The sequence below is a fragment of the Paenibacillus sp. AK002 genome, assembly GCF_053903045.1.
This window is the reverse complement of sequence record NZ_CP096377.1, coordinates 6673528-6731198: the sequence shown is the minus strand read 5'-3', so window position 1 is coordinate 6731198 and position 57671 is coordinate 6673528. Positions and strand designations below refer to the sequence as shown.

Genomic DNA, 57671 nt, shown 5'->3' with positions numbered 1-57671 from the left:
ACCGCATTCACCGTGATCCCGCGTGGACCCAGCAGCTTGGCGAGGTGCAAGGTGAACGTATTGATGGCTCCCTTGGTGATGTTGTAAGCCATAATATGCGGATAGGCGATACGCGTCACACCGGAGGAGATGTTGACGATGCGCCCGCCGTTACGCAGGAGCGGCAGAGCCTGTTGGACCAGGAAGAACGGTGCTTTTACATTAACGGCAAGCAGCTCGTCGAAGCTCTCCTCGGTCGTCTCTTCAAAGGTCTTTGAGGTTCCGATGCCTGCGTTATTCACCAGAATATCAAAATGCTGGTCCCCCGTTACACGCAGCAGCTCCTCCTTCAGCGAATGAATAAGCCCCTTTGCTCCATGTACCGATTCCAGCCCAGCACCTAAGGCGATAGCTTGCCCGCCTTGAACCTGTATGGTCTGCACAACCTCATCCGCAGCATCCCGGCGGTTTCCGTAATGAACAACGACCAGTGCCCCTTCTTCCGCCAACCGAAGCGCGATTCCTTTACCGATTCCTCGGCTTCCGCCTGTAACCAATGCAACTTTGTTTTCCAATCGTTTCATGAAACTCCACTCCTCTTGTTTGATTTAAAGCTACTGTACACTCTCCGGTTAGGGGGAGAGTCAAGAGGTTGATTTAGAATTTTTCGAGAGTTATTCATGAACAACAAAGACATGGCGATTACTGCTGCTGCAAGTACGGATGGAGGCGATGGAGGCCCACTCCGGCAGCCTATCCCGATAAGGATGGGTTACAACGCGTTACCTTGTAAGGGGATAAGCAATTCCGCGGGGCGCTTCTTGCCATAGATATCTTTATCCGAGGTGAGATAGATTTCGCGGATCGGCTCCTGGTCCGATTGAACGAGGCCTTGGGACGAAATCCATGCTTTGAGCTTGGGTGCAACAGGACAGCTATAACCGTACGGATCACAACGATGCACAAGAGATGCGGCGGATTGAAGCATCGGCAGGTAGTCCACACGAACACGGCCATTAACAGGTATGTCCCTGGTTATGGGGATTGCGACTTCGATGTCGGCGATGTCGGCATTCTCGCTGCCGTGATCATGCCAAAGGATGGTTAACTGGCTAGCTTCCTCTTCTCCATAAGAGGTCGCATATTTCGTAATCTCATCAAGCAAGAGACATAGCTGGCTGCGGGGGACTTGGTCGCGAATCGAAGCGGCGAGCTGGGAGGGGACTTCCCGGATACGGATGAAGCCTGCCGGATCACCGGCTTCCGATGGCTCCAAGCGCGACATTCTGCTGTTCACCTCATCCAGCTGCAGCTGGAGGGTCTGCATCGCATGTCGCAGCTCCGTCATTTTATCCGCAAGTTTGTTCTTTACGACATCGGTTCCTATATCCTCTGCAAAAAAAGGCTTGAGCTGTTCCAAGGTAAACCCCTGTTCCTTGTAGGCGGCAATCCGCTTGACGGTCAGAAGCTGCTCCTCGGAATAGTAACGGTATCCGCTTTGCTCATCAACATGGGCCGGACTTAACAGGCCCAGCTCATCATAATAACGCAATGTTTTGATGGAAAGGCCGCTGACCTTGGCAAAAACGCTGATCTTCATCATACCGTTTGCTACCTCCTTTATGATTCGGTCTCTCCTGGATAACGATATCATATCCCGCTCTCCTGCCTACGTAAAGAACGCAACTCGCCGGAACTGAGGGAACAACTCGGTCCCAAGACCGAGTCTGTTTTCATCCCGGGGCGGGAATTCAGTTCGGCCGGATTATCGTACAATGTGTTCAAAGAAGATTCGTGATTCCCCCTTAATAGCAAGAAAGGAGATAAGGCTGATGAACGGAACGCACGAGGATCGCCAGGCGATCCTAAGATTATTCGATTCGCTGTCCAAGGCGTGGGGAGAAGGGAATGGCCGGGCTTATGCGGAATGCTTTACCGATGATGCGGATTACGTGACGTTTAGCGGACAGCACCTGAAGGGCCGCCAAGAGATCGATGAGGTTCATCAGAAGCTGTGGGACGGGGTGCTCCGCGACTCCACACTGGTAGCGGGACCGACCCCGACGCAGCTGCGTTTCCTGACCCCGGAGCTTGCGATAGCCCAGGCTACGGGAGCGGTGCAGCTCAGATTCCATAAGAAGCCGCCCACCGGCCGCTATTCCATTAATACCAACGTGCTGGTCAAAGTGAACGGGGAATGGAAGATATCGGCGTTTCATAACTGCAGGATTCAGAAGCCAGGCTGGATTCAGCGGATGATGATGCGTTCGAATTCAAAATCCAGCTGATTAAAGATGTGGAGGAAGAGCTTTTGAAGAAGGGTGCGCTGATTGGAAAAGGCAGGAGTGCAGAGGTCTATGAATGGGGAGAGTCTCAGGCACTAAAGCTGTATTATGAAGGGTATCGCCCGGAATGGGTGACGTATGAGGCGGAGATAGGCCGCATCGTTGCGGAAGCGGGGGTTCCCGCCCCTTCCGTCTTTGACATGGTGGATATTGAAGGACGTACGGGGCTGGTGTATGAGCGGATTGCGGGCCCTTCGATGCTGCGTCAGGTTAAATCGGCACCGTTTCAGCTAACGAAGCGCGCCCGGGATATGGCGCAGCTCCATCATGCGACGCACAGCTGCACGACCAGCCTGCTGCCGCCGCAAAAAGAAAAGCTGGAACACGCCATTCTTGATGCAAGCGGCATCCTGCAGGAAAAAGCGCAGGCCATATGCAAGGTGCTGGATTCATTTCCGGAAGGCGATTCCATCTGCCATGGCGACTTTCACCCGGACAATGTGATCGTCGCGGAGAACGGATGCCGGGCGATTGACTGGAACAACGCCCATGTAGGTAACCCGCTATGCGACGTCGCCAGGACATCGCTCATGTTCCAATCGCCGTTTAACCCGGACGATCAGCCGGGCATCCTGGTGCTTCCGCTTCGGATGGCCCGCATGCTGTGGAATAAAGTATACCTGAACGAGTACTGCCGATTATCCCGTGCGAAGCTGGAGGATATCGACCGGTGGATGCTGCCCGTAGCGGCGGCCAGGCTGAGAGAGGATGTTCCCGGGGAAAGAGATTGGCTGCTCGGGTTGATTGATGACCGGCTCCGTGCTTATGCGTAATGAAATCGTGACTCCTTGCGGGGGAGAGCAGCTTCCATAATATAGGGTAAGTTCCCCGGTCGCCGCATCCGGATTCACATGCCTGTCTTCGCATGATATAGGGCGGATGAGGTTCCCGCCCGGTAATAGGGGTAGCTCATATCCGTCTGGACCCGTTCCGCCGTCGCTGCATCGGTTAGCCTTTCGAGCAGATATAAGCCGAGATCAATGGACGATGACACTCCGCTGCCTGTAAAGAGACGGCCGTCCTGTACAATGCGTGCTTGAACAACTTCCTTGCAGTAGGGTGTCAACAGCTCGTAAGCCGAAGCGTTGGTGGTAGCACGCTTGCCCTCCAGCAAGCCGGCCGCGCCCAGAAGCAGCGATCCGGTGCAGACGGATACGAGATGTTTGGCTTCCCGGGCGGTCTGCAGCCAAGTCAGCACATCGGGGTCGTACCTCAGCTCCCTCGTGGTAAAGCCGCCAGGCACGAAGACCAGATCGTATTCCGAAAGATCCGGTTTGACCCGGGATACGACATACGCCAATCCGCGATCATCGGTAATTTGCGTGCTCAGCGCGCAATAATCCCAGGATATATCCGCTTCGGGACGGATGCGGGCAAGCCGGGTCATGACTTCGGTGAAGCCGATCAGGTCCAGGGCCGTCATGCCATGGAATAGAATGAAAGCCATTTTCATCAAGAACACCTGCCTATAGTGATTTTTTTAAGCTGGCGCCGCCCGGCTGACCTGGAACGGAACGCCTTCGATTCGACGCACGATGAATCCGGTAATAGCCCATGGCCGACAGAGCGCTGAATATCAGGTTGATCCCGATCAGCGCTTGGTAGCTGTTCGTAAGGTCATACAGGAATCCGCCGGAGAAGGAGCCGAGAACGGCGCCCGCCTGATGGAAAATAAGCAGCGTTCCGGCCTGCAATCCAACGGAGCGATGGCCCATGGCCTCGCCGGCTACCAGAATACCGCCAGGAATGGCTCCTAAATAGCTGGCTCCGAAGATGATCGAGAAGAGGATCGGAGAGGCGCTGAAGTGCAGATACAGCACCATAAAGGCCACGATTCGAAATACGTACAGGAAGGACAAGGCCAAACTCCTCGACATCCGGTCCAGGAGGAAGGCAAACAGCAGTCCGCCTGTCAGCTCAAGCAAACCGAGAATACTCAGTGAGGACGTGAACATTACCGGACTGATCTGATGATGGCGATGGATGGCCATCAGGTGCATTTCAACCGTTCCCATGCCGAAGCCGCATGTGAACAAAGCGAAGACCACCAGAAGTACGGTGCGGCTGGTTACCATCTCCTTGGCGATCGGAAGGATCCGTGGCCTCCCAGCCGATGGGGGCGATTCAGCAGCGGAGGGGCCGGCTTCGTGCTCTTCGCGCTTTCGTTCTTTCATGATAAGCAAGGTGAGCGGTATGGATACAAGCGTGATCCATAAGGTGAAAGTGAATGCCGTTGTCCAATCGAGCCAGTCCCGGTTGCTGACAAATAGAGGCGTCAGTATGGCCAGGCCGAGCGAGCTTGCGCTGGTCATGATCATGAGTGCCTTCGCTTTATGGCGGCTGAACCAGCTTGTGACCACGACATAACCTGTACTTGCAGCCATGCCGGAGAGGCCGGAGAGCAGCCCGAGCCCCAGGAAGAATCCCGCCGGATGACGAAACGTAAGCACGGTCATCATGGACATCACGCCAAACAGGGCATTCAGGAGCATCATTTTTTTGGGACCGTATCGATCGGTCAACCATCCGCCGAGCGGAGAACAGATGGCGGCAACGGCAATGTTAACGGACCAGGTGAAGCTGATAAAGGTGAGGTCGACGCTTAAATCCCTTGCCATTTCGTGCTGGTAATAAGACATGACAAACCGGCTGATGGCCGCCGCAAACCCTAGCATCCATAGAAATATGAGAATGACCCATGCATAACCCCGGTCTCTTTTCATCGCAGCCCCGTCAGCCCCTCTCCCAAGTCTTTACTTCCGCTATGTCATGCAATAAGCTAATTTTAATCATGGAATCGGAAATGAACAGGACAATTTAGAGCAACTGTATCAATACAGGGGGATAAGCGGGATGGACACGAAGCACGAACAAATTGTTGCCCATATGATCCGTGAAGTGGAGAGGGGGCATATCCGATCAGGTCATAAGCTGCCATCGGTCAGAGCCTTGGCCAAAATGTTCTCCTGCAGTCCCAATACGGTCGTTCGTGCGTATCAGACCTTGGAGCGCGATGATGTCATCTACCCGGTGCCCAAGAGCGGTTACTATCTCGTGGAGGGGAAGGGCCCCGCCTCTGCGCGGACGGAAAGCGAGCCGATTGATTTCGCCTCAACGACGCCCCGGGGCGATTTTTTGCCGTTTCAGGAGATGGAGCACTGCCTGCGTAAGGCGATTTCCTTATACAAGGAGGAGCTGTTCGGTTACACCGATCCACAGGGGATCTTTTCGTTAAGGAACGAGCTGAGCAGGTATTTCCACGCACAGCAAATGTTTGCTAAACCTGATCAAATCGCTGTGGTGACCGGGGCTCAGCAGGCCTTCTCGATCCTGACGCGCATGCCTTTCCCGGGTGAGGGACGGGTGGTCCTGGTGGAGCAGCCGACGTATTTCGGTTTCTTGGCGGCGGCGCGCGTTGCAGGCTGCCCGGTGATCGGCATCCATCGGGATGAGCATGGCATCGACCTGGAGGTGCTGGAGTCTTATTTTCGCAGCGGACAGATTAAGCTGTTCTACACGGTGCCGCGATTCCTCAACCCGTTAGGCACCTCGTATTCGCTGGAGCAGAAGAGGCGTATCGCGGATCTCGCCCGGCAGTATGATGTCTATATCGTGGAGGACGATTATCTGGCGGACCTGGAGGTGGATTCGAAGGCGGACCCGTTGTACGCACTGGCTCAGTCGGACCATGTCATCTATGTCAAAAGCTTCTCGAAGACGATCCTGCCAGGCATTCGAATGGGCGCCGTCCTTCTTCCGGATCGGCTGTTGGATCCATTTATTAGGCATAAAAACGCCGCGGACATATCGTCGCCGATCCTCTCCCAAGGCGCGCTTGAACTTTATATCAAGAGCGGCATGTACAAGCGCCATGCAGCCCGCATCCGGGAGCATTACCGGGAGAAGATGCGCTATGCCATCGAGGTATGTGCCCGTGTCTTCGGCAGCGGCATTCACTATACGTGCCCCTCCTCCGGCGTGTTCATCACCATCCGGCTGCCCCAGTATGTAAAGGCATCCGCACTTCAGGATCGCTTGCTGCAGAGAGGTATCTCGGTTACGAACGTGGATCAACATCTGCTGCCTGAGAATCAGCGCAATGACCGGATTCGGTTATGTATCATCGGGGTGGAGAAACCCCGGATCGAGGCGGGTATGATTGTGATCGAGGAGGAAATACGGCGTTTAGAGCGGCGGATGAGGTAGGAGGAATGGCGGATCGAGCTGGGCAGCAGCGTGGGGAGAATACTTGGAGAACCTGCAGCACGGCGGCTTCCGAAATTAAGGATTAACATCGATTCCGACATCGGGCAAAGACAAACCAACAAACAGGGGACCTAAAGGTCTCCTGTTTGTTTGCGAATCGGCACGAGGGTCCAATAGGTGCCGCATCGCCACAACCATTCCAAAGGGCCGTATTGGAACCAACGCATCCACAGATGGCTGGTTATGATCTGGAAGAACACAATTCCCAGGGAAACGAACGTGGACACGACATAAGTCGTCGGTGTGGTGTTCAGCATGAAGCGCTGAATGCCTACCAGAATGACGGTTTGCCCAATGTAGTTGGTAAGCGCCATGCGTCCGTATGCCTGTAACGGATGCAGCATCTTCGCACCTACGCGGGTACGCCCGAGCATTAAGAGAGAGCTTAGATAAAATACGGATACGAGAGGGCCTGTCGCCACCCCGATATGTGCCAGAGTGAAGGCGGCTTCCATGGTTGGTGACGGCGACTCGCCTGCTACCTCGAACAGAAACGATGGCATCGGCTCGGAAGGCGCTACCCGCCACATGACGCCGATGGCCAAAATCGTTCCTAACAGAGACGGTATCCAAATCATGCGCAACGAGCGTAAGCTTAATCCCTTGTTGATCGCATCTATTAATCGATATTGGCCTGCAGCTAGACCAAACACGATCAGGAAAGGGATGGTGAGGAGTTTGACGCCCATAACGGCCGCCAGAACAAACCCCGCCGATCCGATGAGAAGGTTAACCCTCCGCGGAGCCCAGTAGAGAGGAACCGCAAGCAGGCCAACAACCGCATAATAGAATAATGCTTCACCCGATTGATACTGCTGATGGATGAGGCCGATCAGCACCAGAATCGCTAACCGGCGAATATACAGCCGAAGTCTTGGCTTTCCACCCGTTGCAGCGCTTCGTGATAGAAACATGTAGAATCCAAGTCCGAACAGGAACGTGAAGATGGTATAAAATCGGGCTTCCACAAAAAAGTTAAGTCCTCGCTGGAGCCAATAATCAGCTGCCGTTTCGGGTGCGTGGATGAGCCAGAGTCCCAACACGTTGACAAACGGCAGTCCAAGGAGGGCAAACCCCCTGAATTGGTCCAAAAAGTGCAAGCGTGTCTTTTCAAGCGCAGGGCGATGCCGAGTCGCGGCGTCGTGTTGTCCTGCATGCATGATCACACCATCATCCTGTTCACGGATTTAATATAACGGGCTCTGGCGATCAGGAAATATATCATTTGGGCGGCTAAGAATGCCGATGAGGCTGCCATTACAGGTCCGTTTACATTCGGCACATCCAGGTAGCCTAGAATCGGGTCGAGCACGACCAATGACTGCAGGGCTGCAACCAGGATGGGAATAAAGAACAGCACGGCAATCTGAATGGTTGCGGAGATGTTCATCTCGCGCACGCTGAGTCCGATCTTGGACAGGGAACGGTACATCGCCTGATCGGCCGAAAGCTCCGTATGCAGTTTGAAATACAGGAAGCTTGCGGTTGAGATCGAGAAGATCAGTGCGACAAACACCCCGATAAAGCTGAATAACGAAAATCCCTGTTTATTGACGTAATAGTTCTCCGCCCTGGATTCTATATAACCTTCTCTGATTGCACTTCCGTTCCACTCCGACAGCTCAAGGCCGAGCTTGGTTTCGGGATCATCCTTCTCGGGGAGTCCTTGGAAATCGGGAAGAATAAACGGATACGTATGACTCACACTGATTTCATTTTCTTTGTTCCCGCCCCTCAGCTCTTCAAACATGGTGTCCGTAACGACCAGCAATCTGCCGCTATATACCAAAGCCGCAATCCGGTCTGTGCGATTCTCCAAGATGAAGGAGTAGGGCTGGCCGGATAGTTCGATATCTGCTTCGGTTTGCTTCCCTTTACTCTTCTTCGCTGCATTCGGGGTTTCCGCCAATAAGGCTTCATTCTTGCCGAGTGTCCCGGCCGGCTCAGTATTCAACATAGCAGCCAAACGGTCGTATTGGGATTGCGGCATGATGTGTAAGGAGTCCTCCCCATTCGCTGACAAGCGATAGTAGATGGTTCCGACCTCCGCCCGTTTATACTCCAGCCCTTCTGTCTGCAGACGATTTTCAATCAGGGCCAATTCTTCCTGCACCTTAGTCTCGTCGTCATTGTTATAGTAGCTGTAGCTAAGCGCGTACGGGTTATCCAAATATACCGATTTGATCGATTTCTGCATGGCCAGTACGAAACCGGTGCTCATGGAAGCCAGTGCTACCACAACCGTGACCAGAAACAGCATGCGGGCATTATCCTTAATCTTGTAACTCATCTCGGAAATCCACAGCAGGTTTGTTCCTTTCCAGGTGGTCCTGCGACTTCGCTGCAGCATGCGGACAATCCACACGGATAGCTGGGAGTAGAAGAAATACGTGCCCATAATTCCGGTTGCCGCAGCAATTATCAATCCCGCAGGGTCTAACGCTTTAACACGAAGGACGGTAAAGCCGATGGTAAGCAGCACCACGCCTAAGAGGGCCAGGAACAGATTGGCTTTCGGTTCGGTTTTCGGCTTGCTGGTGCCTTTGAGAAGCTCCAGAACTTGATTCTTCCGGATAAATAATAAGGTAAAAAGCGAAATGACGAGAAACAGCGCAGCGAACGCACCTGCGGTCAGCAGCATCGCTTTGACGGGCCAATAGAACGGCAGCTCGTCCATATCGATCACCTTGGTGCTGATGAGCAGGAACACCTTGGATAACAGCATTCCGCTGGCGATGCCCGTTACGATGGCAATGGCGCCAATCAGAATGTTCTCCAGGAAAATCAGCCAATTGATCTGCTTGGCTTCCGCTCCCAGAATCGTCAGAATGCCGAATTCCCGATTTCTCGACTTCAGGAATACGCTGATCGAATACAGCACGAACAAGAAGGCAAACACATAGACGATCACCGTGGCAATTGTCATTCCCGTACGCGTCATCGCGCCCATGGGCGAATTCTCGATGGCCGGATGGTAGATGAATACCGCGTACGTAAAGAAAATCATGACCATGAATGAGCTGCTCAGCAGGTAAGCGAAGTATTGGCGAGCATTCCGCCGGACGTTATTAAACGCGAATTGAGGAAAGCTCACTTGTATTCCCTCCCCAGAACGATAGCGTATCGATGATTTTTTGAAAAAAGGCCTGCCGGTTCTCTCCGCGGTGAATCTCGGCGGCAAGCTTGCCGTCTTTAATAAAAACGATGCGGTTGCAATAGCTTGCGGCCAGGGGATCATGCGTAACCAGCATTAAAGTGGTACGATCCCGCTCATTGATCTCGGAGAGCGACTCCATCACGATCCGAGAGGAGTTGGAATCGAGCGCTCCCGTAGGCTCATCCGCAAGCAGCAACAGGGGCGAGCCGATGATCGCCCGGGCAATCGCGGTGCGCTGCCTTTGTCCCCCCGAAATTTCGTACACGCGTTTATTCAGAATTTCGCGAATGCCAAGCGGCGAAGCGGTTTGCTGCAGCAGCGATTCCATGTCCTTGAGCGGACGGCGGTCCAGCGTAAGCGGGAGCACGATATTCTCGGCAACCGTTAGCGTGTCGAGCAGATTGAAATCCTGGAATACAAAGCCGAGCTGCCTCCGGCGGAAGTGGGCGAGCTCGCTTTTTTTCATTTGGTAAGGATTGCTGCCCCCGATCTTGACCTCGCCCGAGCTTGGACGGTCGATAGTGGATACCATGTTCAGCAGGGTGGTTTTGCCGCTGCCGGACGGCCCCATGATGCCGACGAATTCTCCTTCTTTGATCGTGAGATGAATATCGGTAAGAGCTTGTGTCGCCACTTTGCCCGCATATACTTTGTTTAAAGCCTTTACTTCAAGAATATCCATAAATCCATAGGCTCCTTTCTATAACCTTGTTATTGTGCGAGTTAAAAAGTCGGATTTTCAGCACCGAGAAGGTTGGGATGAAACTAGGGAGTGAGGAGCGGAGCGTACGTTTTGGGTACTTGAGCACCTGAAATGTTTCCGCAGGAAACATACCTCGGAAGCATCTGCTTAGGCCCGGCTGAATTCAAGATTCGATGCCGAGTTACTTCTTGACTCCCTTCGTGTTAGATATAGAATTTATTCGTTATCAGCAGAGCTGATGAAATTCTATATCGCAAGAAAACCTACCTTTGAATCGCGGTCGCTCATCCTTGATTGGCCTCGATTGGTTTTCTTATCCAAAGGCGAATTTTTTGAACAACCTCTCAGTGTAGCCTAACTCTATCGCATACCGACATGCTCCTGCTATGGATTTAGGTGAAACGGAGCTTACATTTGCCATAAGGTTATGTTCGTATATTCTGTTCGTATCCTGAGATGCCGGCATGAAGTTTAAGCTTAACCGCCCCATGGTAAATAAGGCACACCTACGAATAAGATGTGCCTTGGATTGCTGCAGTACGCAGCGTTAAGGTAACGGTCGTTCCCTCACCGAGCGTGGATTCCAGTTCGACGGAATGGTCAAGCTTATGGGCGATTTCACGGACTAGATACAGGCCCATGCCGGTGGATTCATGATATTGCCGGCCGCGCTCGCCGGTGAAGTAAGGATGGAATACCCGGTTGATGTCCTCCGGTGCAATGCCGATCCCCTCATCGCGGATACGAAGCTTGATGTGTTTCCCTGCTTCTTCTGCAGTGAATTGAATCTTCTTGCCGGGGCTGCCGGAGTAGTTCACGGCGTTTGTCAGAATTTGACCCAGCATAAATCGAAACCATTTGGCATCCGTGTAGACGGAGATCCGATCATCGATGTGAAACACCGGTGTAATCCCTTTGCGAATGAACAGCTTTCGGCTCTCCACGACGGATTCGCTGACCGCGGCACGGAGTCCGACGGCTTCTACCGCAAAGTCCTGCTCGAACCGGTCCAGGCGTGCGGTATACAGCACCATTTCGAGACCTTTGCGTATTCGTTCAAGCTCTTCCCGTATATGTTCGGCGGGTGCTTCTTCGACTTCATCGAGCGTTAATTGAATCACCGACAGCGGGGTCTTCATCTGATGAACCCAGCGGTTGACGAAGGCCAGATGCTGGTCGGTTCCGCTTTGATGCCGATGCAGCTGTTCCCGGTATAAGCGTTCATAATGGCTGATCCGCTCGTGGATCGCTTCCGGCAGCGGCGCATCGCCCAGAGGAGGATTGGAGAACTCCTCCGAAAGTTCCTGGCTGGAAAGCTCTTGGTACATCGTGCGATGAGAGAGATACCGGTACACCAGATAGGCCAGCAGCACGACGCTGCTCAACAGTACCCCGTATAGCACGACAGTAAAGGGTCTGCCTTCACCGGCAAGCCAGTATAGCAGGGGGACAAGCAGCATTTGAACGGCAAAAAACAGCATGAGCGGGAGGTGCTCCCTCAAAAAAAGTTTCATAGGGTCTCCTTGCCTGTCATGAACCGGTAGCCTGCTCCCCGGACGGTTTCGATGAGATCCCCGGCTCCGAGTTCACGAAGCTTGCGGCGAACCCTCGTTATATAAACATTCAACGTATTGTCGTCAATGAAGTGCTGATCTTCCCACATGAGGTCTAGGAGCCGTTCGCGGCTGACTACGCGGCCAGATTTTTCCATGAGCATCGTCAGCAGGGCAGCTTCCTTCTGGGTTAACTCGGCCGATCGGTCTCCATAGGTCACGAGGAGTCGCTCGGGATACAGGAGGAGACCGGCGCTTTCAACGATAGGCTCCTCCTCCTGGCCGGAGGCATAGGCGCCGACCGCGCGGCGCAGGTGGCTGCGGACTTTGGCCAGGACAAGCTCCATGTCAAACGGCTTCGTAATATAATCATCGGCCCCGTTTTCGAGCGCCATGATCTGGTCCATGCCGCTATCGCGTGCCGAGATGAAGATGATCGGGCAGTGGGATTGGGTGCGGATTTGCCGGCACCAGTAGAATCCGTCGTATTTCGGCAGATTGACGTCCAGCAGAACCAGATCCGGCATCGTCTCCGCAAAAATGTCCATCACGCGGTTGAAATCTTCGATGATCCGTACGTTGAAATCATATTTGGAGATCGCCGACCTTAGTTTATCCGCGATTCGTTCATCGTCTTCCACAATCAGAATGGTATACATGTCTTCAACTCCTTTAACGCAAAGCAGGGGCTTGCATTCACTATACCACACCCTTCCCGGAGATCCGTAAGCGTATGATAAGTACGGGTCATGAACCCTCGCCCAGGCCCATGCATAAGATGTAGTCACACAAAACCTGCTGCCTGGGAAAGGGCGTGGCTTCATATGGGAATTCATTTAACCGCGATTCACTGGGTTTACCTGGCGTTTATCGTATTGATCATGACGCTGTTGATCCGGCGGCGCGATACGACGCTGGTTTGCATCACCGGTATATTTGCGCTTGGCATTCTGGCAACGGAGACGCTGAGCGGATCCGTCTCCGGTGTGTTTAACTCGTTCATCTTTGCGACCAAAGAGCTGATGGGCACGATCATGATTATTTCCATTATCGTGGCGATGAGCCGGGTCTTGATCAAGACGGGGATCAACGAGACGATGGTGGCCCCGTTAACCCGTTTTCTCCGTACTCCGGCTATGGCTTACTGGGGCATCGGCATCATCATGATGGTCACCTCTTTTTTCTTCTGGCCGTCACCGGCGGTGGCGTTAATCGGGGCGGTCCTGCTTCCCGTTGCCATCCGGGTCGGCTTGCCTGCCCTGGGAGCGGCCGTGGCGATGAATCTGTTCGGGCACGGCATCGCGCTATCGGGCGATTATATCATCCAAGGCGCGCCTAAATTGACTGCCGATGCAGCCGGATTGCCTGTATCCAGCGTCATGGCCGCGAGTGTGCCGCTCGTGATCGTGATGGGACTGGTAACGACCGTGGCGGCATTTTGGATGATGAAGAGAGATCAGCGTAATGGCAGCTGGAGGGATGGATTGGTCTCCATCAAAAGCACGGGGGACGCGCTGACCACGCGTACCGATGAGGATGATACCGTTGCCGCCATTTCGCCCGGCATGAAAAAATGGCTGGCCATTGCGATCCTGCTCCTGTTCGCGGCAGACGTCGCGGCCATGTTCATCTTGAAGCTGCAAGGCGGAGATGCGACGGCCCTGGTAGGCGGAACAGCCGTCCTGATCCTCGGCGTCATTGCGCTGGTCGCTCATCGCAACCGTGGTTTGGAGAAGGTCACCTCGTATTTGATCGAGGGCTTCATGTTCGGATTTAAGGTGTTCGGCCCCGTCATCCCCATTGCGGCTTTCTTTTATCTAGGGGATGCTGCGTTCAGCGAGCTGTTCGGTAAGGTGCTTCCGGACGCATCCCATGGGATCGTGAACGACCTGGGGGTTGCCCTTGCGAATGCGGTACCGCTGAATGGCGCGGTAGGTTCGGTGACGCTGACGATCACCGGTGCCATTACGGGTCTGGACGGTTCGGGCTTTTCCGGCATATCGCTCGCCGGCTCAATCGCGCAGCTGTTTGCTACGGCCATCGGTTCAGGGGCTGCTACCCTGACGGCGCTCGGCCAGGTTGCCGCCATCTGGGTAGGCGGCGGCACGCTCATTCCTTGGGCGTTGATCCCGGCTGCAGCCATCTGCGGAGTCAGCCCGTTTGAGCTGGCAAGACGGAATCTGAAGCCGGTGCTGCTGGGTCTTGCCGTTACCACAGTCGTTGCGATGTTTCTGGTGTAAATGCAAGCAGACATAGAGAGCGCTGACCCTATCGTCAGCGCTCGTTTAATCCGTTGAGGAACCGAAGTCCGTGATCTTCATGTCGACTTCATACGTAATGGGGATATGGCTAAAGGTTTCGTCCCAATCCTTTTCTACTTTTTTCCATAGTTTCGGATATTTGATTCGGATCTGATCGCCAAAGCCCCCTACGTCTACATGATAGACATGCTGCATTTTATCCAGAACCTGTTGGATTTGTTTACGGGCCTCTTCTTCAAATGCCTGCTGCATTTCCTTGATGTACTTCCCGGATGAGGGCTTCTCCGGAAAACTCCAATCCTCGATTAACCTGCCTTCTGAACGAATTTTGATATGAAATGATATTTCGTCTCCCTGAACCTTGGGAATAATGGTGCTGTGGGAATTTTTGGGCTCATAAATAACGGTATGTCCTGTCTTATGAGCGTACGTTTTCAGTGCCCCTCCCTTCACGTCCTCCATGATCCAGGATAAGCCTTCCAGATCATACTGGCTTAGTTCCCCGATGAATTTTTTGGTATTGCCTTTGAATATGGCAGCACCCGAGAATTTATGCTCGCTTTCGGCGGTAACGACATTTTGCAGCAGGAAGCTTTCTCCCGATTGCATGGTGCTATCCAGCTTTATGAGTGACATCGGGGGAAGGATTTTGTTGGAACGATAGCGGTTATCCACAAGACCCATCAAGTAGAAAGCTGGGATCTCCCCGGGTTCGGTGGAGCTCAACGCTTCAAGTGCACTCCGGTGGCTCACCACTACCAGGCAGCTGGGGCGAATATCATTATCCCGGAGAATAAAATCAAGGATCTGTTCCAGGCTGTACCGTTTGGCGAGTTCGCTTGACACGACGATGACCTTCAGATGGTGGCCGATCAGCGGACGGTCTCGTCGCAACGAAAATTGGCGGAAGATCTGAATGAGGGAATCCCCCGTTAATTGTTCATTCAGATAAGCCTTGCTTGGCAATGACGAGCTGGATCCGCCTTGTTTCTCACTCTTTCCCGTAATCGGGGGTACGATCTGGACCGTCGCCGTCAGCACTTTCCTTTTGGGGTAGGTCGCTCCTTGTTTGTTGATCTCCCGTTCGAATCGGGATTCATTCGCTGCATCCAGTCCTAAGCCTACATAGACGCTGACATCCTCGATCTCGTTGCTGCTCCAACAGCCGGTTGTCAGCAGCATCAGGATGCTGGCCGTTACTACCGACACATGTCGGGAATATTTGTTCATTTCGGCTTCCCCCCTTTCTTGCGGACCTTGCTGATCAATAATAGGATGAGTGGCAGTCCTCCGAATAAATAAATCGACATATAACCTACGGTATCTCCCAGCTTGAACGTCTCCGACACATCTTTCGGGATCATGGCGAGCAGGAAGATGACCGGCAGCATGATGAAGAGGAAGGGGCGTATATTCTTCTTCATCAGCTGGGAGAGGCCTAACGATGCCGCGTAATGCGCGACCGTAAAGGTCGAGAATATTTGCATGATCCAGATGACAAGCAGCAGGGATTCAAAGCGCTCGAATATCAAGCCCTGCATCTCGAAACTCCGCATTAAATCAAGCGTGGGCCAGGTTCTCTTCTGTACGCCATGAATGGAGAGCCCGCCAATGACCATGATGACGGTGATCAAATAAATCAACATGGGAACCGTAATGCCGACGATCATAGCTTTGGTGCCTTTCTTGGGCGACTTCATGAATGCCATGGCAACAAACATGATCTCGTAACCGGTGAACGATAACAGCGAGGGTTTGATCCCTTGCAGCACGGGCATGATGCCCGAGCCAAGCACTGGCCTTAAATTTTTAATGTCGAATATGCTGCTGCTCAGCAGAATTGCAATGATGAAGAACAACAGCGTAATGGGCAAAATGATCTCGTACAATCTGGCGATGCAGTTGATTCCCCCTGTGGTCAAATACAGACCGATCCACATAAACGTCATCACGATGATCCATACGGGCGTGCCCTCAAGCAGGTATAGCCCCGTAACCTCCGCCATCACCCGGATTTCAAAAGCAGAAATGGTAATGAGATACGCAATGACCAGCAAGCTCAACAGGAAGGCCACCCATTTACCGGTGATTTCGGGCACGAATTGAAAAAAGGTTTTTCCCTGAAATCTGCGGGCTAGCCTCACGACGATGAATCCGACCAGCATGATGATCATGCCGGAGATCAGAATGGATATCCATACATCCGGGGTTTTGGCAGCCTCTACCGTCGTTCTCGGGAGCGTGAGAATACCGGCGCCCAGCATGTAGTTAATGATCATGACGGCAGCCTGGGAAGTGGTAATTTGGTCTTTGGTCTGTAAACGGGAGCTGCTCATGGTCCTCACCTCATTTCGTGCTTGGAATGATTAGTTTCGGCGATCGGGATCCTGCGGTTTTAACAGCTGGGGACGTTTCTTCATCACCTTCAAGGGGAAGCGGATGAGGAAATCTTTCAAGTCGTTGATGCCGTACGGTACCATGGGGCTTACGTAAGGCACGCCAAAGCTCTTCAATCTGACCAGATGACAGCACAGAAGAAGGAAGAACATCACGACGCCGAACAACCCGAGCACGGCCGCAAAGAACATCGCGGTAAATCGGAGGACGCGCAGTGTAATGCCGGCGCTGTAGACCGGGATCGTGAAGGAAGAGATTGCGGTTACGGCCACGACAATAACGAGAAACGGACTGACAATTCCGGCATTTACGGCAGCATCGCCAATAATCAGACCGCCTACGATGCCCATCGCAGGTCCAATGGGTTTCGGCAGCCGGATCCCGGCCTCGCGCAAAATTTCAATGGCGATCTCCATGATGAGCGCTTCGATGATCGAGGGAAAGGGCACGCCCTGCCTCGTCTCGATAATGGTCAACGCCAGCTTGGTAGGTATCAGCCCGGGATGAAACGAAATAAACGAGATGTACAGTGCGGGTGCCAGCAGCGCCAGAAGGGCGGAGAGAAAGCGCAGTAAGCGGACAAAGGATCCCGATATCCATCTCTCGTAATAGTCTTCAGGAGATTGGAGCAGCATGCTGAACGTGACCGGCACGATTAACGCGTAGGGCGTGCCGTCAAGCAGGATGGCTACCCGCCCCTCCAGTAAAGCGCCGATGACCCTGTCCGGTCTCTCGGTATTTTGGATTTGCTGAAAAGGGCTCATGACGTTTTCTTCAATCAATTGCTCGATGTATCCCGATTCAAGCGGGTCGTCGATTTCGATTTTCCGGATGCGCGTAACGACTTCATCCACCAGCTTGGGGTCGGCGATATCCTTCATGTAGGCGACGACCAGATCTTTTTTTACCCGGTTTCCGACCTCGAATCGGGTGAGCTGAAGACTTTCATTTTTTCCATGAAGCCTTAGCAAGCCTGTATTGTCTGATAGTCTCTCGGTAAATCCGACACGGGGACCCCGAAGAAGGGCTTCCGATAGAGGTTCTTCTATGTTTCTACTTTTTCCCTTGGCCGACCCCACCAAAAAGGCTCCTTGCATCCCATCGACCAATAAACAGGGCGTGCCTGCAAGAACGGCTTGTACGAGATCCAATAATTGTTGGACATGCTTGATCTCGCATACAGGCAGCATTTGGCTGCTGATGTAGGCTTTGATGGCATCGCTCGAACGATTGAAGTTGTCGTGCTCCGTTTCCGGAACTCCCTCCAGCATGAGGGGTCTTATCAGATGGGTGTCGATGAGGTCGCTATCCAGCAATCCGTCCACATATACGACGACCGCCCGCGTTCGCGTGCCCCGTATCGTAAATTCCCTGAATTCCACGTCCGCATTGCCGCCGATCGCTTGGCGAACCGACGTGATGTCCGTATCGTAAAGTCCCGTTAGGGGAGCGTCCGGCGAAACGCTATCCTCCCTCATGGGTGAAGAGGGGATGTTAGGCTTTAAGGAAAAGCTTGAATTGATAGACTTGTGAAACCATTTGGCGAACATCAGCATCACGACGGGGACAAAGCAGAGCAGAAAGGCTTGGAAAAAAATCGTCCACTTCGGAATATAAGACACAATGACGGACCACAACGATAATCACCCCGCAGTTTCTTAGCAATTGGCTCATAGTACGAATCATGTGTATTGTTACCCGAGGCGATCTTGAAAATTCCTGTTATTTCAATATCAGAGAAGGGAGACCATTCGGCTGAAGACCCCGATTATGTCACGATGACGGAACAGCCGGAGACGCAAAAAAAGGGCATCCCCCAGGCCGCTGACCTGATGGGATGCCCTTATGATACGAGTTAAGCTTAAGCTCTTACTTCTTCGATATCGAGAACGGCAGTTCCTCCGCACTGTAATGACGGTAGCTTGGAGCCAATCCAAGACGGAAATCGAGGGTTTTGCCTGCCAGAATATCCTCATGCGTAATGTACAGTTTAGTGTAATCCTGTCCTTCCAATTGCACGTTCGCCACGAAATTGGACTGCGGATTGTTGTTATCGGTATGAATCAACATCTGTTTGCCGTTAGGCAGCTCAATGCTCACGCTGTCGAACAGCGGGATCCCGAGCACATATTCATTGCTGCCCGGACATACCGGATAGAAGCCCATGGAGCTGAACACATACCAGCCGGACATGCTGCCGTTATCCTCGTCGCCAGGGAAACCATCAAAGCCGCTGTTGAACAGGTTCGACATCAGCTGTTTGAGGATCACCTGGGATGATGCAGGCTGCCCTACATAGTTGAACAGATAAGGAATATGGAAGCTCGGCTGGTTGGAAATCGCCAGCTGGCCATAATCGATGGCGGCCATCTCGCTCATCTCATGAATTTCAAAGCCGTAGCCCCGGACGTCGAAGTCTGGCGCTTTGTTGCACAATTCGGTAATTTTGTCGAAAAAGCGTTCTTTCGAACCATACGCTTCGATCAATCCCTGGAAATCCTGGAATACGGCAAAGCTGGTTTGCCAAGCGCTTCCCTCGGCATAATCGAGTCCCCAGCTCGTGTCGTTGAAATTCGGACGGAACTGGCCGTTCTGATCCTTGGCCCGCATGAAGCCGGTCTCCGCATCAAAAATATTCTGATAGTTGAGCGCGCTTTGTCTGTACTGCGCGGCTATGTCCGACCGGCCCAACACATCCGCCACGCGGCTGATGCAGTAGTCGCTGTATGCGTAATCCAGCGTATGGTTTACGCTCTCATGATAGCTGCTCGGAACGTAACCGTACTTGATGTAGTCCAGCGTTCCTTGACGTCCATAGCAATTCTGTCCGCTCTGCGTGGTGGCTGCGGTCAGCATGGCCTCCAGCAGTTCCGGCAGCAGGTGCTGGGCGAGTCCCTTAGCCGCCGCATCCGCGATGACCGCGTCAATAAGCGTGCCCGGCATCAGTCCGCGCTCATCCGGGGACAGCCATTTTGGTAGGAAGCCGGTCTCGCGGTAAGAATTCAGGAAACCTTCCAGCATCTCCTCATATTCCTTCGGCGCGATGATGGAATAGAGCGGATATACGGTTTTGTAAGTATCCCAGAAGCCGTTATTGGTATAGAGCACGCCCTTCTTGACGGATCGGGCCGTTGTGTCGTAATGAACCGGCTCCATATTGGCATCGAGCTCATAGAATTTTTGCGGGAACAAGAACATGCGGTAAAGGCAGGTATAAAAAGTGCGCATATATTCCTCGTTCGAGTGAGAGACCCGGATTTTGTTCAGGTAATGATTCCAGGCTTCCGCCGCCAATTCTTTCTGTTCGTCCAAGGTTGTGTCGAGCTCGCGCGTCAGATTAAGCTCCGCTTGCTCCTGGCTGATGAAAGAGGTCGCCAGCTTAACATCCAGGGTGCCCTTTTCACAGTCCTTGAAGCGAATGACGACATGCTGGTCCGCATTGACGAAAGCGATCTCCGGGAAGAACTGGCCTTCGGCGTCGTAGTAACCGGTCGCAGAGAGATCCATGTCCTTGCTGAAGCTCATGGCCACGTACATGCGGAATCCTTTATCGTGACAGTCTGCGAAGTTGCTGACATAACCGGTAATTTTGCGCTGGGCAGCATCCACCCGGAACTCGCTTTGGTTATGGACGTTTAGCACGAGGCCAGCCTGCTGCCCGGAATTATATTTGATGCGTAGCGACGCGCCATAGCAGCTCGGTACCAGCTCCGTGGTGATGTTGTAGCGCTGCTGCTTCACTTTGAGATAATAAGGCTTGAATATCGCTTCCTCCGGTCGATAGGAGCTTTGGCAGGTGAAGACGGAGCCCCTGATTTTGTCGTCTGCGATCGGAGTCATCAGGAAGTGGGCGAAGTCGCCCATCCACGGACTCGGCTGGTGCGTCAGGCGAATGCCTTGGAAGATGCGGTCATTGGGGTTGAAGAACCAGCTTCCTTCGTTTTTGGTCTGCACGACATAGTGGTTCATACCGAACGGCACACCCGTGTAAGGGAGTGCATTCCCGTTGGAAAAGGTATATTGATTGTTGGTGCCCTGTCTGGTATCGACATAGTTCAGCATGTAAAAGTCTCCTTTGTTATTGAGGAATAGGCGGATTATAACTTCTTCACGGTCTGGCGTTCCATGAGCCGAACGGGAATCACCACATTCTCAAGAGGGTGTTCCAGAGGGTGCTCTATGAGGGATATGAGGTTCCGTGCAGCCTGATATCCCATCTGTCCAAAGTCCTGCGATATGGTGGTCAGCTTGGGTTCAACGAAGCTCGCGAGATGAATGTCGTCAAAACCGACCACGGAGAAATCGTCCGGAACGGACAAGCCCAACTCCTTGGCGATTTGAATGATCTCGATCGCAATGAGGTCATTCTCTGCCACAATCCCCGTGATTCCTTGGTTCACGACGGACTGAATAAACTGAATATAGTATTCTCTGCCGTTGTCGTGGTCATGGGTTAAGTAACGGTCGGTCAAGTCATTGACGCTGTAATCGATCAGGCTGTAATCATACAGAGCCTTCAAGTAACCGAAATACCGCTCCCGGATGGAAGAGGAATTCTCTACCTTCAAGGAGGAGATAAAGGCGATTTTTTTGTGATTGTTCTCGATCAGATGTTTGGAGGCTTGGTATCCGCCGCCAAAGTTATCGGAGACGACCGAGAGGAAGGGGATGCCTTCAATGCACTTGTCCATCGTCACAAGCGGGTACTTTGCCAGGTGATATTGATACAGAATGCCAAGATCCGAGATGCTGCTTATCGGGTAGAGGATCAATCCCGAATGGGCGCTTTGAAACGCAGACTCCAACAGCTTGCGCTGCCCGACAATCGTATTGGACTGAATGTTCAAGCTATAGTCGGTCGTTGCGAGATATTCGTTGATGCCTTTCTCGTAATCGCCGAGTCCCGGATTATGGGCGAACGGGAGAATCAGCAGAATCTCTTTGCCTGTCTTGCTCAATGGACGGTGATCAGCCTTAGCGTCGCTCACGAAGCTCCCCTTGCCCTGGATCCGGTAAATCAGCTTGGCATTCTCCAGCTCGTTCAGCGCTCTCTTCGATGTAATCCGGCTGACCTTATATTCCTTCGAAATCTCGGCTTCGGTCGGAAGCTGGTCTCCAGCCTGAAGCTCCCCGGATTCAATCTTGGCTGTTAGAGCGTTGACGATGTGTTGATATAGTGGAATTTGTTCCATATGAGATCACCTCGCTAAATTTGATATATCATTTTGCAGGGAGAATGTCAAAGTTTAAAGATGTATTTGAATAAGAAGATACGGTTGTTATGGTTTGAGTATGGGAAAACGCTCGAGTAAAAAACTCAGTATGTATTAGGTTTTTTTACATAATCACGTTTATTATAGTGATAGTCCCCCTGGTCATACTTCGGAATGAAACGTCCGCCGAGCCGCTAAATAGAGATGATAAGCACTGAAATATCGATTAAATGGTATGTCTTTTGACCAATAGTCAGGAGTATTTGATATATCAAATATGAAGTTATGTGTATTCAGCGGGTTGGACCTGCATCCGGTACATTTATTATTCCCGTAATCATGCTGACCCTTGGCATATCGCATCTTGGCAGCCTTGATGCTGGCTGGTATCAGCTTTATGTACATGATTTGACAGCTTATCATTTGAGTGATAAATTGACTGTGATTACGATAGAGGAGGTCAATGGGATCTATGAAGCAATTGGGATTTCATCAGGAGAACCGGTTAGCCATGCTGTCATGGATTCGGATCACCCGATTTCAGCAGATCGGCAATCACATCTCGAATGAGTTTTTGCAGCCTTTCTGCATTACCGTTGCCCAATTCGACGTGCTGATCCAGGTCATGGCCCACCAACCTCTATCTCAGCAGGAGCTGGCCGAATATCTGTCCATCAGCGGCGGCGGCGTTTCCCACATGGTGAAGCGGCTGGAGAAGCTGGGCCTGATTGTCCGCAAGCAGGATTGGAAGGTGAAGTACATCTCGCTAACCGAGAAGGGACAAGCCTTGCTGGAAGAAATTATCCCGCTGCTGTCGGATTTTCAAACCTCCATGTTTGATGTTTTGGATGATCAAGAACTACAGCAGCTTTACAAGACCATGAGAAAGCTCCATCAGTATAACTTAAAGAAGTCGGCAAACCCTCGGATTAGCGTCAAAGAAGAGTAGCGGAGAGGAACCATCACTGCTCTTATAGCGACCCGGAGGGGCGATCAGCCATGATAAGGAGTCCCCTTAAAAGCGGATTCCTTTTTTTGCGTGGAAGGGTACTCCTTCCTTAAGAATGAGACACAAATTTTGATATACAAGTTAGGAACAAACGTTCTATAATGGGAAGGGATGATTATGATCTGTACGGGAGGTTGTTATAGTTGAAGAAGAGCGCGCTGTTGGTCATTGATGTGCAGAATGAGATGTTTCAAGTAAATGATCCGGTGTACGAAGGAGATCGATTGCTCCACAATCTCAAGCAGCTGATCGCAAAAGCCAGAAGCGGCGGCATTCCTGTTATTTACATCCAGCATAATGACGAAGGGTTGATGGCAGGTTCGGAGGCGTGGAAGATTAATCCGGAGATCACGCCTGCGATGTCGGATACCGTCATTCAGAAGACAAGACCGGATTCCTTTTACCATACGACGCTTGAGGAGGAATTGAAGAGGCAGGGCATCGAGCATGTAATCCTTGCGGGCATGCAGAGCGAATTATGCGTGGATACCACCTGCCGGAGAGCATCCAGTTTGGGTTATGATGTCACGCTGGTGTCCGATGCCCACAGCACCTGGAACAATTCGGCGTTAACGGCGCAGCAGATCATCGATCACGTGAATGCAACGCTAAGATGGTTTGCGGACATCAAGACAACGGGAGAAGTCCTTTGTACAGAAGAAGCCGGCGCGTAAACGCCGGCTTTTTATTTGGAGTTAGAGTATGCCTTCAGGCACTTTTCCCTCCCAGCAAGGCTGAGCGGGCAGTCCCAGTACTTGACCGATGACGGCGGCCGTGTCCATGATGCTGATCGGTGCTTCGATAAGGCCGGGCTTTACGCCTGGGCCCGTAATTCCCCAAGTAATGGTCATATCCATGGGGTGATCGCTTCCGTGATCGTTAGGATGTGCGCCTCCTCCGCCGTGATCCGTGACCGTAAGGATCCAGGTGTCTTCCAGCAGCCGCTGACCATCGAGTGCTTTGACTATCATGCCTACGTACTGATCGGTTACGGCAATTTGCTCCAGCTGCTGATCCGTACCGAATCCGTGCTTGTGGCCGGCGCCGTCGGGGTGATCCAGCTGAATGAACATCAGCTTGAAATCGGGCTGTTGATGAATATAATCGACGATGGCCTCCGCCAGCTCGGGGTCCGGTTTGGATTCCATATGAACGTTAATCGTATTCTCAATGATTCCCGTGTTGATCGGTGCCCAGCAGCTGAATGCAGACAAGGGGGCATCCGGCCATTGCCGGCGAGCCAGCTTGAACAGCGAGGCATAGGGGAAGTCCTCCGGAATACTGCCGTGAATCGCCCGGTCATTATCAAGACCATGTCGATCCGGTTTTACGCCGTATAACAACGAGCCCCAACATTCGGCACTAATGCTCGGATATACGGTCTGTGCATCGTAAGAGTATGCTCCTGCCTTCAGCAGAGCGTGAATATTCGGAGCATCCGCGTTTTGAATGAACCCCCCTGCTCCATCAATTCCAAGAATAACGACACGGTTAGCCATCGATAGATCCTCCTCGGTATGAACATTTTGATCTTCGTGAATTCATGCAGACGATTCCTACCCCCATAGGGCAATCGTGATGATGCCTATCGTGATAAGCGCCGACATGACGATTCGCCGCCAGCCTTGCTGTTCGCGCAGCACGATGATGCCCAGAACGGTGCCGAACACCGTGCTGATTTCACGGACCGGCGCAATGTGCGCAAGCGGGGTGAGCCGCATGGCAAACAGGAACAGCAAATATGAACCCGGTGCCAGGATGGAGCCCAGCAGAATCGTGCGCCAGTTCACCGACCATTCCCGTTTCAGCTGCCTGGACAGCGCCACGGGAACGACCAGGGCGATGAAGTAACTGATGTTGGATAACTGGATCAGCGAGACGGGGGAGACCCCTGCATCCAGAATGGCTTTGTCGGTCAGGGTATACCCGGAAATGCAAAGCCCGACCAGACAAGCATATAGCAAGGCTTTGGGGTTTACGCTGGATTGGCCCCTGAGCCTCAAACCCGATAAAGCAAACAGCGAAAAAATGATAAGACTCAGCCCCATATAGCCTGCCGTGCTTAATTGTTCATGAAACAACACGAGGCTGCACAGCGAAGTCAACATGGCGCCAAGCCCCCGCATGAACGGATACACTTGAGACATGTCGCCATGGGTATAGGCTTTGGAGAGCAGCGTGATATAGCAGCCTTGAATGGTCATGGACAGCAGCATAAGACCGTAAACGGGCAGTTCCAGCCGCAGCCCCGACATCTCCACGATAAAATAAGGCATCAGAAAGACTAACGTGACGGAGTGGATGCACCACAGAAATACCGATTTATGAATGCTTCGCTTCGTAAACAGATTCCAAAGGGCATGGGTCAGTCCGGAAGACAGCACCAGCAGCAGTGACAGCAGCTCCATCAGCTATTGCCCTATGAGCACTTCGATGCCGCGAGCGGACAGATTATCCATCCATTCCCGTGAACATCCTTGATCCGTGATGACCATGGAGATATCATCCAGCTTGGCGAGCTTCGAGAACGTGGTTACCCCAAGCTTCGTATGGTCCGCGAGAACGATGCCTTCCTCCGCACGCGCAAGCATTTTTCGCGAGATGTAGGCTTCGTCCAGATCATAATCGGTAATGCCATCGGTTAACGAGATCCCGCCAACCGAGATAAACGCTTTATTTACCTTGAACTGCTCCAGCAGCATTTCGGTAAGAGGACCGGTTGACGCTTGCTTGTTCCGGTCCATATCTCCGCCGATAAAAATAATCCTCCCCTGAAACATCTCCATCGCGAGGTTCAATATAGGCAGCGAATGGGTGATGACCGTGACATGAGGCCGGTCCTTAAGATAGCGCATGACCTCAATCGTGGTCGTCCCGTTATCAAGCAGAACGGTTTCGCCATCCTTGACAAGGGAGGCGGCGAGTTTGCCGATCGCGGCTTTTTCTTCCGCGCATGTCTGGGAACGACTGGTAAAGGACGGCTCGATATGCCCGGAACGCGATTTGACGGCGCCGCCGTAAACCTTGCGCAGCTGGCCTTCTTTCTCTAACCGGTCCAAATCCCTCCGGATCGTTTCGGCGGATACCTCCAGCTGTTCTGCCAAGGCGTGGACCTTCACCTTGCCTTCAAGCTCTAATTGATTCAAAATCTTCCCTCTGCGCTCCTCATAGGTTACGGACATAAATGCATTCGCCTCCATGTGATATATGACTGATGATGACCGAAGTTGTGGATTCGATCTTATATTAGGATGGATAATTGACGATGTCAACAAAAATCATTGACTTCTGGGCATTTCCTCCTCTAATATACACATAAAACCACAACAACCAACATGAAAACCACATGTCCAAGTAAAGGAGGCAATGTGCGATGAAGCCGATTCTTCGATTCGGAGACGATCATACCTTCAAGATCGTGCAGTTTACAGATATTCATTGGAAGAATGGGGAGCCGGAGGATCTGATGAGCCGGCGCTGCATGGAGACGGTGCTCGACCTGGAGCAGCCCGATCTGGTGGTGTTTACGGGCGATCTTATTTATTCCGGCGAAGCCGACACCGGTTATAGAAAGTGCCAGGATCCGGGGCAGGCCTTCAAGGATGCCGTGTCTGCGGTGGAGTCCCGCGGAATCCGCTGGGCCTTCGTATTCGGGAATCACGATACGGAGGGCGAGATCACGCGCGAAGAGCTGATGGATGTCGCCATGCAGCACGCTTATAACTGCGCAGAGCACGGCTCGCCGGATATTCATGGCGTAGGAAATTATACGCTGCCTTTATACGGCAGCAACGGAGAAGAGACGGCGGCCGTTTTGTACTTCTTCGACTCAGGGAGAGAGTCCGAACACCCTGCCGTTCCGGGGTACGATTGGATCCGGCGCGACCAGATCCGGTGGTATGAAATGGCGTCCCGGGCATACAGCGTCAAGCATCAGGGGAACCCGCTGCCGTCATTGGCTTTTTTTCATATCCCGCTGCCGGAGTATCGCGAGGTGTGGGAGCGGAAGACGTGTTATGGCAGCAAGTTTGAGAGGGTGTGTTGTCCGGAGGTGAATACCGGGCTGTTCGCGGCGATGCTCGAGCGAGGGGATGTGATGGGAACGTTCGCAGGACATGATCACATCAATGATTATTGGGGTGAACTGCACGGCATCCGCCTCTGCTACGGCAGAGCGACCGGGTATGGCACATATGGCCGTGAAGGCATGCTCCGGGGGGCAAGGGTCATTCGCCTGCATGAAGGAGAGCGGCAGTTCGACACTTGGATCACGCTGAGCGACGGCTCGCAGATCCGGGAGCAGGAGAAGCATGAACCCGGGACGTCTGACTGATACACAACACGCATAGCAGTAACAAACACACCTCTTATGAACATGGCGGTTATGAACCCGACCATTTCATGAGAGGTGTGTCTGTTTGCGTTATTTTCCCTGTCCGTTCGTAAGCATGCGCAGCAGCAGCTCCGCTCTGGGAGGCGCATAGCTCGGATCCTCCTGGGACTTCAGCGTCATTAATCCCGACAGCACGGATAAATAACAGGCCGCCAGTTCTCTCAGATCGCCAGCCGCGATCTCTCCTGCCTGCTGTCCGGCTTCGAACAGCGGCATGAGCTGATCCACGAAGGCATGGATGGAATAGCTCTCGATTATCTGTTTGGCCTCTTCCGGCACGCCATCCGAGGTGCGTGCTTGCTGAATCAGCATGAAGTGCGAATTATCGTCCTCTTGAAGAATCATGGAGGTCAGCAATGTGATTTTCTCAAGAGGGGTACCGGGCACGTCATAGATGTCGGAGAGCGCGTGCCGTGCCTCATCCATTGACCACTGTACGAGCGTAATGAACAACTCGTCTTTGGATTTGAAGTAATGATAAAGCAGGCCGTGACTGACTCCGGCTTCGGCGGCGATCATGCTCATTTTGGTTCCGAAAATACCTCTTTTTGAGAATACTTTGATGGCTGCTCGCATGATTTGTTCTTTTCGTTCGTCGCGTATTTGATGCAGTTGTTCTTCATTTAACGGGGCCATTTCTTGTCAATCCCTCACCATGGTATTCTCTTGCTGATATCCACAATAACGCATTTGGATTATTCGGGCAATCCCATGGTTAAGGGCAGGAATTCCGTATTGAAAGCGGGGATGATCTGTTCCAATAGCTCCTCCAGCGGCACACCGGCCTCTTCCAGCACTTGATGGAGCCAAGCGTTACCCTGTCCGGAACAATCCGCATTCACGATGGCGGCGATGCTTTTAGCATTAAACAGATCATTAGGCGAAGCGAGCAGGCCGGTGACCATCATGTACTGCTCAAATACGGCCATGTCGTGATGGCTGTAAGCCAGTTCCTGGCATATGTCGAACAGCCTCTGGGCAAAAGAAAACCCTTGGGCGGACAAGCGTCCTTCGTATTTCACGCCTGCCCATCTTAGATCAGCTGCTGCACTAAGCCACCATGCAGGTTCTATGGCGGATTGAATCTCCTGAAGTGCCGAACGCTCGAATCCCTGTTCAAGCTGGACTCCTTCCTGCTTAGACTGCAAGCAGCGGTCCAGCGTATCTGCCTGGATGGCCGCCACCGTCATGCCTTGGCCGAATATCGGATCGAAGCTGCAGAAGGCATCGCCAAGCACTAGAAGACCGGAGGGCCAGTCCTCCATCTCCTCGAAGTGCTGTCTCACGCACTCTTCGATCCGGTAGCCCCGCGGACTCGAGACAGGCTCCAACTGCTCAAGCAAGTTTCCGATGGCGGGTCCGAATAGATCTTGGGCTTCCTGATTGTACAGATCGCTTTCGGTTGTCGGATAAGATGCCCCTCCCGCTCGATACAGCACGATTTCCGCAAGCTGATTCTCGATCGGATTGAAGACGGCCGTGCCGATGCCGAGGGCGGGGTCTCCTTCGTTCACAATGGTGCTCCACGCCGCATGGATTTCCTTAGGCACCTTATAATGCCGCGTGCTGTAGCCAAGAGAGATGTGCAGCCGTTCAGCCTCCGGTATCGCATAACCGAGGTCCTGCAGCCAATCAGCCAGCTTGGACCCGCGACCGCTTGTATCCACGACGATATCCGCATTCATATGAAGGAGCGCCGTCTCTTTAGCGCTTCTGTCCCGGAACACAACGCCGGTAACGGCCTTCTTGCCGGCGTCAAACAGCAATTGTTGCGCTGTCAGTTTCGGTAAGAGAGTAACGTTTGGCAGCGTAGCCACTCTGCTGCGAAGGGTCCACTCCAGCAGGGATCGGCTGCATCCCGCATTGGGCTCATCAGGCAGTTCCAGCGTGCCGAAACGGTTGGTCATTTTAACGGACTTTTGCGCTCGGGGGTGAGCACCCTGCTGAAGCAGTTCCTCGGTTATGCCGGGGAACCAGCGTTCAACGATCATTTTGCCGCGTTCAAGAAAACGGTGGGGATGATAAGCCTGCGGCGTCCCGGCTCGATTCTCAGGACCTGCGGGAAATTCATCCCGATCGGCGATGACCACCTCCTCATAATGCCTCGATAACACGTTGGCGGTGAATAGTCCGGCTATGCCTCCACCAAGAATCAGCGCTTTTCCTTTGGAATTCATTTGATTACCTCCAATGTAGATTGATTTAGTCAGTCAATAATAAACGAAAAAAATACCATCTGATTTTCTGACTTGGACGAAGGTGACGGACTGATCGGGAGTGAGCCGCCGAAGAATTAACGAGAAGTTGTAGCTCTTTTCGTTTCTCTAAATTATGATTGATTCAATCAGTCAATTATAAGATAGAGGGATTTCCTGGATATGTCAATCCCGTTTTGTGTAAAAGAAGCGTGAATTGCCTATAACTCCCCTTGTGTTCCCCTCGGAATTTTGGGACAATAAGGAGTGGACTATGAATAGAAAGAGGACCAATCAATGAACAAACCATCCATTTATGGATTAACATTAGATCAGTTGACGGCTTGGCTAGGCGAGCGTGGACATAAGAAATTTCGGGCAACGCAGGTGTGGGAATGGCTGTATCGGAAGCGGGTTACGTCTTTTTCCGATATGACGGATGTGCATCCGGAATGTCTGCAGCTGCTCGAGGAACATTATACGATCCTGACCTTGGAGGAGCATACCAAGCAGGAGTCTCTGGACGGCACGGTTAAGTTTCTGTTCAAGCTGGTGGACGGCAACCTGATCGAGACCGTATTGATGCGGCATAAATTCGGATTGTCGGTGTGCGTGACCACACAGGTCGGGTGCAATATCGGCTGCAGCTTCTGCGCCAGCGGGTTGCTGAAGAAGAGCCGGGATTTGTCCGCAGCGGAAATCGTGGAGCAGGTCATGCAGGTTCAGCTTCACTTGGATCGGAGAGGCAGCAGCGAACGGGTCAGCCATCTCGTCGTGATGGGGATCGGGGAGCCGTTTGACAATTATGAGAACATGTCGGATTTCATCCGCGTGATCAAGGATCATAAAGGGCTTGCGATTGGCCCTCGTCATATTACGGTATCGACCAGCGGGCTGGCTAACAAAATCGTCGAGTTCGCGGACAGCGATCTGGGCGTGAACCTCGCGATTTCCCTGCATGCGCCGAACGACGAGATCCGGACCCGCATCATGAAGATCAACAAAGCGATTCCGATCGAGAAGCTGATGGCCGCGATTGATTACTATTTGGAAAAAACAAATCGCCGCATCACGCTGGAGTACATCCTGCTGAAGGATGTGAACGATCAGCGGGAGCATGCGCTCGAGCTGGCCGAGCTCGTGGGCGAGCGCCGCAATCTGGCGAACGTGAACCTCATTCCGTACAACCCGGTGGATGAGCACAGCCAGTACCAGCGCAGCACCAAAGAATCGATCACCGGGTTTTACGATACCTTAAAGAAACAGGGCATCAGCTGCAGCGTGCGGCTGGAGCATGGCACGGACATCGACGCAGCCTGCGGGCAGCTGCGCAGCAAGCAGATCAAGAAAGCTCAGTAACAAGCAGACAACGGCATCGTTGGAGGCATTACCAACGCACCATAAGTTGCCGAGTAGTAAGGGCGTATCCATTCGTATGGGTATGCTCTTCTTAAATTGGGGCCGGTAGGTGGCCTGTATGAATCCATTGCGAGAGGAATGAGCAGAAATGCCGGAGATCCATCCAATCATCAAAAAGCTGCAGTACAAGGACCTCGGCCAGCCGGTGCTGATGCTTAACGCACCGCAGGCCTATCAAGAGGTCATCATCTCCCTGCAGGGAGATGTTCATACGGAGCCTGTGCAAGCACCTTACGACTTCGTGCAGGCCTTTGGGACAAGCAATGAAGAATTGCGGCGGCTGGCCGAGATTGCTGCCGGCTCCGTGGCGGACAACGGCCTGCTCTGGCTGTGTTACCCCAAGAAGACGTCCAAGACGTACAAGAACTCCGATTGCAGCCGGGAGAGCGTTGCGGGCATCCTTGCCGACGAAGGCTACGAGCCCGTTCGGCAGATCGCCATCGACGAGGATTGGTCCGCCTTGCGTTACCGCAAAGCGGAGCTGATCAAGACGATGACCCGATCGTTCGCCGCAACCGCGAAGGGGAAGGAACGGACCGGTCAAGAGGATGATAAATGATCGGCATCAGTCGTTTATAGCCCGATCAGCAAAATGACCCCTGTGAGGGTCATTTTGTCTTCTTAATACGATCTTTTCTTTTTTTCGTGTTCCTGTTTGAATTTCCAATCGCGGTATTCGGGCTTCCAGTCGTGGTGTTTGGATTTTCGGTCGCGATGCTGGATGTCTTTGTTGATCGCTTTGCTGCCGCTGCCCCCGCCGACGGCATGCTGCTGTCTGGTGCCGCGGCTTTCAATCGCCGAGTTGGTGCCGCCTGTGCTGTATTTGCCGGCGCCGCTGGCGATCTGCGTTGCTGACGCATTTCGGCTTCCCCTTGGAAGTTTTACGATCTGCTTGTTGATGACGAACACAACTTCTTTTTGATGATGTTTAAACTTTCCATGTTTGGCATGATGTTTCGGGTGATGCTTGGAGACAGGATGATCCTTGGGATCTTTCAATCCTAGATTTTTGGCGATGCCGCCGGCCCCGACGCTTTGCTGCTGGTACGTATGCGGAGATTGGATGGCCGCGTTGTTGCCGGCTGCGCCGCTTTTACCGGCGCCGCTGGCAATTTGCGTGGTGTTGGGTGCATTGGTGAACTGATCGTTCACTACAAAGACGAACCGCCCTACTCCGCCCAAAGGCGATGTTACGGAGAATCGTTGTTTGCCCTTCTCTACCGTGATGGTCAGATGGTCCTTTTGGGACACGCGCTTCATCTCCTTTTTTCAATGGAATCTTATTTAATCGTAAGTGAATTCAGTGCAGCTCGTTAGAGGTATGCGCTGATAGGATCGTAAATTGGGGAACGGCCTTGAGTTCCGGCAGAGGCTGCCTTTGAGCAAATAGAAAGAGTGTAAGGATGGGCGCCCTCTTGTGTATAATAAGCAGAGTGATAGAAAGGGTGGGAATATGTTAACGATCAAAGAATACAGCGTCGAGCTGGTGAAGGACCCGTTTGGTATCCTGACCGGCAAACGCTTTGAGTTTGTATGCGATTTGGACGTGCCGGAGGATGACGAGCTCTATTCGGAGCATGGCGTCTACCTGCGAGTGATCTACCTGGATGATGAGGACGCTTCGCGTATCGTCAAATACGATTTCTATGAGCGCACAACGGATCAGTATCTGGATTTTGATATGGAGCCCGAGGAAGAGGAAGAACTCACGGCTTTTTGCAGGGAGCATTTGCAGGAAGAAGCCTAAGGCAAGATGATGCGGTTAGAAAAGCGCCGTTGAGGGCTTCATTGCTCATCCCGTGTGAAACTTGCGTGTTATGCGTCACCTTAAAAAGCAGCAAACTGCTCAAGAAGGTCTTGCAAAGATTTCGTGGTTTTGGTAAAGTTATACACAACTTAGGATGAACGGAGGGTTACGTATGTTGGATTATTCCCGATTGAGATCTTTTCGCGGCTAATGAAATAGCGCTAAAGAGACCTGCACAGTTGCAGGGTAATCGGGATGGGTCCGTCTTTTTTACGTAACCCATTTTTATGATATGTCTATAGGAATGCATGTTTTTTCATGTGCGGGATAAGAGGTATGTTCACCTTCCCGTATTTGAACGTGTATTCGAGTAGGCATTTCCAGGAACGGTGGACGGTAAGGTCCCGTTTCGGTTACCCAGCACAGGCAGCTCGTTGCCTGTGCTTTTTTTGTTGTGATGACGGCCTATTACGATATCAATGAAATATGGAAGGGATGGATTCCTTATGACAATAGCTAAGCCCAATGACGATTATACGCAAGTGATCCAAGAGATGCTGGAGATAGCCGGTAAGCACGGGGTGAATTTGAATTCCGAAGGCATTGAGATGAATGAATCCGGGATGGACTTTCTCGTTGGATTTGCGGAGGAGGCCAAGACCGGGGCAAGGTGGATCCTGCGTAAGCCGAGAAGAACGGATGTGCTGGACAGGGCGGATAATGAGGCGCGGGTCCTGAAGCTGATCCAGTCCCATCTGCCGGTCGACGTGCCGGATTGGCGCATATATACGCCGGAGCTCATCGCCTATCCGCTGCTCGGCGGGCAGCCTGCCGCTTCCGTCAGCATGGAAGGTTATGCTTTTAATATGGATGCCGAGAATCCGGGTGAGCCGTTCGTTCACTCCCTGGCTGAGGCTCTGGTCGCCCTGCATGGAATCGACCACGATGCAGCCCGAGCCGCAGGCCTGCGGGTAAAAAGCCCCCAAGAAGTTCGCGAGGAGACTGCCCGAAACATGGACGACATCAAGGGCCGCCTAGGCGTTTCCGAAACGCTCTGGGAGAGGTGGCAGAAGTGGCTGGGAGACGACTCCTACTGGCCAACGCATTCCGCGCTGATCCACGGAGATCTTCATCCGCCGCATATCCTGATTGATGAGCGCGTGCGGGTTACCGGGCTGCTGGATTGGACGGAGTCGGAGGTAGCCAGTCCCGCCAAAGATTTCGTGCTGTACTATGCCATATACGGCGAGGATAATCTTCGTGTCCTGTTGGAACGGTATGAACAAGCGGGAGGAGTGGTATGGCCGCGCATGTTCGACCATATTGTCGAGCAGCATGCGGCTTATCCCGTGCTGATCGCCCAGTTCGCGCTCCTCACGGGTCAGGAAGAATATATGACGATGGCGCGGAATGCGCTGGGCTTGACGGAGCAAGCTGGTTCGAATTAAGAGGGCGGGCATAGGCGAGGTGCCCGATGCACCCTGATTCCGCAGAAATTAAAGAGCCAACCGACGCATACATTCGGTTGGCTCTTTGCATGATATAAATAACAGTATTCAACATAATTTTGGATGAGCCGTAGGACATATAATGAAATCGTGGTGAAATAAGAAGTAGGTTTAACGTATTTTACTCCATTTCGTAACGCAATTTACATACCTGTAAACCTCTTGGAAGAGTAAATATGTTATCCTAGACATACTAAACTTACATACATCATTCATTAAGGAGGGATTGACCGTGAATATTGAGGTACGTTTATGCCCGAAGGAACAGTCATTTATTCTGCATAACATATATCCGCTGTACTTGCATGACATTGCTGAGATATGGGGGGTCCGTCCTAACCGGTTCGGTGTTTTTGAAAAAGAGGAAGTGCCGACCTTAAGCGAACAGAGCAAACAGCTCGATGTATGGTGGGAGCAGCCATCGGTTCTTTTTCCTTATCTGATCACCGTGGATGGCATAGCGGCGGGATTGGCCCTGGTGGCAACGACGCCATACATTCCATCGCCGAATATCCAGTACTATTTGAATGATTTTTTTGTGATTCGGACTTTTCGAAGACAAGGTGTAGCCCAACGAGCGGCTGAGCTTGTGTTCGATCATTTCCAAGGCGCATGGGAGCTTCAGACGAATCCGACCGAGCGCAATATGAGCACCCAGATTTTTTGGCGCAAAACGTTAAACACGTACACGGGCGGACGGTATACGGAGCATGATGGCGTCCATCCGGAGAAGGGGGATATGCTGGTCTTCCGTTTTAATAACAAATAAGACGAGGACTTTAGCATCCTATTTGGAACAGGGCTTGACAGCTGAATACTGCCGGGATAAACGGAGTTAAATTTTTCGAAAAATGCTAGGATGAGGACGCCAAGATTGCAAAGGATGCTGAATCAGAGAACTGCTGGGCGGTGCGAAGCAGTCAGCGGCGATGAATGGCCATCACCTCGGAGCAGATCCGCCGATCGTTTATGTTGAGGCGTATCCGGGTTTACCCAGCCGTTACCATGGGGCATCATTGATGGATGATGACAAGAGTGCGTGCTCGGCTAGCCGGCACGAATCAGGGTGGTAACGCGGAGACAAGGCTCCGTCCCTACAGGGGACGGGGCTTTTTTGTGTTCTCTGGGCTGCTGGAGACGCCAAAAAGGCGGCAGGTCCGTGCGATCGGTCCACCGCTTGGGTCTGGCAGAGAAAGATTATGGGAAGAGAGAGGGATGAATCATGTTAACGAAGCTGATGCCACAGGACGAGGCGCTGTGCCGGGAAGAATTTATTCGGGATGAGGTATCGTACAACCTGATCCATCTCATTGCCGGGTCGCCGCAGCGTATAGGCCTGAAATCGCCGGACGGACGCATGATCTATGCGCAGTCGCCCCGCGGGAACGCCTGGTTATGGATATCCCGGGACGTTACCATGGATCGACGGCAGGCTCTGCTACGAGAACTGGTCAGCGAGCTGGGGGAAGCAGCCCTGCCGGGCGTGACGGGAGAACCGGGCGTGGCCGGGCAGTTCGCCAGCTGCTACGCAGAGGAGCGCCATGGAGCCTATCGTCATCAGATGACGATGGAGGCTTACCATGCCCCTGCCGTGAAGAGCCCTTATGGCGTCGAGGGGAAGATCAGAAGGGCCGCTAAGGAAGATACGCAGCAGGTGGCCCGGTTTCTGGTCGGATTCTCGGAGGATGCTTATGGAGTCCGAGCGAATGCGGCAAGCCAGGTCGAGGCAGCGCAGCGGCTCATCCGGGATGGAGGATTATATGTATGGACGGCCGGCAGCAAAACGGTATCGATGGCCAACATTGCGAACCGGTCGCCAAGGCACGGCCGCATCAACGCGGTGTACACGCCGAGGGAGGAACGAAAAAAAGGGTATGCCAGCGCATTGGTTGCAGACCTTGGATCTATCCTGCTGCAGGAGGGATTGGTTCCCATGCTGTACGCCGACCAGGCCAACCCGGACTCCAACCGGCTGTATCAACATGTCGGGTTTACCCGATGCGGGACGATTAGCGACCTCAAGTTTGTCCACAATGGATAACAAAGCCCCGATGCGGCACGCTCGGACAAAGCTGGGGAAGACGAGGGGCCTCAACAAGTGTTATTCTATAAAGGTAGCTAGAAAATGCCGGGCCCGATTGGACAGGACATGATCCCTGAGCCAAACAATGCCCACGTCCGATTGGAAATCAGCGCTTGTAATGGACAGCGTCCGGATGTTGGGAATCGCGAAGGAGGACATGACCGACTCGGGCAAAATGGTGGCGCCAATGCCTTCGGCTACCAAAGCGACGATGATGGCAACGCTGGAGCATTCGCATATGACGCGCGGTTCAAGTTCGCCGCGTTTGAATTCTTGAATGACCCGCTCATGCATCCCGATCGTCTGATCGGTTTTTAAGGACAGGAACGGATACTCCGCCAGCTCGCGCATCGAGATTTCCGAATGGGAGGCAATGCTCTCCCAGCTGCTTGGAATGACCGCGACGAACGGGTCGGAGGGCAGGGACTGAACGGCATAACGCTCGGGCCCGAAGCTGGATTCGAACGGAAGCCGGGTCACGGCGAGCTCGATATTGCGCTTGTCGAGCTGATCGGCCAGCAGGGAGTGGTCGCCTTCCCGAATCTTGAAGGTGACCTCGGGATATTGCTGCCGGAAGATATGGATGCGCTGAGGCAGGAGCGAAATGCAGGAGACGACGGCACCGATGGAGAGCATGCCGCGGACTCCCGCGTGGATCTCTTTCACCTCGGTCAGCGTTTCATTGAATTGGTTCAGCAGGGAGGCGGCCCTGTTCTGCAGCAGCTCGCCTGCGTGGGTGAGCTGAAGCTGCTTGCCGCTGCGTTCAAACAGCAGCACGCCGAGTTCTTCCTCCATCAGCTTCAGCTGACGGCTTAATGGAGGCTGCTCCATGTTAAGCTGTTTAGCCGCACGCGTGATCTGTCCTTCCTGGGCGATCGTCAGGAAATATCGCAGCTGCCGAATGTCCATTTTTCATACCCCCTCTCCATACCTTAAAGGTATGGTATCCCTATAAATCAGATATTTTTAATATAGGGCATCGATTGATATGATTCAACTAATAACGTTTGCAAAATAAGGAGATGTGTGCACATGACTTACGCGATATCCGTGGAATTAACGACCACCCCGAAGGAGAAGCCGAGCCATCATAAACAGGCTTTCGGCACGGTATTTACGGATCATATGTTTATTCTGGACTATGACGCCAGCAAAGGCTGGCACGACCCGCGCGTCGTCCCGTACCAGCCGATCGAACTTGACCCTGCCGCCAAAGTATTTCACTACGGCCAGACCGTATTCGAAGGCTTGAAGGCTTACCTGACGGAAGATCAGCGGATCCTCATGTTCCGCCCGAACAAAAATATTCAGCGGCTGAACCTGTCCAACCAGCGCCTGAGCATTCCGACATTGGATGAAGGGCTTGTGATGGAAGCGCTCAAGCAGCTCGTGCTTGTGGATCGCGACTGGATTCCTTCCGAGCCGGGCACATCGCTCTATATCCGTCCGTTTGTCATCGCAACCGAGCCCGTGCTCGGCGTAGCGCCGTCGCTGCAATACAAGTTCATGATCATCCTGTCGGTCGTCGGTTCGTATTATGCGGAAGGCATCAATCCGGTCAGCATCTACGTGGAGCCGAAATACGTGCGTGCGGTTGCCGGGGGCGTGGGTAATGCCAAGACGGCCGGCAACTATGCGGCAGGTTTGAAGGCGCAGGATGAAGCCACCCTCAAGGGATATTCGCAGGTGCTGTGGCTCGATGGCGTGCACCGCAAATATATCGAGGAAGTCGGCAGCATGAACGTGTTCTTCAAGATCGGCGATAAGGTGATAACGCCCGCGCTGAACGGAAGCATCCTGGATGGGGTTACCCGGAACTCCGTCATCCAGCTGCTGCAGCATTGGAACATCCCCGTGGAAGAGCGGGCCCTTTCCATCGACGAAATCGTGGAAGCTCACCGCAGCGGCTTGTTGACCGAGGCATTTGGCACCGGCACCGCAGCGGTGATATCGCCGATCGGTTCACTGGAATGGCAGGAGGAGCAATTGGTGATTGGCGAGGGAGCGACCGGCGAGCTTTCCAAACGCGTTTATGATGCCATCACGGGCATCCAGCTCGGAACCGTTGAGGATCCGTTCGGCTGGACGGTTGAGCTTCCGTTATCCTAATGCACCTGTAAGGACCCGCCCCAGGCATACTGGGGGCGGGTCCTTTTTTTCACAGGCAAGAATAAGGCTTCCGTGGTTTATCTTCTATCTCGCCAAGAAAGACCCTCGCAACTTGCGGTGTATCATCTGAGCGTAAACGTCGATCCATGTTTTTCTTAAGAGAGGCGCTCATGTTACGATGTGAGTACATCGTTGACACGTTGATTTACGAGGCATGGAGGTGCAATTGAAGTGAATCGTCCGCAAAGCGTCGTTCCGGACGCCATAGATTTTACGAACGCTGCCTTTCCGTTTACCGCGTCGACCACGCACGGCATATTCGCCGGAGCCCAGCGCCTGCATTGGCATCATGCATTGGAGCTTAACTATATTCAGGGCGGAACCGGTTTTATTCTGATCAACGGGATGAAGCTCCCGTTTCGGCAGGGGGATATCATATTCATCAACAGCAATGATCTGCATCGCGCGTATGAGACCGATAACCTGGTCATGGACGTCATTATGTTCGAGCCTTCCCTGCTGTCCATCGATCTCAAGTTCGACCCGGACCTGATGGCTCCCTTCCGCTCGCTCGGAAACGTAGACAGGCAATCTCCGGTGCACGATGAACTGGCCCGGCTGCTTCGGCGCATGATGGAGGAGTATGAAGCCCGGGGGACCTCTTATATGAGCCTGATCCGTTCGGATCTCATTCGTTTCCTGAGCTTGGCGAACCGCCATCTGTCGTCTCCGGCTCAGGAGCACAGGCCGATCAAGGGCAGGGGGATGCACGCATTAAAAGAAGTCCTGCGCACGATGGAGCTTCATCTGGACTACGGCTGGACGCTGCAGGAGCTGTCGGATTTAACGCATCTGAGCCCTTCCCGGTTCAGCGCCCTGTTCCAGCAGGCCGTCGGAACCTCACCGCATCATTATCTGATCCAGCTGCGCTTGACCCATGCCGTGCACCTGCTGGAGACGACGGACCAGAAGATTATCGAGATCGCGGAAACCTGCGGGTTCCGGAATCTGTCCAATTTCAATCGTCTGTTCAAGCAGCATGTCGGGGCTTCGCCAAGCGAGATCCGGGAGCGCGCTTATGCAGGCAGTCCCATGATCCCCTCCGCCACGAGTTCCAAGAAACAGTAAGATAGTATCACTCCTTGATCGTATAACAGTAGATGGCAACCTGTGGAAGCGGTATCTTAAACATATACCACCACATGACGCCGCCGTTGGGCGGGTAGGAGTGAAGTCCATGAGTTTGTATCTGGGTGTGGATGCCGGCGGCAGCAAAACGCATGCCGTCATCTGCGATGAACAAGGGAATATCCTTGGCAAGGGAGCGTCCGGCAACGGCAATCACCAGATTCACCGTGAGCATGCGGCCCGTAACATTGAGGAGGCCTGCAACCGGGCGCTTCAAGAGGCTGGAGCTGCCAAGGAAGATATCAGTTATGCCTATTTCGGCCTGGCCGGAGCCGATCGGGAAGCCGATTACGAGATCCTGCGCCCGATGATCGGGGCACTTGGATATCCGAGACATGCTATCGCATGCGATACGATCATCGGGATGAGGGCAGGAACGAGCCGTCCGTATGGCGCCGCATTGATCTGCGGTACGGGCTTCAACAGCGCCGCCCGTAACCGTGCGGGGGAAGAGCTGCAGTATGGCGGCTTCGGTTTCTTGTACGGAGATGGATATGCGGGCGGATCAGGGTTTGCGACGCTGGCCTTCCGGGCGGTTATTCGAGCCTGGGATGAGCGGGGACCGGCAACCTTGTTGACGTCGCTCGTTCTGGAGCAGATGGGATATACGTCCGTCGAACCGATGTACGAGGATGTTCTCTACGGCAGGATGAAGGTTCCGCCAAGTTTGGTGAAGACGCTGTTTCAAGCGGCTGAAGCGGGCGACGAGGTGGCAACCTGGATCCTCGAGAACGAAGGCGAAGAGCTGGCCAATGCGGTATGTACGCTGATCCGGCGGCTGGACATGGAGGACGAAGCCTTCGACATCGTTTATATCGGCAGCGTGCTGAACAGGCCGAACAGCTCGATCCTGACGGATGCAGTCGAACGGATCGTTGCGGTCCGGGCACCCCATGCATCCTGCGTAAGGCTGACATCCGATCCGGTTTCCGGCGCGCTGCTGTGCGCGATGGATGCCGACGGTCATGCCGTTGATGTTGAGACGGAGGCCAAACTGAAAGCATTTACGTTTGAGCAGGTAACCACAGCCTGATCAGCAGATCGTTGTAATAGAGCGTAATAGATCCGGATCGAAACGAATTGATATCATACCTTGGAGGCGATTAACGTGGCAGCAGGATTGAAGATAGCGGTCATCGGGGGAGGTTCCTCCTATACCCCGGAAATTGTAGAAGGTTTCATTCGCAATTATGAGCAAATGCCGATTCGCGAACTATGGTTCGTTGATATTGAAGAGGGCAAGCATAAGCTGGAGATCGTGGGCAATTTGGCTAAACGCATGGTCAAGGAGTCGGGTCTGCCGATCGAGGTTCATCTGACGCTGGATCGGAGGCAGGCGATTGCGGGTGCCGATTTCGTGACGACCCAGATGCGCGTTGGTTTGCTGGCGGCTCGCAAGCAGGATGAGCATATTCCGATCAAACACGGCGTCATCGGCCAGGAGACGACGGGGCCGGGAGGCATGCTGAAGGCGCTGCGCACGGTACCGGTGATTTTGGACATTTGCCGCGACATCGAAGAGTTGGCACCGAATGCGTGGATGCTGAACTTCACGAATCCGGCAGGCATCGTCACCGAGGCGGTCGCGAAGCACAGCAAGGTCAAATCCGTCGGCCTGTGCAACTCCCCGATTAACTTTCAGAAGTTCCTGGCGGCGGAGTACGGCGTGTCGGAGAGGGACGTTCTGGCCGAGTTTGTCGGGATCAACCATCTTCATTGGGTGACGTCGGCGATCGTCAACGGGGAAGAGAAAATGCCGGAGCTGCTGGACGGCGGAAAATCGTATACGGCGAAGAACGTGCCGACCTTCGGCTGGGACGCAGACTTTATCCGTTCGCTTGGGGCGGTTCCGACGTATTATCTTAAATATTTCTACATGACCGATACGATGTTCGCGGACATGAAGGCTTCGCTGGAGAAGGACGGAACCCGGGCGGACGTGGTCAGCCGGGTAGAAGAGGAGCTCTTCGAACTCTACAAGGACGAGAATTTAGCCGTGAAGCCGAAGCAGCTGGAGCAGCGCGGCGGCGCTTATTACTCCGAAGCGGCCGTCAACCTGATGACGTCCATTTATAATGACCGTCATGATATTCAGACGCTGAACGTTTCCAACGGCAATATCTACGATTTCCTGCCTGCGGACGCCAGCATCGAGATCAATTGCGTGGTTACGGGTCAAGGGCCCATACCGCTGGCGCCGCAAAAGGTTCCTTCCCGTGTGAAGGGACTGATGCATGCGGTGAAAGTGTACGAACAATTGACGATCGAAGCCGCCATTACGGGTGATCGCGGCATTGCGCTGCAGGCGCTGGTTCACCATCCGCTGGTGCCGTCCGTAACGGTAGCGAAGCAGCTGCTCGATGAAATGCTGGAGGCGAACAAAAAGTACTTGCCGGCTTTTTTTAAGCCGGAGGCCGTGGTGTAAGGCGGAATGAAATCAAACGTGCGGTTATGATATAACAACCTTGCAAACCCCTCTTCGTAATTGAAGAGGGGTTTTATTCATAGGAGTTCCGAAACCAAATCAATGAATGATATGAATGTCCGGATTGGATTCATTCCTGTCACATCTCGATGCCCTCGCCCGTCATACCCGTATAAAACGAGAAAGGGATGATGACGGATGCTACAATATGACGTTGCCGTTGTAGGTGGAGGCGTAGCGGGTTTAACAGCAGCAATCTATGCGGCGAGAGCCGGGAAGCAAACAATACTCGTTGAAAAGCAGGAACGTTTGGGGGGGCGGGCCATGACCCATAAGAAGAAGGGAGCCTACTTCAATCTGGGCGGGCATGCCTTATATCATGGAGATGCTCTTTCAACCTTTCGCGAATTAGGGCTCCAATTGCCGGGGGGTCAACCTTCTGTTGACGGGTACGGAATTTGGAAAGGGAAACTAAGTCCGTTACCCATGGGCGTGAAATCTCTATTCACCACCCCTCTATTATCCTGGAGGGGCAAAATGGAGCTCGGTGCTTGGCTTGCGAAATTAGGTAAACTGGATACGCAGTTGTACGACAAGATGAGTGTGCGCGAATGGATTGAAGGCAACGTGCAGGATCCCATGGTACGAAATTTATTCTATTCGCTATTGCGTACGGCGAGTTATGTGGTAGCTCCTGACCTGCAGGCGGCCGGTCCCGTACTGCAGCAGCTTAAGCACGCGCTGAAGGGGGTATTGTATCTGGATCGGGGCTGGGGGGCCATGGTCGATGAATTAAAACAAAAGGCTCTGGAGCACGGAGTTCAAATCGTAACGAAGAATAAAGTCATTTCGGTTGATCATTACGAGGGAAAGGTACGGCACGTCCTTTGCGGCGATGGCATGAAGATAGAAGCCAATCATATTATTCTTACCACGCCTCCAGCTGTCGCCCACGAACTGGTGCCCCATGCAGAAGAAACCGCTCTGCACACGTGGAAGGAGCAGGCGGTGGAAGTGACGGCGGCTTGCTTGGATGTAGCCCTGCGTCGTCTTCCGGAGCCGAAGCAGCAGTTTGTGTACGGCCTCGATCAAACCGTCTTTCTCTCGAATCAATCCCGAGCGGCTTACCTGAGCGAAGATGGCGCACAAGTCATAACCTTGATTAAGTATCAGGGCAAGGAGAAGGACGCAAGAAGGGATTTGCAGGAATTAGAAGGAACCTTGGATTTGGTTCAGCTGGGTTGGCGCGACGAGCTCGTTGCGAAACAATACCTTCCTAGCATCACGGTTTGCCACGATTTTATGCATGTGAAACGCCAGGAGAACCCGGGTCCAGCCGTCCCTGAAATCATCGGGTTATATGTAGCGGGAGAATGGGCAGCGCATGGCGAACTCTTGGTTGATGCTGCAACGGCAAGCGCCAAGCGGGCCGTACAGCATATACTCTCGCTTGAAAGTGAGGAAAGGACCCCGAATGAGCACAGAGTCATCGTATAAAAGCTATCGATCCGCTCTTTTCTCGTTAGCTTACCGGATGCTGGGAAGTGTGATGGATGCGGAAGATATCGTCCAAGAGGCCTTCATCAGCTATAACCAATTGCCCCACCCGGAGGACATTCGCAATGAGAGAGCGTTTCTGTACAAAATCGTAACGAATCGCTGCTTGGATTTGCTGCGCTCTTCTGCCAAAAAGCGCGAGCTGTACGTCGGTCCCTGGCTGCCGGAACCCCTGATCGAGAATATGGAGTCAGAGACGGCCCCTTCTCTTATCGTAGAGCAGCAAGAGTCCATTTCTACAGCATACCTGCTGCTCCTTCAGCAGCTTAACGCGGTGGAAAGAGCCGTTTTTCTTCTCCGCGAGATTTTCCATTATTCCTATGACGAAATTGCTGAAATCCTGGGAAAAAGCAGTGCGAATTGCCGTCAAATCTTCCGCCGTGCTAAAGGCAGCATTCATTTTGATCCTGATCAGAGACCCTCGATCTCGGTGGCGGAGGCGCAGATCAAGGATTTTGTGGATTCCCTTTTACAGGGGAACACGAATAAGCTGCTGGAGCTGTTAAGCGAAAATGTCGTGCTCTACTCGGACGGCGGCGGTAAAGTCAGAGCGGCACAAATACCTGTGGTTGGAGTCCATAAAGTGATCCAATTGCATCTGAACCTGCTTAAAATGTATGAAGGACAATATGTGTACTCTTATCTTACCGTCAATGGTCTGCCGGGAATACGGATCCGGTTGGATCACGGTGTCCAATTTATTTATTCTTTTGCTTTTAAAAACAATCGGATCGAAACGATGTATACCGTGGCGAATCCGGATAAACTCAGACATATACAGCTGCCGTGATACAAAAAGCAGGGCTGATTTAAGATCATGGGATCTTAGTCGGCCCTGCTGCTGTCTAATGCCAAGGAATTTTCAGGAGATACTCCTCGCGGAGTCACTCCAGCATTTCATCTGCTTACTCATCGTGGTCCAGCCAGTCAAGCTTATGGCCGGCAGGCTGCTGTTCTGCAGCAAAGTAATCCGTTATACGCCTGAATATGCCATGAAGCCGCCGTCCACGGGAATCACCGTTCCCGTGACGAAGCCGGAGGTCTGATCGTCCACGAGCCAGAGCAGGGTGCCCAGGAGGTCCTCCGGCACGCCGAACCGTCTCATGGGGGTATGGGAGATGATTTTATGAGAGCGCTCGGTTAATGAACCGTCGCTATGAGTCAGCAGATTGCGGTTCTGCTCGGTCAGGAAGAAGCCCGGCGCGATCGCGTTCACGCGAATGCCCGATTCCGCGAGATGAACGGACAGCCACTGCGTGAAATTGTTGATGGCCGCCTTGGCTGCGCTGTAAGCCGGCACCTTGGTCATTGGGCTGGGTGCGCTCATGGACGAGACATTCAGCACGACGGCCCCGGGACGCCCCAGCATCCCTTCCGCGAAGATTTGCGTCGGTATCAGCGTGCCGATGAAGTTCAAATCGAACACGCTGCGGAAGCCCGGCACGCTTAACCCGAAGAAGGTTGTCACATCGGGCTGCCCTACATCTTCCGGACGGAAAATCTCGTTGGTTGTATTCGCGTCTTTCCGGTTGCCGCCGGCTCCGTTGATCAGGATATCGCAGGGTCCGAAAGACTCGCGCACAGCTTTTTCCGCTTGCCGGACGCTGTCCACATCCGTTACATCGCAGGGAACGGCAATCGCCGTACCGCCGGCAGCCGTAATTTCATCGGCCACCTGCTGCCCTTTCTCGGCCGTACGATTCAAGACGGCGACCCGGGCACCTTGCCGACCCAGCTCCAGAGCCATTGCCCGGCACAGCACCCCGGAGCCGCCCGTAATGACAACCGTCTTCCCGTTTAATGACGGATGAATGGGAAGGGATAGGGTCCCTTGCGGCGTGGATTCATGAGAAGCTCCACTCGATCCGGGTTCAGATGTACCCGCTGCATGTTGATTTACCTCACTCATTGAACAGCCTCCTTCAACTGAGCTGCGCTTCCTGCACGCTCCCGGCTGTAAGCGTCCCACAGCCCCCAGAGATACATGATGCCCAAGGCGCGGTCATACAGGCCGTAACCCGGACGGCACTGCTCGCCCCAGATATGCCGCCCGTGATCGGGCCTTACGTATCCGGTGAAACCGTTGTCATGATAGGCCTGCACAATGCCGGAAATATCGACGGTACCGTCCTCGGTACGATGGGACGTTTCGATGAAATCGCCGTTCTCGTAAACGCGTACGTTCCGGATATGCGCGAACGGAATCCGGTCGTGGAACTCATGGATCATGGAGACGATGTCATTGTCCGGATTGGCGCCAAGCGAGCCGCTGCATAAGGTCAGGCTGTTCGCCGGGCTATCGTAGAGCTGCAGGAATCTCCGGAGATTTTCCTGGCTGGTGATGACCCGCGGCAGGCCGAAGATCGGCCAAGGCGGATCATCCGGGTGAATGGCCATTCGGATGCCGTTCTTCTCGGCAGCCGGAATGACGGCGCTTAAGAAATATTCGAGGTTGCGCCACAGGTCCTCCTCGGTAACGCCGCGGTACGCTTCGAACAAGGAGGTCAGATGCGCCAAACGCTCCGGCTCCCAACCCGGCATGGTGAGCGCGCTGTTCCGGTTGATCGTCTGAACCAGCTCCATCGGATCGATGCCGTGGATTTTGGCCTTCTCGAAGAAGAGGGCCGTCGAACCATCAGGGGTCTGTTTATGAAGATCGGTTCTAGCCCAATCGAACACCGGCATGAAATTGTAGCAGATGACTTTGACGCCAACCTGGCCCAATTTCTCAATCGTCCGGATATAGTTGGCTATGTACTGATCCCGGGAAGGAAGGCCGAGTTTGATGTCCTCGTGCACATTCACGCTTTCCACGACGTCAATATGAAGCCCGTACGCTTTGGCTTGGTCCGCAATTTCCTCAATTCGCTCCATCGGCCATTCCTCGCCGACGGGAATATCGTGAAGTGCCCATACGATGCCCTCCACGCCGGGGATTTGTCTAATCTGATCCAGCGAGACCGTATCGTTGCCCTCGCCGAACCATCTGAATACCATGCGCATTTCTTCACCGCCCTTTACAAGTTTAAGGAGTTAACGCAAAGCTGCTGGGAATTTTGCAGTTACGAGTGTAACGCCAAGATGGAAGCCGTGACGAGTAAGGGTCTTTCGCGGGTAACGGCTTATTTAAAATAATCGGGATGCGTCTCTTTCAGCACGGCCAGATTGGAGATAATCAGGCTGAGATGCTGCTGCATTTCCCGTTCGGCGTGATCGGCGTCATGACGCGAAATCGCGTCCGCGATCTCCCGATGCTGCTCGTAAAGGTTAGTCCAATTCGGATCGGCAGACAGCCATAACATCCGGCTCCGGTTCAGATGAGCGTTCATCTGCTGCAGCACGTTCCATGTGCCGACCTTGCGGCAGCCTTCGAACAGAATACGGTGGAAGGCCTCATCCAGCTCAAACATGTGCTTGCCGTCATGCTTCTCGATGCTCTCGCGCTGCTCGGACAGATTTCGCTCCAGCTCGGCGAATTTCTCCTCGGGGAAGCTTTCGCAGGCAAGCCGGACGACAGCTTTCTCCAGCTGCTCGCGCATGAAGCGCGCTTCCTCGACCAGCTCCGAATCGATGAGCGAGACGCGCGTGCCGCGCTGAGGAAGCACAACCACAAGGTCCTCCTGGGCCAATCGGACGAAGCTTTCCCGCACCGGCGTCCGGCTGACCTCGAAGGAAAGGGAAACCTCCTTCTCGGACAGAGCCGTTCCCGGGGGCAGCTCGAGACTGACAATCTGCTGCTTCAGCCGGGAGTACACGATATGTCCGGCCGATCCTGGCTGTAATCGCAAAGATTCTACCACTGCATCACCTCCTAATGTATTCCATACTACCATACTTGTATGGTAGTATGGAACTGAAAATCGAAATAAGAATCGGAGGGGAATCATATGAGCCGTTTGGACACGGAAAATCTGCTGCTGAACAGCAACAGCGCGAAGAAACTTTTTTATGATTATGCGGAAGGGATGCCGATATTCGATTACCACAACCATCTAAACCCGAAGGATATTGCCATCAACCGGCAGTTCGATAACCTGACGGAGCTATGGCTGGAGGGGGACCATTACAAATGGAGGGCGATGCGCTGGCTTGGCGTCGACGAAGAGCTGATTACAGGGAGCGCCAGTCCTGAAGCGAAGTTCATGGCCTGGGCGGAATGCGTTCCGCGATTGGTCGGCAATCCGCTTTATCACTGGACCCATCTGGAGTTGACCCGCTATTTCGGGATTCAAGAGCGGTTGACCGCAGAGAATGCCAAGGAGATCTGGGACGCTTGCAATGAGCAGCTGAAGGCCCCTGTCTTGCGGGCAGGCGGAATTTTGGAGAAATTCAAGGTCAACGTGGCCTGCACGACGGATGATCCCGTCGATTCGCTGGAGTTTCACCGGGCCATTCGGGATCAGGGGGAATTATCCACCGTCGTGGCCCCCGCATTCCGGCCGGATCGGGTGCTGGATATCATGAACGCGGACTTCTCCTCCTATGTACGGACGCTGGGAACAACGGCTGGTATAGCCGTGGACACCTATCAGGGATTGCTGGATGCCCTGCAGGGGCGGATCCAATATTTTCATGACCATGGCTGCCGCCTGTCGGATCACGGCTTTGGCGCTTTTCCTTATGAACAGGCCGACGTTAAAGAAGTTGCGGACATTTACGGCAAAGCCATCGGCGGCGGCAGCTTAACCCCGCTCGAGGAACGGAAATACCGCACCCATACCCTGCTCAAGCTGGGGGAGATGTATCATGCCAAGGGCTGGACCATGCAGCTGCACATTGGGGCGATTCGGAACAATAATGCGCGGATGTTCGCGAAGATCGGCAAGGACAGCGGGTATGACTCGATTCTCGATTTCCATCTGGCGGAAAGCCTGAACGGATTCCTGAGCAGGCTCGACAGGAACGATCAGCTGCCGAAAACCATTGTGTACAGCCTGTATTCCTCGCATTACGAAATGATCGCTACCACGATCGGAAACTTCCAGTCGGCCGGCGTCGAGGGCAAGCTTCAGCTCGGTTCCGCTTGGTGGTTCCACGATCAGAAGGAAGGGATGCTGAAGCAGCTCACCGCGTTGTCTTCCATGGGGCTGATCAGCACCTTTGTCGGCATGCTGACCGATTCCAGGAGCTTTATGTCGTTCCCGCGGCATGAATATTTCCGGAGAGTGCTGTGCCGCCTGTTCGGCGATTGGATCAAGGAAGGGGAACTGCCCGCGGATTATGAATATATCGGTGCCATCATCCAGGATATTTGCTACCACAATGCCGAGCGTTATTTTCAAATTCATTGACAATTGCGTGCAGAGCAGGAACAATAGATTTACTATATGAAAGCGTTTGCTGATGAACAGATAGAAGATCTGTTACAGGCAGATGTGCGCGAAAAGGCGAGGGGGACATACCGTGCAAGGGAACCGGGCGATATTGGTGGATGACGAGGTGTTTACGCGCAAAGGGCTCCTGAAGCTGATTGATTGGGAAGCCTGCGGCTTTCACATTGTGGAGGAGGCGGATAACGGGGAAGACGCGCTGGAACTGATTGAACGGCTTCGGCCGGATGTGGTCATCACCGATATCCGCATGCCGGTGCTGGATGGACTCGAGCTGATCAGACGCGTCGTCACGGACGATATCGTGAAGCCGTATTTCATTATTGTAAGCGGATACGATGACTTTAACTATGCCCAGCAGGCTGTCCGTTACGGGGTGCATGATTTCATTCTGAAACCGATTGACGAGACGGAATTCAGTCAGGCGCTGGTCCGGCTCAGCGAAAGGCTGGAGTTGGACCGCGAGGCACGCTCGCGGGAAGAGAAGCTGTTGTCGGGCGCCTTGATGGAATCGCTCATTATAGGGGAGGCGGATGAGAGTCTGCTGCAGGAATGGGAGCGGCGTCTTGAACTCCGGCCGGAAGACAGTCTGTTCTATGTCTTTGTCGAACGGAATGACCATCCGCCGGCTTCGGCTAACGACAATGACGGAGGCGACTTCAAGGACAGGGTGGAAACGGCCCTTCTTGCGATCTCGAATGGAGAACAGCCCTTCTATCTGCATGAGCACCGCAACCGCATCGGCATCATCGTTCCGATAAGCATCCTGCAATCGTTCCAGGGGTGTCAGCGTGGATTTGCTAGGCGCCTTCAGCAATCGCTCGCCGATTCGAAGCACGAAAGAATCTTCGTCTATTTTGGCCGGCCGGTTTCACGTCTGTCCCTCGTCCAGGATGCCTACGAAACGGCCAAGCAATCGCTCCTATACAAGTACATCTATGATGAGAGCGGCATCGTGATCCATGAAGACGCCGCGGTGCATGATCTGCAATACATCGGGCTGGAGGATCGTCTTTACCAGCAGCTGCTGGAGCAGATCGAGGAGCTGCATTTCGAGAAGCTGGAGGAGACGATTCGTTCGCTGTTCGAATCCTTCCAGGAGAAGCTGTATGCTCCCGAAGCTGTGAAGACGGCGATCAACCAATGCGTGCTGGGCGTGGTCCGTGTGCTCAGCAGCATGGACGGGGATCAAAGCCGGCTGTCCAGTCTCGAGCCGATGACCGAGTGGCATGACCGCAACTTGTCGCTTCAGGGGCTGAAGCGGTTGTTCACGGATTTTGCGATTGAGAGCGCGAACTATATCGGGCAGCTTCGCAAGGAACAGCACAAGGGCGGAATCCAGAAGATCCGGGCTTATATTGAGGCCCATTATCATGAGAATATCAGTCTGAAGGGCATTGCCGGGAAGTTTTACATGAACCCGGTTTACCTGGGTCAGCTGTTCAAAAAAGCGTACGGCATGTATTTTAATGATTTTTTGCTCCAGTTGCGCGTGAACGAAGCCAAGCGATTGCTGCGCCAGACGGATCTGCGCATCTATGAGGTGGCGGAGCGGGTCGGCTTCGGCAATCCGGACTATTTCGTGACGCAATTCGAGAAGATTGAGCGGATGACGCCAAGCGAGTACCGGAACCGCTTGATGAAGGAGGCCGCGTCCGAAGGGACGAATGCATGAAGCCGAGCCTGAATAATGTCCGTCTGCGGGACAAGATGCTGCTGCTTTATTTCCTGGCCGTCTTTTTGCCGATCCTGATTACCAACCTCATCTTCTACAATGTGACGTCCGGCAGCGTAAGGGAGCAGCGGATCCAGGATATTACCGTAGCGCTTGAACAGATGAAGAACGAGTTCCGCCGTGAAGTCGAGGACGCCTTGGAGATCTCCTCGGTCTTCTACACGGACGTTCAATTGAACGAGATCGTGGAAACGGTGTACGATCATCCAGCCGATTATATCGAGGCTTATGATACTTATCTCCGCCGCATATTGAATTCGGGCAGCGCCGTATACAATTCGGTCAGCGAAATTACGGTGTATGTCGACAATCCGACCCTGCTGTATTCCGGCGGCATCAATTATATCGATGGCCAGGTGAAGGAAGAGGCTTGGTACAAGGCGATCGCGGGCAAGAACGTAACCCAGCCGATCGTGATGCGTACGGGCGAGAACGGCCAATTGGACAGCTTCAGCATCATCCGAAGCATGAATTATTTCAGCTCCCAGGATGACCACACGAAGTATCTCAAGATCGATATGCGGATGCCTTCGATCCGGCAGATCATGAGCAATCTGAATGTGCAGGGCAAAGTGTATCTGCTGAGCGGGGCAGGGAATATCGAATATACTACGGACCCGAAGGTCGATGTCACGCAGGGCGCTGTACCGTACAGCAGCATCGCGCATGGCGACAGGTTTCTGGAGTTTCATACCGATACGTTCACGACCAACAATCTGAACACCTGGACGATCATGGCGGTGACGCCGGAGGATGTGGTGCTGCGCGACGTGCATCAGTCCTTGCGGTTCGTCATTGTGCTGACCTGCCTGAATTTTCTGCTTCCGAGCCTGGTGATTGTTTGGATCAGCCGTTCCCTTAACGTACGACTTGTACGGATTCTCAAACATATGAAGAAGGTCAAGAACCAGAATTACGACACCATCCAAGAGGCTGAGGCACGTGACGAGATCGGTCAGCTGACGGGTGAATTCAACCGGATGACCTTGCAGCTCAAGAGCCTGATCAATGACGTGTACGTGGCGGATATCCAGAAGAAGAATTTGGAGCTGCAGCGGCGGCACGCGCAATTGAATGCGCTGCAGAGCCAGATTAATCCGCACTTCCTCTTTAATGCCCTGGAGACGATCCGCATGCGCAGCCTGATGAAGGATGAGGATGAGACGGCTAGGATCATTCATAATATGGCGAAGATCTTCCGCAATTCGCTCGTTTGGAAAAAAGACATGGTGACGCTCAAGGAGGAAGTGGAGTTCATCCATTGTTTCCTTGAAATCCAGAAGTACCGGTTTGGCGACAAAATCGATTATTCGGTTCATGCTCCAGCCGAAGAGGGTCAACTGCAAATACCGAAAATGGCCATCGTCACGTTTGTGGAGAATGCCAGCATTCACGGCATCGAGCCGCTCAAGCACGGGGGGCGCATTGAAGTTCGGGTTGTGCGCGAGGGCCAATCCCTGATCTGTACCATTCAGGATAACGGGGCAGGCATGCCCGCGGAGAAGGTGGAACGCATCTACCGTTATCTCGAGACCGAGGACGAGATGGGAGAGCGGATCGGCTTTCAGAATGTGATTTACCGGTTAAAGCTGTACTACGGCAGCCGGTTCCGGTTTGAAATTGACAGCTCGCCTGGACAGGGCACACGAGTCAAACTGTCCATTCCCATTGAAACATAAGGACGGCAAATCCTGCTGCGGCATTCCGAATCGGAGTGACCCTAGCAGGATTTGTTCGTTAGTCGGCGGAAGTGCAGGGGAGAAGGCTGCGGAGCTGCCGTTTTTCACGGAAAAGGATACGGTTCTATAGTTTTCAAAGTATCACCTAAAGATTGACGGGTGAAAATCGCTACAGAGCTCTCTTATAATGAAAGTGCTTACAAATTAACGAGACCGAAAGGGGTAGGTCAAGAGCATGAACAAGAAATTTTGGCTGAGCTGTCTGACCGTGGTTATGATGGTATCGCTTCTGGCAGCGTGCGGCGGCAGTAAAGAGGCAGCGGATAATACACCGGCAGCCGGCGGCGAAGGCGAGAAGAAAGAAGAGAAGGTCACCTTCACCTATTTCAACGCGGCAGCCGGTAAAGACAAAAATACGAACGAAACTACCATCGGTAAAATTTTCGAAGACCAAACCGGCGTGAATTTTAAAATGGAGCATTTGGTAGGAGACGAGAATACCAAGGTGGGAACCTTCATTGCCAGTAACGACTATCCCGATGTGATTGTGCCGGGGAGCTCGATCGATAAGCTGGTCGGGGCGGGCGCCTTCATTCCGCTCAATGACCTGATCGATAAGTACGGCCCTAACATCAAGCGGGTGTACGAGCCTTATTACAACCTGATGAAAGCCGAGGACGGCAACATCTACTTCCTGCCGCTGAGCGCGGTTGTAGGAGAGTACACGTCGGCTCCCAATATCGAGCAAGGAGCATTCTGGATCCAACGCCGCGTCCTGAAGGAAGCGGGTTATCCGAAAATCAAGACCTTCGACGAGTACCTGGCCCTGATTCGCGACTACGTGAAGAAACATCCGGAGGAAGGCTTGACCGGATATCTGGCGCTGACGACGCAGGATAAATTTTTTGCTCTGACCAATGCCCCGATGCATTTGGCCGGCTATCCGAACGATGGCGGGATCATCATCGACATGGAGACTCACGTAGCGAATGATTACGCGGACGACGACATTACGAAGCGGTACCTGCAAGAGCTGAACAAGCTGAATGCGGAGGGCCTGTTCGATAAATCCTCTTTCGTGGACAACTATGATCAATACCTTGCCAAACTGACTTCCGGTAAGGTGCTCGGCTTCTTCGATTATCGATGGCAGGTAGGCCAAGCGATGAACAACCTGCGCGAAACAGCCAATAAATCGGGTAACGACGATCTCGAATACATGGCGCTGCCGATCGTATACGATGAGAATACCAAGGATCAGTATCTGGATCCGCCATCCTTTGTGAACAACCGCGGCGTCGGGATCTCCGTCAGCGCGAAGGATCCGGAGCGCATTGTGAAGTATTTCAACAACCTGCTGACGGACGAGAACCAGATTCTGTCGAACTGGGGCATCAAGGACGAGACGTATTCCGTAGATGAGAACGGCCGCTTCTACCGTACGGAAGAGCAGATTGCACAGACCAATACGGAAGCCTTCCGCGAGTCGTTCGGCTTCAAGTACTTTGAATACAACTGGCCTCGTTACGGCAACGGTTCTACGCTTCCTGACGGTAATTCCGTGGGTGCGGGACGCCAGCCTGAGGTTGCCAAAATGTCCTACTCCGAACCGGACAAGACATTGCTTGAAGCATACGACATCGATTCCTTCTCGCAATTGTTTGCGGCACCGGACGACCGTCCATGGTACCCGGCTTGGAGCATTCCGATCGATCAGGGCTCGCCGGCCCAAATCTTCACGCAGAAGAAAAGCGATTTGCAGCGCAAATACTTCCCGAAACTGGTTCTTGCCAGCCCTGCGGAGTTTGACGGCATCTGGAACGAATACGTGGGCGAGTTCGGCAAGCTGGACGTGAAGGGATACGAGGATCTGATCACCGAGGAAGTAGCCAAGAAAATCGCAAATGCCCAAGGACAATAATAGATGAAGGAGAGGCGAACAAGGGCGGACCGCCGAAATGGCCGAGATCCGTCCCTCCTCTTCTAGGGCCTGGATAGGAAGGAGAAGAAACCGTGGATAAGGCGAACCCGATTGGACCTGCAGAGACCACGGCGCTAAGTGAAACGCCGGCGGTATCGAAAGGTTTCTTCAATAAACAACGAAAGAACGATACTGGTTTGAATCATAGACGGCCATCAGGCGAAAAGAGCTTCTTCCGGAAGCTGCTGCAGCAGAAGGCGCTTGTCTTCATGTCGATTCCTTTTTTGATATGGTTGTTTGTCTTTAAGTACCTGCCGCTGTGGGGCTGGACCATCGCGTTTCAGGATTTTAAACCGGCGAAGAAGATATTCGATCAGGAATGGGTAGGCCTGCAGCATTTTACCTTCCTGTTTCAGGACGAACACTTCCTCCGGGTCATGCGCAACACGCTCGCCATGAGTTTTATCAACCTTGTCTTAGGTTTTGTCACGGCGATTGTGTTAGCGATCCTGCTCAATGAACTGCGTAATTTGATGTTCAAACGGGTCGTGCAGACGATCAGTTATTTGCCCCATTTCATCTCTTGGGTTGTGGCTGCGAGCATTATTTCGACGGCCTTGTCCGCAGACGGCGGGATTATCAATGAACTCCTCATGTGGTTCGGGATTATTAAGGAACCGATCCTATGGCTTGGGGAAGGGGAATATTTCTGGGGAATACTCGGTGTTTCGGAAGTATGGAAGAATGTCGGCTGGAACACCATTATATATTTGGCGGCCATGACGATGATCGATCCCTCGCAGTACGAGGCGGCGGAAATCGATGGCGCCGGGCGCTTTCAACGGATCTGGAACATCACCTTGCCGGGTCTGAAACCGGTATTCATCATCCTGCTGATCATGAATATCGGCAACCTGCTCGAATCCGGTTTTGAACCGCAATACTTGCTTGGCAACGGCATGAACGTGGATTATTCCGAGAACCTGGATATTTTCGTGCTGAAATACGGTATTCAGATGGGCAACTTCTCGCTCTCGATTGCAGCCGGCATGTTCAAGACGGTCGTCAGCTTCATACTCTTGTTCACGGCTAACCATATCGCGAAGAGACTGGGCGAAGACCGATTGTTCTAAGCGAAAGCTTGCGAGAACCGTTCTCTATCAGAAAACGTACAGGAGGATTCATATGGCGAAGATTTCAGATGCACCGCGAGCCCATGCCCGGTTCAAGTCTCCCGCGGACCGGTTATTCGATACCTTTAATATAGTCTTCATGATCTGTCTCATGATTGTCACGCTGTACCCGTTCATCAATACGCTCGCGGTTTCCTTCAACAATGCGACGGATTCGGTGAAAGGCGGCATATATTTATGGCCGCGGGATTTCACGTGGGAGAATTATAAATATGTATTTAACGAAGCCACGATATTCCACGCTACCTTCATCTCGGTTCTGCGTACGCTGATCGGCACGATCACTTCCGTATTCTGCTGTGCCATGGTGGCCTACACGATCAGCCGTCCGGAGTACGTGCTGCGCAAATTCGTGTCGATCGCCTTCATTTTGACCATGTATTTCAGCGGCGGTTTGATTCCGAACTTCCTGCTGATTCGCGAATTGGGCATGCTGGGCACCTTCTCGGTATACATCATTCCGGGCCTGATCGGCGTATTCAACGTCATCGTCATCCGCTCCTTCATCGAGGGATTGCCTGAGGGGATCCTGGAATCGGCCCGGATCGACGGCGCCGGCGAATTCACGACCTTCCTGAAAATCGTGCTTCCGCTGTGCGTGCCCGTGCTTGCCACGGTATCGCTGTTTACGGCGGTATCCCAATGGAACTCCTGGTTCGACGTATTCTTGTACAACTCCTCGTACGGCGAGCTTAGCACCCTGCAATACGAGCTGATGAAAATACTCCAGAATTCGAACTCCTCGCTGAATTCGGGCAACGATTATGCAAGCCAGTTTGCAAGCTCGGAAAGCGGCGCGAATCAGGTCACGCCGACCTCCATTCGGGCAACGATGACTATTGTGGCCAGCGTGCCGATCATTCTGGTATACCCGTTCCTGCAGAAATATTTCGTGCAAGGGATGACCCTTGGCGGGGTGAAAGGTTAAGCTGCGGGAACCGCTAAAGATACGCCGTGCGCACTGTTCCCTGGAGCGCACGGTGCGTGGTCCGCGGCATGTCTGGATGTCCGTCGACCAACGGATGCCGGTGGCATCATGATCATCAACCAGCAATCTTGCTATTATCTTTAATTCTAAGGAGGGATTGGATATGTCCAACACGCAGCGAAGTGAACCCAGGCTTAAGGAAATGTTCGTGGATGACTTTCTCATCGGAGCGGCCGTGAATCCGAGGACGATCGAAACGCAGGAGGAATTGCTAGCGTACCATTTCAACAGCATTACGGCGGAAAATGAAATGAAGTTTGTCAGCGTGCACCCGGCAGAGGATACGTACACGTTCGAGGAGGCGGACCGGCTTGCCGCTTTCGCCCGCAAGCATGGCATGAAGATGCGCGGCCATACGCTGGTATGGCATAACCAAACGACCGACTGGCTGTTCGAGGACAAGAACGGGGGCCTGGTGGATAAAGCCACGCTGTACGAACGGCTAAAGTCGCATACCGACACGGTCGTGAAGCGGTACAAGGGCGATATTTACGCCTGGGACGTCGTGAATGAGGTAATCGCCGATGAAGGCGCCGAACTTCTTCGTCCGTCCAAATGGCTGGACATTGCGGGCCCCGACTTTATCTCCAAGGCATTCGAGTATGCGCATGAAGCCGATCCGTCAGCCCTCTTGTTCTATAACGATTACAATGAGTCCCATCCGAATAAACGGGACAAAATCTACACGCTGGTCAAGTCTTTGCTGGATCAAGGAACTCCTGTTCACGGCGTTGGCTTGCAGGCCCACTGGAATCTGTACGATCCGGATCTTGACGATATCCGGGCGGCGATCGAGAAGTACGCGTCGCTCGGCCTGCAGCTTCAACTCACGGAGCTTGATGTGTCGATGTTCCGGTTCGACGACAGGCGGAAGGATCTGACCGAGGCGCCGGAGGAGCTGCTGGAGGCTCAAGCGAAGCGGTATGAGGCGATGTTCGGCATATTGAAGGAATACCGGGATTATATTACGTCCGTGACCTTCTGGGGTGCTGCCGACGATTACACCTGGCTGGACAATTTCCCGGTACGGGGGCGGAAGAATTGGCCTTTCCTGTTCGATGAGCGGCATCAGCCGAAACCGGCGTTTCATCGCTTGGTGGAGCGTATGGTCAAAGTGTAAGGATTTTAGGGGTTGAACCCATCATTTTAGATAACGACAGCGATAATATAGGCGGCTGAAGGCGCCATCAGCTTGTCATCTAGCCGGTCCTTGTGGCCGGCGTCTGCATGTTAGTCCTTAAGGAAGCAGGAGTCGAAAACAGTGAGATGCTGGGGAGAAACGTTAACCTTGGCCCAAGAAGGGGGAAATTACGTTGAA

Annotated in this window: 51 protein-coding genes (2 of these 51 only partly in view); 27 read left to right on the top strand and 24 right to left on the bottom strand. The window is 53.2% G+C overall.

The genetic code is table 11. From position 1 onward, the window contains the following. Both M1D70_RS30375 and M1D70_RS30370 read right to left on the bottom strand, forming a co-directional pair. A protein-coding gene (locus tag M1D70_RS30375) for an SDR family oxidoreductase (protein WP_456288722.1) crosses the window boundary here: on the bottom strand, nucleotides 1-563 show its 5' portion. Its footprint begins 202 nt before the window's first position; 563 of the gene's 765 nt are visible here — the first part of the coding sequence; its start codon is at nucleotides 561-563; its stop codon lies beyond the left edge, outside the window. A gap of 188 nt (nucleotides 564-751) precedes the next feature. Beyond that, on the bottom strand, nucleotides 752-1582 hold the full coding sequence (locus M1D70_RS30370; RefSeq protein ID WP_456288721.1) for a MerR family transcriptional regulator: 831 nt from the start codon (nucleotides 1580-1582) through the stop codon (nucleotides 752-754). A 229-nt stretch (nucleotides 1583-1811) separates the two neighbouring features. Here M1D70_RS30370 and M1D70_RS30365 point away from each other — a divergent pair, with 229 nt between their 5' ends. Continuing rightward, on the top strand, nucleotides 1812-2267 hold the full coding sequence (locus M1D70_RS30365) for an SgcJ/EcaC family oxidoreductase (protein WP_456288720.1): 456 nt from the start codon (nucleotides 1812-1814) through the stop codon (nucleotides 2265-2267). A gap of 23 nt (nucleotides 2268-2290) precedes the next feature. Beyond that, complete coding sequence (locus M1D70_RS30360; RefSeq protein WP_456288719.1) at nucleotides 2291-3097, top strand: phosphotransferase family protein; 807 nt, start codon at nucleotides 2291-2293, stop codon at nucleotides 3095-3097. Nucleotides 3098-3171: 74 nt separating this feature from the next. Here M1D70_RS30360 and M1D70_RS30355 read toward each other — a convergent pair whose 3' ends face one another. Next, nucleotides 3172-3777 (bottom strand): DJ-1/PfpI family protein, encoded by a 606-nt coding sequence (locus M1D70_RS30355; protein ID WP_456288718.1) that lies wholly within the window; start codon nucleotides 3775-3777, stop codon nucleotides 3172-3174. A gap of 13 nt (nucleotides 3778-3790) precedes the next feature. Continuing rightward, on the bottom strand, nucleotides 3791-5047 hold the full coding sequence (locus M1D70_RS30350) for an MFS transporter (protein ID WP_456288717.1): 1257 nt from the start codon (nucleotides 5045-5047) through the stop codon (nucleotides 3791-3793). 130 nt (nucleotides 5048-5177) lie between these two features. Here M1D70_RS30350 and M1D70_RS30345 point away from each other — a divergent pair, with 130 nt between their 5' ends. Next, a complete protein-coding gene (locus tag M1D70_RS30345; RefSeq protein ID WP_456288716.1) occupies nucleotides 5178-6530 on the top strand; it encodes an aminotransferase-like domain-containing protein in 1353 nt (450 codons plus the stop codon). 131 nt (nucleotides 6531-6661) lie between these two features. Here the strand turns inward: M1D70_RS30345 and M1D70_RS30340 are convergent, their stop codons facing one another. The 5 genes from M1D70_RS30340 to M1D70_RS30320 all read right to left on the bottom strand — a co-directional run bounded on the left by M1D70_RS30340 (nucleotide 6662) and on the right by M1D70_RS30320 (nucleotide 12662). Beyond that, nucleotides 6662-7750: a DUF418 domain-containing protein gene (locus M1D70_RS30340; RefSeq protein ID WP_456288715.1), complete on the bottom strand. Its 1089-nt coding sequence runs from the start codon at nucleotides 7748-7750 to the stop codon at nucleotides 6662-6664. Between the two features lie 2 nt (nucleotides 7751-7752). Next, entirely contained in the window at nucleotides 7753-9684 is a 1932-nt protein-coding gene (locus tag M1D70_RS30335) for an FtsX-like permease family protein (protein ID WP_456288714.1), read from the bottom strand. Next, nucleotides 9659-10429: an ABC transporter ATP-binding protein gene (locus M1D70_RS30330; protein ID WP_456288713.1), complete on the bottom strand. Its 771-nt coding sequence runs from the start codon at nucleotides 10427-10429 to the stop codon at nucleotides 9659-9661. Before M1D70_RS30330 ends, M1D70_RS30335 begins: the two co-directional genes overlap by 26 nt. Before the next feature lie 527 nt (nucleotides 10430-10956). Next, nucleotides 10957-11964, bottom strand: a complete 1008-nt coding sequence (locus tag M1D70_RS30325) for a sensor histidine kinase (protein WP_456288712.1) — start codon at nucleotides 11962-11964, stop codon at nucleotides 10957-10959. Continuing rightward, nucleotides 11961-12662, bottom strand: a complete 702-nt coding sequence (locus M1D70_RS30320; RefSeq protein ID WP_456288711.1) for a response regulator transcription factor — start codon at nucleotides 12660-12662, stop codon at nucleotides 11961-11963. The genes M1D70_RS30325 and M1D70_RS30320 overlap by 4 nt, the downstream gene beginning before the upstream one ends. Nucleotides 12663-12827: 165 nt before the next feature. Here M1D70_RS30320 and M1D70_RS30315 point away from each other — a divergent pair, with 165 nt between their 5' ends. Beyond that, nucleotides 12828-14243: a hypothetical protein gene (locus M1D70_RS30315; protein ID WP_009592732.1), complete on the top strand. Its 1416-nt coding sequence runs from the start codon at nucleotides 12828-12830 to the stop codon at nucleotides 14241-14243. A gap of 45 nt (nucleotides 14244-14288) precedes the next feature. Here the strand turns inward: M1D70_RS30315 and M1D70_RS30310 are convergent, their stop codons facing one another. The 5 genes from M1D70_RS30310 to M1D70_RS30290 form a co-directional block, all read right to left on the bottom strand. Continuing rightward, nucleotides 14289-15494: a Ger(x)C family spore germination protein gene (locus M1D70_RS30310; protein WP_456288710.1), complete on the bottom strand. Its 1206-nt coding sequence runs from the start codon at nucleotides 15492-15494 to the stop codon at nucleotides 14289-14291. Continuing rightward, entirely contained in the window at nucleotides 15491-16600 is a 1110-nt protein-coding gene (locus M1D70_RS30305) for a spore germination protein (protein ID WP_456288709.1), read from the bottom strand. The genes M1D70_RS30310 and M1D70_RS30305 overlap by 4 nt, the downstream gene beginning before the upstream one ends. 30 nt (nucleotides 16601-16630) lie before the next feature. Further along, nucleotides 16631-18298: a spore germination protein gene (locus M1D70_RS30300; protein ID WP_456288708.1), complete on the bottom strand. Its 1668-nt coding sequence runs from the start codon at nucleotides 18296-18298 to the stop codon at nucleotides 16631-16633. Nucleotides 18299-18530: 232 nt separating this feature from the next. Beyond that, nucleotides 18531-20723: a GH92 family glycosyl hydrolase gene (locus M1D70_RS30295; protein ID WP_456288707.1), complete on the bottom strand. Its 2193-nt coding sequence runs from the start codon at nucleotides 20721-20723 to the stop codon at nucleotides 18531-18533. Between the two features lie 35 nt (nucleotides 20724-20758). Next, a complete protein-coding gene (locus tag M1D70_RS30290; protein ID WP_456288706.1) occupies nucleotides 20759-21853 on the bottom strand; it encodes a GntR family transcriptional regulator in 1095 nt (364 codons plus the stop codon). Nucleotides 21854-22346: 493 nt separating this feature from the next. On the opposite strand from M1D70_RS30290, the gene M1D70_RS30285 reads away from it, so the two are divergent. Together M1D70_RS30285 and M1D70_RS30280 are read left to right on the top strand one after the other, a co-directional pair. Then, nucleotides 22347-22823, top strand: a complete 477-nt coding sequence (locus M1D70_RS30285) for a MarR family winged helix-turn-helix transcriptional regulator (protein WP_456288705.1) — start codon at nucleotides 22347-22349, stop codon at nucleotides 22821-22823. Between the two features lie 203 nt (nucleotides 22824-23026). Further along, nucleotides 23027-23557: a cysteine hydrolase family protein gene (locus tag M1D70_RS30280; protein ID WP_009592733.1), complete on the top strand. Its 531-nt coding sequence runs from the start codon at nucleotides 23027-23029 to the stop codon at nucleotides 23555-23557. 21 nt (nucleotides 23558-23578) lie between these two features. On the opposite strand, the gene M1D70_RS30275 is transcribed toward M1D70_RS30280, so the two are convergent. The 3 genes from M1D70_RS30275 to M1D70_RS30265 are packed head-to-tail and all read right to left on the bottom strand — an operon-like array spanning nucleotide 23579 to nucleotide 26065. Then, nucleotides 23579-24382: an alkaline phosphatase family protein gene (locus M1D70_RS30275; protein ID WP_456288704.1), complete on the bottom strand. Its 804-nt coding sequence runs from the start codon at nucleotides 24380-24382 to the stop codon at nucleotides 23579-23581. 57 nt (nucleotides 24383-24439) lie between these two features. Further along, nucleotides 24440-25291 carry an SMR family transporter gene (locus tag M1D70_RS30270; protein ID WP_456288703.1) on the bottom strand — a complete coding sequence of 284 codons (852 nt, stop codon included), beginning with the start codon at nucleotides 25289-25291 and terminating at the stop codon, nucleotides 24440-24442. 3 nt (nucleotides 25292-25294) lie between these two features. Next, nucleotides 25295-26065, bottom strand: coding sequence for a DeoR/GlpR family DNA-binding transcription regulator (locus M1D70_RS30265; RefSeq protein ID WP_456288702.1), 771 nt, complete (start codon nucleotides 26063-26065; stop codon nucleotides 25295-25297). Between the two features lie 191 nt (nucleotides 26066-26256). On the opposite strand from M1D70_RS30265, the gene M1D70_RS30260 reads away from it, so the two are divergent. Beyond that, nucleotides 26257-27216 carry a metallophosphoesterase family protein gene (locus M1D70_RS30260; RefSeq protein WP_009592713.1) on the top strand — a complete coding sequence of 320 codons (960 nt, stop codon included), beginning with the start codon at nucleotides 26257-26259 and terminating at the stop codon, nucleotides 27214-27216. A 90-nt stretch (nucleotides 27217-27306) separates the two neighbouring features. On the opposite strand, the gene M1D70_RS30255 is transcribed toward M1D70_RS30260, so the two are convergent. Together M1D70_RS30255 and M1D70_RS30250 are read right to left on the bottom strand one after the other, a co-directional pair. Further along, on the bottom strand, nucleotides 27307-27912 hold the full coding sequence (locus tag M1D70_RS30255; protein WP_009592706.1) for a TetR/AcrR family transcriptional regulator: 606 nt from the start codon (nucleotides 27910-27912) through the stop codon (nucleotides 27307-27309). Nucleotides 27913-27971: 59 nt separating this feature from the next. Further along, nucleotides 27972-29453, bottom strand: a complete 1482-nt coding sequence (locus tag M1D70_RS30250) for an FAD-dependent oxidoreductase (RefSeq protein WP_009592710.1) — start codon at nucleotides 29451-29453, stop codon at nucleotides 27972-27974. Nucleotides 29454-29768: 315 nt separating this feature from the next. On the opposite strand from M1D70_RS30250, the gene rlmN reads away from it, so the two are divergent. Together rlmN and M1D70_RS30240 are read left to right on the top strand one after the other, a co-directional pair. After that, nucleotides 29769-30830: a 23S rRNA (adenine(2503)-C(2))-methyltransferase RlmN gene (gene rlmN / locus M1D70_RS30245; RefSeq protein ID WP_009592691.1), complete on the top strand. Its 1062-nt coding sequence runs from the start codon at nucleotides 29769-29771 to the stop codon at nucleotides 30828-30830. A 148-nt stretch (nucleotides 30831-30978) separates the two neighbouring features. Continuing rightward, nucleotides 30979-31449, top strand: coding sequence for a DUF3052 domain-containing protein (locus tag M1D70_RS30240; protein WP_456288701.1), 471 nt, complete (start codon nucleotides 30979-30981; stop codon nucleotides 31447-31449). A gap of 62 nt (nucleotides 31450-31511) precedes the next feature. Here the strand turns inward: M1D70_RS30240 and M1D70_RS30235 are convergent, their stop codons facing one another. Continuing rightward, nucleotides 31512-32150 carry a hypothetical protein gene (locus M1D70_RS30235; protein WP_456288700.1) on the bottom strand — a complete coding sequence of 213 codons (639 nt, stop codon included), beginning with the start codon at nucleotides 32148-32150 and terminating at the stop codon, nucleotides 31512-31514. A 193-nt stretch (nucleotides 32151-32343) separates the two neighbouring features. On the opposite strand from M1D70_RS30235, the gene M1D70_RS30230 reads away from it, so the two are divergent. The 4 genes from M1D70_RS30230 (at nucleotide 32344) to M1D70_RS30215 (ending at nucleotide 36186) form a co-directional block, all read left to right on the top strand. After that, nucleotides 32344-32637, top strand: a complete 294-nt coding sequence (locus tag M1D70_RS30230) for a DUF6509 family protein (protein ID WP_009592692.1) — start codon at nucleotides 32344-32346, stop codon at nucleotides 32635-32637. 506 nt (nucleotides 32638-33143) lie between these two features. Further along, nucleotides 33144-34085, top strand: coding sequence for a macrolide 2'-phosphotransferase MphI (gene mphI, locus M1D70_RS30225; RefSeq protein WP_456288699.1), 942 nt, complete (start codon nucleotides 33144-33146; stop codon nucleotides 34083-34085). Between the two features lie 292 nt (nucleotides 34086-34377). Continuing rightward, nucleotides 34378-34914 (top strand): GNAT family N-acetyltransferase, encoded by a 537-nt coding sequence (locus M1D70_RS30220; RefSeq protein WP_456288698.1) that lies wholly within the window; start codon nucleotides 34378-34380, stop codon nucleotides 34912-34914. Between the two features lie 453 nt (nucleotides 34915-35367). Then, nucleotides 35368-36186: a GNAT family N-acetyltransferase gene (locus M1D70_RS30215; protein WP_456288697.1), complete on the top strand. Its 819-nt coding sequence runs from the start codon at nucleotides 35368-35370 to the stop codon at nucleotides 36184-36186. Nucleotides 36187-36246: 60 nt separating this feature from the next. On the opposite strand, the gene M1D70_RS30210 is transcribed toward M1D70_RS30215, so the two are convergent. Continuing rightward, nucleotides 36247-37137 carry a LysR family transcriptional regulator gene (locus M1D70_RS30210; protein WP_456288696.1) on the bottom strand — a complete coding sequence of 297 codons (891 nt, stop codon included), beginning with the start codon at nucleotides 37135-37137 and terminating at the stop codon, nucleotides 36247-36249. A 123-nt stretch (nucleotides 37138-37260) separates the two neighbouring features. On the opposite strand from M1D70_RS30210, the gene M1D70_RS30205 reads away from it, so the two are divergent. From M1D70_RS30205 to M1D70_RS30180, 6 genes are all read left to right on the top strand, one after another. After that, nucleotides 37261-38337, top strand: coding sequence for a branched-chain amino acid aminotransferase (locus M1D70_RS30205; RefSeq protein ID WP_456288695.1), 1077 nt, complete (start codon nucleotides 37261-37263; stop codon nucleotides 38335-38337). 231 nt (nucleotides 38338-38568) lie between these two features. Then, nucleotides 38569-39465 (top strand): helix-turn-helix domain-containing protein, encoded by an 897-nt coding sequence (locus M1D70_RS30200; RefSeq protein ID WP_456288694.1) that lies wholly within the window; start codon nucleotides 38569-38571, stop codon nucleotides 39463-39465. 109 nt (nucleotides 39466-39574) lie between these two features. Next, on the top strand, nucleotides 39575-40558 hold the full coding sequence (locus M1D70_RS30195) for an N-acetylglucosamine kinase (protein WP_009592708.1): 984 nt from the start codon (nucleotides 39575-39577) through the stop codon (nucleotides 40556-40558). A 75-nt stretch (nucleotides 40559-40633) separates the two neighbouring features. Continuing rightward, nucleotides 40634-41950 carry a 6-phospho-beta-glucosidase gene (locus M1D70_RS30190; protein WP_456288693.1) on the top strand — a complete coding sequence of 439 codons (1317 nt, stop codon included), beginning with the start codon at nucleotides 40634-40636 and terminating at the stop codon, nucleotides 41948-41950. A gap of 198 nt (nucleotides 41951-42148) precedes the next feature. After that, nucleotides 42149-43447, top strand: a complete 1299-nt coding sequence (locus M1D70_RS30185) for a phytoene desaturase family protein (RefSeq protein ID WP_456288692.1) — start codon at nucleotides 42149-42151, stop codon at nucleotides 43445-43447. After that, on the top strand, nucleotides 43425-44297 hold the full coding sequence (locus M1D70_RS30180; protein ID WP_456288691.1) for an RNA polymerase sigma-70 factor: 873 nt from the start codon (nucleotides 43425-43427) through the stop codon (nucleotides 44295-44297). The genes M1D70_RS30185 and M1D70_RS30180 overlap by 23 nt, the downstream gene beginning before the upstream one ends. Before the next feature lie 183 nt (nucleotides 44298-44480). Here M1D70_RS30180 and M1D70_RS30175 read toward each other — a convergent pair whose 3' ends face one another. From M1D70_RS30175 to M1D70_RS30165, 3 genes are all read right to left on the bottom strand, one after another. Continuing rightward, nucleotides 44481-45416, bottom strand: coding sequence for an SDR family oxidoreductase (locus M1D70_RS30175; protein ID WP_456288690.1), 936 nt, complete (start codon nucleotides 45414-45416; stop codon nucleotides 44481-44483). After that, entirely contained in the window at nucleotides 45413-46510 is a 1098-nt protein-coding gene (gene uxuA, locus M1D70_RS30170) for a mannonate dehydratase (protein ID WP_456288689.1), read from the bottom strand. The genes M1D70_RS30175 and uxuA overlap by 4 nt, the downstream gene beginning before the upstream one ends. Before the next feature lie 119 nt (nucleotides 46511-46629). Continuing rightward, the gene (locus M1D70_RS30165; RefSeq protein ID WP_456288688.1) at nucleotides 46630-47307 is read right to left on the bottom strand and encodes a GntR family transcriptional regulator; all 678 of its coding nucleotides are present in this window, start codon (nucleotides 47305-47307) and stop codon (nucleotides 46630-46632) included. A gap of 87 nt (nucleotides 47308-47394) precedes the next feature. Here M1D70_RS30165 and uxaC point away from each other — a divergent pair, with 87 nt between their 5' ends. From uxaC to M1D70_RS30125, 8 genes are all read left to right on the top strand, one after another. Then, nucleotides 47395-48798 carry a glucuronate isomerase gene (gene uxaC, locus M1D70_RS30160; protein WP_456288687.1) on the top strand — a complete coding sequence of 468 codons (1404 nt, stop codon included), beginning with the start codon at nucleotides 47395-47397 and terminating at the stop codon, nucleotides 48796-48798. A gap of 112 nt (nucleotides 48799-48910) precedes the next feature. After that, entirely contained in the window at nucleotides 48911-50512 is a 1602-nt protein-coding gene (locus M1D70_RS30155) for a response regulator transcription factor (protein ID WP_456288685.1), read from the top strand. Then, complete coding sequence (locus M1D70_RS30150; RefSeq protein WP_456288684.1) at nucleotides 50509-52251, top strand: sensor histidine kinase; 1743 nt, start codon at nucleotides 50509-50511, stop codon at nucleotides 52249-52251. Before M1D70_RS30155 ends, M1D70_RS30150 begins: the two co-directional genes overlap by 4 nt. 235 nt (nucleotides 52252-52486) lie before the next feature. Continuing rightward, nucleotides 52487-54172, top strand: coding sequence for an ABC transporter substrate-binding protein (locus tag M1D70_RS30145; protein WP_213580744.1), 1686 nt, complete (start codon nucleotides 52487-52489; stop codon nucleotides 54170-54172). A gap of 92 nt (nucleotides 54173-54264) precedes the next feature. After that, on the top strand, nucleotides 54265-55305 hold the full coding sequence (locus M1D70_RS30140) for an ABC transporter permease (protein ID WP_009592715.1): 1041 nt from the start codon (nucleotides 54265-54267) through the stop codon (nucleotides 55303-55305). A 52-nt stretch (nucleotides 55306-55357) separates the two neighbouring features. Next, nucleotides 55358-56293 (top strand): carbohydrate ABC transporter permease, encoded by a 936-nt coding sequence (locus tag M1D70_RS30135; RefSeq protein ID WP_036659372.1) that lies wholly within the window; start codon nucleotides 55358-55360, stop codon nucleotides 56291-56293. 163 nt (nucleotides 56294-56456) lie between these two features. Beyond that, nucleotides 56457-57473: an endo-1,4-beta-xylanase gene (locus M1D70_RS30130; protein WP_456288683.1), complete on the top strand. Its 1017-nt coding sequence runs from the start codon at nucleotides 56457-56459 to the stop codon at nucleotides 57471-57473. Nucleotides 57474-57666: 193 nt separating this feature from the next. After that, nucleotides 57667-57671, top strand: the start of a protein-coding gene (locus M1D70_RS30125; protein ID WP_456288682.1) for an alpha-glucuronidase family glycosyl hydrolase. 2074 nt of this gene lie beyond the right edge of the window; only the first 5 of its 2079 coding nucleotides appear in the window; the start codon lies at nucleotides 57667-57669; its stop codon lies off the right edge, out of view.

Excerpts from the sequence above, each read along its gene's own strand:
- M1D70_RS30370 (WP_456288721.1), bottom strand. The coding sequence starts at position 1,582 with ATGATGAAGATCAGCGTTTTTGCCAAGGTCAGCGGCCTTTCCATCAAA.
- M1D70_RS30365 (WP_456288720.1), top strand. The coding sequence starts at position 1,812 with ATGAACGGAACGCACGAGGATCGCCAGGCGATCCTAAGATTATTCGAT.
- M1D70_RS30355 (WP_456288718.1), bottom strand. The coding sequence starts at position 3,777 with ATGAAAATGGCTTTCATTCTATTCCATGGCATGACGGCCCTGGACCTG.
- M1D70_RS30350 (WP_456288717.1), bottom strand. The coding sequence starts at position 5,047 with ATGAAAAGAGACCGGGGTTATGCATGGGTCATTCTCATATTTCTATGG.
- M1D70_RS30345 (WP_456288716.1), top strand. The coding sequence starts at position 5,178 with ATGGACACGAAGCACGAACAAATTGTTGCCCATATGATCCGTGAAGTG.
- M1D70_RS30340 (WP_456288715.1), bottom strand. The coding sequence starts at position 7,750 with ATGCATGCAGGACAACACGACGCCGCGACTCGGCATCGCCCTGCGCTT.
- M1D70_RS30330 (WP_456288713.1), bottom strand. The coding sequence starts at position 10,429 with ATGGATATTCTTGAAGTAAAGGCTTTAAACAAAGTATATGCGGGCAAA.
- M1D70_RS30325 (WP_456288712.1), bottom strand. The coding sequence starts at position 11,964 with ATGAAACTTTTTTTGAGGGAGCACCTCCCGCTCATGCTGTTTTTTGCC.
- M1D70_RS30320 (WP_456288711.1), bottom strand. The coding sequence starts at position 12,662 with ATGTATACCATTCTGATTGTGGAAGACGATGAACGAATCGCGGATAAA.
- M1D70_RS30315 (WP_009592732.1), top strand. The coding sequence starts at position 12,828 with ATGGGAATTCATTTAACCGCGATTCACTGGGTTTACCTGGCGTTTATC.
- M1D70_RS30310 (WP_456288710.1), bottom strand. The coding sequence starts at position 15,494 with ATGAACAAATATTCCCGACATGTGTCGGTAGTAACGGCCAGCATCCTG.
- M1D70_RS30305 (WP_456288709.1), bottom strand. The coding sequence starts at position 16,600 with ATGAGCAGCTCCCGTTTACAGACCAAAGACCAAATTACCACTTCCCAG.
- M1D70_RS30295 (WP_456288707.1), bottom strand. The coding sequence starts at position 20,723 with ATGCTGAACTATGTCGATACCAGACAGGGCACCAACAATCAATATACC.
- M1D70_RS30290 (WP_456288706.1), bottom strand. The coding sequence starts at position 21,853 with ATGGAACAAATTCCACTATATCAACACATCGTCAACGCTCTAACAGCC.
- M1D70_RS30285 (WP_456288705.1), top strand. The coding sequence starts at position 22,347 with ATGAAGCAATTGGGATTTCATCAGGAGAACCGGTTAGCCATGCTGTCA.
- M1D70_RS30275 (WP_456288704.1), bottom strand. The coding sequence starts at position 24,382 with ATGGCTAACCGTGTCGTTATTCTTGGAATTGATGGAGCAGGGGGGTTC.
- M1D70_RS30270 (WP_456288703.1), bottom strand. The coding sequence starts at position 25,291 with ATGGAGCTGCTGTCACTGCTGCTGGTGCTGTCTTCCGGACTGACCCAT.
- M1D70_RS30265 (WP_456288702.1), bottom strand. The coding sequence starts at position 26,065 with ATGTCCGTAACCTATGAGGAGCGCAGAGGGAAGATTTTGAATCAATTA.
- M1D70_RS30260 (WP_009592713.1), top strand. The coding sequence starts at position 26,257 with ATGAAGCCGATTCTTCGATTCGGAGACGATCATACCTTCAAGATCGTG.
- M1D70_RS30255 (WP_009592706.1), bottom strand. The coding sequence starts at position 27,912 with ATGGCCCCGTTAAATGAAGAACAACTGCATCAAATACGCGACGAACGA.
- M1D70_RS30250 (WP_009592710.1), bottom strand. The coding sequence starts at position 29,453 with ATGAATTCCAAAGGAAAAGCGCTGATTCTTGGTGGAGGCATAGCCGGA.
- rlmN (WP_009592691.1), top strand. The coding sequence starts at position 29,769 with ATGAACAAACCATCCATTTATGGATTAACATTAGATCAGTTGACGGCT.
- M1D70_RS30240 (WP_456288701.1), top strand. The coding sequence starts at position 30,979 with ATGCCGGAGATCCATCCAATCATCAAAAAGCTGCAGTACAAGGACCTC.
- M1D70_RS30235 (WP_456288700.1), bottom strand. The coding sequence starts at position 32,150 with ATGAAGCGCGTGTCCCAAAAGGACCATCTGACCATCACGGTAGAGAAG.
- M1D70_RS30230 (WP_009592692.1), top strand. The coding sequence starts at position 32,344 with ATGTTAACGATCAAAGAATACAGCGTCGAGCTGGTGAAGGACCCGTTT.
- mphI (WP_456288699.1), top strand. The coding sequence starts at position 33,144 with ATGACAATAGCTAAGCCCAATGACGATTATACGCAAGTGATCCAAGAG.
- M1D70_RS30215 (WP_456288697.1), top strand. The coding sequence starts at position 35,368 with ATGTTAACGAAGCTGATGCCACAGGACGAGGCGCTGTGCCGGGAAGAA.
- M1D70_RS30210 (WP_456288696.1), bottom strand. The coding sequence starts at position 37,137 with ATGGACATTCGGCAGCTGCGATATTTCCTGACGATCGCCCAGGAAGGA.
- M1D70_RS30205 (WP_456288695.1), top strand. The coding sequence starts at position 37,261 with ATGACTTACGCGATATCCGTGGAATTAACGACCACCCCGAAGGAGAAG.
- M1D70_RS30195 (WP_009592708.1), top strand. The coding sequence starts at position 39,575 with ATGAGTTTGTATCTGGGTGTGGATGCCGGCGGCAGCAAAACGCATGCC.
- M1D70_RS30185 (WP_456288692.1), top strand. The coding sequence starts at position 42,149 with ATGCTACAATATGACGTTGCCGTTGTAGGTGGAGGCGTAGCGGGTTTA.
- M1D70_RS30180 (WP_456288691.1), top strand. The coding sequence starts at position 43,425 with ATGAGCACAGAGTCATCGTATAAAAGCTATCGATCCGCTCTTTTCTCG.
- M1D70_RS30175 (WP_456288690.1), bottom strand. The coding sequence starts at position 45,416 with ATGAGTGAGGTAAATCAACATGCAGCGGGTACATCTGAACCCGGATCG.
- uxuA (WP_456288689.1), bottom strand. The coding sequence starts at position 46,510 with ATGCGCATGGTATTCAGATGGTTCGGCGAGGGCAACGATACGGTCTCG.
- uxaC (WP_456288687.1), top strand. The coding sequence starts at position 47,395 with ATGAGCCGTTTGGACACGGAAAATCTGCTGCTGAACAGCAACAGCGCG.
- M1D70_RS30150 (WP_456288684.1), top strand. The coding sequence starts at position 50,509 with ATGAAGCCGAGCCTGAATAATGTCCGTCTGCGGGACAAGATGCTGCTG.
- M1D70_RS30145 (WP_213580744.1), top strand. The coding sequence starts at position 52,487 with ATGAACAAGAAATTTTGGCTGAGCTGTCTGACCGTGGTTATGATGGTA.
- M1D70_RS30135 (WP_036659372.1), top strand. The coding sequence starts at position 55,358 with ATGGCGAAGATTTCAGATGCACCGCGAGCCCATGCCCGGTTCAAGTCT.
- M1D70_RS30130 (WP_456288683.1), top strand. The coding sequence starts at position 56,457 with ATGTCCAACACGCAGCGAAGTGAACCCAGGCTTAAGGAAATGTTCGTG.